The sequence below is a fragment of the Agrobacterium sp. rho-8.1 genome, from assembly GCF_033957725.1.
Lineage (GTDB): Bacteria > Pseudomonadota > Alphaproteobacteria > Rhizobiales > Rhizobiaceae > Agrobacterium.
This window is the reverse complement of record NZ_CP192788.1, coordinates 1933045-1990715: the sequence shown is the minus strand read 5'-3', so window position 1 is coordinate 1990715 and position 57671 is coordinate 1933045. Positions and strand designations below refer to the sequence as shown.

At 57.3% G+C, this 57671-nt stretch carries 49 protein-coding genes and 1 other RNA gene (2 of these 50 only partly in view); 35 read left to right on the top strand and 15 right to left on the bottom strand.

Annotated features, from left to right (window positions below; all coding sequences use genetic code 11):
* From RMR21_RS10005 to RMR21_RS09970, 8 genes are all read left to right on the top strand, one after another.
* Positions 1-429, top strand: partial view of an aldehyde dehydrogenase family protein gene (locus RMR21_RS10005; protein ID WP_498667870.1) — the 3' end only. It extends 960 nt beyond the left edge of the window; 429 of the gene's 1389 nt are visible here — the last part of the coding sequence; the start codon falls outside the window, past its left edge; it ends in the stop codon at positions 427-429.
* Positions 426-1571, top strand: a complete 1146-nt coding sequence (locus RMR21_RS10000; protein ID WP_498667869.1) for an iron-containing alcohol dehydrogenase — start codon at positions 426-428, stop codon at positions 1569-1571. The genes RMR21_RS10005 and RMR21_RS10000 overlap by 4 nt, the downstream gene beginning before the upstream one ends.
* A 254-nt stretch (positions 1572-1825) precedes the next feature.
* Positions 1826-3760 (top strand): DUF1800 domain-containing protein, encoded by a 1935-nt coding sequence (locus tag RMR21_RS09995; RefSeq protein ID WP_498667868.1) that lies wholly within the window; start codon positions 1826-1828, stop codon positions 3758-3760.
* A gap of 18 nt (positions 3761-3778) precedes the next feature.
* Positions 3779-4999 (top strand): DUF1501 domain-containing protein, encoded by a 1221-nt coding sequence (locus RMR21_RS09990; protein WP_498667866.1) that lies wholly within the window; start codon positions 3779-3781, stop codon positions 4997-4999.
* A 35-nt stretch (positions 5000-5034) separates the two neighbouring features.
* Positions 5035-6876, top strand: a complete 1842-nt coding sequence (locus tag RMR21_RS09985) for a glycosyltransferase family 2 protein (protein ID WP_498667865.1) — start codon at positions 5035-5037, stop codon at positions 6874-6876.
* A gap of 163 nt (positions 6877-7039) precedes the next feature.
* On the top strand, positions 7040-7753 hold the full coding sequence (locus RMR21_RS09980; protein WP_498667863.1) for an AAA family ATPase: 714 nt from the start codon (positions 7040-7042) through the stop codon (positions 7751-7753).
* A gap of 65 nt (positions 7754-7818) precedes the next feature.
* Positions 7819-8457, top strand: a complete 639-nt coding sequence (locus tag RMR21_RS09975; RefSeq protein ID WP_498667862.1) for a TetR/AcrR family transcriptional regulator — start codon at positions 7819-7821, stop codon at positions 8455-8457.
* 48 nt (positions 8458-8505) lie between these two features.
* Positions 8506-9735 (top strand): MFS transporter, encoded by a 1230-nt coding sequence (locus RMR21_RS09970; RefSeq protein WP_498667859.1) that lies wholly within the window; start codon positions 8506-8508, stop codon positions 9733-9735.
* 57 nt (positions 9736-9792) lie between these two features.
* On the opposite strand, the gene RMR21_RS09965 is transcribed toward RMR21_RS09970, so the two are convergent.
* A complete protein-coding gene (locus tag RMR21_RS09965; protein WP_498667858.1) occupies positions 9793-11184 on the bottom strand; it encodes a L,D-transpeptidase in 1392 nt (463 codons plus the stop codon).
* A gap of 157 nt (positions 11185-11341) precedes the next feature.
* Between RMR21_RS09965 and RMR21_RS09960 the strand changes: the two genes are divergently transcribed.
* From RMR21_RS09960 to RMR21_RS09950, 3 genes are all read left to right on the top strand, one after another.
* Entirely contained in the window at positions 11342-12172 is an 831-nt protein-coding gene (locus RMR21_RS09960) for an aldose 1-epimerase family protein (protein ID WP_498667856.1), read from the top strand.
* Positions 12173-12297: 125 nt separating this feature from the next.
* Positions 12298-12636, top strand: a complete 339-nt coding sequence (locus tag RMR21_RS09955; RefSeq protein ID WP_498667855.1) for a protein tyrosine phosphatase family protein — start codon at positions 12298-12300, stop codon at positions 12634-12636.
* Positions 12637-12678: 42 nt separating this feature from the next.
* A complete protein-coding gene (locus tag RMR21_RS09950) occupies positions 12679-13020 on the top strand; it encodes a RidA family protein (protein ID WP_498667854.1) in 342 nt (113 codons plus the stop codon).
* Between the two features lie 194 nt (positions 13021-13214).
* On the opposite strand, the gene RMR21_RS09945 is transcribed toward RMR21_RS09950, so the two are convergent.
* The 4 genes from RMR21_RS09945 to RMR21_RS09930 form a co-directional block, all read right to left on the bottom strand.
* Entirely contained in the window at positions 13215-13988 is a 774-nt protein-coding gene (locus RMR21_RS09945; RefSeq protein ID WP_498667852.1) for a HugZ family pyridoxamine 5'-phosphate oxidase, read from the bottom strand.
* A 62-nt stretch (positions 13989-14050) separates the two neighbouring features.
* Complete coding sequence (locus tag RMR21_RS09940; protein WP_498667850.1) at positions 14051-15703, bottom strand: thiamine pyrophosphate-binding protein; 1653 nt, start codon at positions 15701-15703, stop codon at positions 14051-14053.
* Positions 15700-16905, bottom strand: a complete 1206-nt coding sequence (caiB, locus tag RMR21_RS09935) for a succinate--glutarate CoA-transferase (protein ID WP_498667849.1) — start codon at positions 16903-16905, stop codon at positions 15700-15702. Before caiB ends, RMR21_RS09940 begins: the two co-directional genes overlap by 4 nt.
* A 93-nt stretch (positions 16906-16998) precedes the next feature.
* Positions 16999-17940: an alpha/beta fold hydrolase gene (locus tag RMR21_RS09930; protein ID WP_498667848.1), complete on the bottom strand. Its 942-nt coding sequence runs from the start codon at positions 17938-17940 to the stop codon at positions 16999-17001.
* Between the two features lie 119 nt (positions 17941-18059).
* Between RMR21_RS09930 and ettA the strand changes: the two genes are divergently transcribed.
* A complete protein-coding gene (gene ettA, locus RMR21_RS09925) occupies positions 18060-19709 on the top strand; it encodes an energy-dependent translational throttle protein EttA (RefSeq protein WP_498667846.1) in 1650 nt (549 codons plus the stop codon).
* A gap of 188 nt (positions 19710-19897) precedes the next feature.
* Positions 19898-22231 (top strand): methyl-accepting chemotaxis protein, encoded by a 2334-nt coding sequence (locus tag RMR21_RS09920; RefSeq protein WP_498667844.1) that lies wholly within the window; start codon positions 19898-19900, stop codon positions 22229-22231.
* Positions 22232-22317: 86 nt separating this feature from the next.
* Here the strand turns inward: RMR21_RS09920 and RMR21_RS09915 are convergent, their stop codons facing one another.
* Positions 22318-22782: a VOC family protein gene (locus tag RMR21_RS09915; protein WP_498667843.1), complete on the bottom strand. Its 465-nt coding sequence runs from the start codon at positions 22780-22782 to the stop codon at positions 22318-22320.
* Between the two features lie 99 nt (positions 22783-22881).
* On the opposite strand from RMR21_RS09915, the gene soxR reads away from it, so the two are divergent.
* From soxR to metF, 3 genes are all read left to right on the top strand, one after another.
* On the top strand, positions 22882-23331 hold the full coding sequence (gene soxR / locus RMR21_RS09910; RefSeq protein ID WP_498667841.1) for a redox-sensitive transcriptional activator SoxR: 450 nt from the start codon (positions 22882-22884) through the stop codon (positions 23329-23331).
* 147 nt (positions 23332-23478) lie between these two features.
* Complete coding sequence (locus tag RMR21_RS09905) at positions 23479-24492, top strand: ArsR/SmtB family transcription factor (protein ID WP_498667840.1); 1014 nt, start codon at positions 23479-23481, stop codon at positions 24490-24492.
* Position 24493: 1 nt separating this feature from the next.
* On the top strand, positions 24494-25390 hold the full coding sequence (gene metF, locus RMR21_RS09900) for a methylenetetrahydrofolate reductase [NAD(P)H] (protein WP_498667839.1): 897 nt from the start codon (positions 24494-24496) through the stop codon (positions 25388-25390).
* Between the two features lie 428 nt (positions 25391-25818).
* Here metF and RMR21_RS09895 read toward each other — a convergent pair whose 3' ends face one another.
* The 7 genes from RMR21_RS09895 to RMR21_RS09865 form a co-directional block, all read right to left on the bottom strand.
* Complete coding sequence (locus RMR21_RS09895; protein WP_498667837.1) at positions 25819-27045, bottom strand: lytic murein transglycosylase; 1227 nt, start codon at positions 27043-27045, stop codon at positions 25819-25821.
* A gap of 168 nt (positions 27046-27213) precedes the next feature.
* The gene (locus tag RMR21_RS09890; RefSeq protein ID WP_498667836.1) at positions 27214-28005 is read right to left on the bottom strand and encodes a glycoside hydrolase family 25 protein; all 792 of its coding nucleotides are present in this window, start codon (positions 28003-28005) and stop codon (positions 27214-27216) included.
* Positions 28006-28148: 143 nt separating this feature from the next.
* Positions 28149-28826 (bottom strand): class I SAM-dependent methyltransferase, encoded by a 678-nt coding sequence (locus tag RMR21_RS09885; RefSeq protein ID WP_498667835.1) that lies wholly within the window; start codon positions 28824-28826, stop codon positions 28149-28151.
* Positions 28823-30073: a BtaA family protein gene (locus RMR21_RS09880; RefSeq protein ID WP_498667833.1), complete on the bottom strand. Its 1251-nt coding sequence runs from the start codon at positions 30071-30073 to the stop codon at positions 28823-28825. Before RMR21_RS09880 ends, RMR21_RS09885 begins: the two co-directional genes overlap by 4 nt.
* A 307-nt stretch (positions 30074-30380) precedes the next feature.
* Positions 30381-31427, bottom strand: coding sequence for a transglycosylase SLT domain-containing protein (locus RMR21_RS09875; protein WP_498667831.1), 1047 nt, complete (start codon positions 31425-31427; stop codon positions 30381-30383).
* A gap of 123 nt (positions 31428-31550) precedes the next feature.
* Positions 31551-32186 (bottom strand): LysE family translocator, encoded by a 636-nt coding sequence (locus RMR21_RS09870; protein ID WP_498667829.1) that lies wholly within the window; start codon positions 32184-32186, stop codon positions 31551-31553.
* Positions 32187-32356: 170 nt separating this feature from the next.
* Entirely contained in the window at positions 32357-33568 is a 1212-nt protein-coding gene (locus RMR21_RS09865) for a pyrophosphate--fructose-6-phosphate 1-phosphotransferase (RefSeq protein WP_498667828.1), read from the bottom strand.
* 311 nt (positions 33569-33879) lie between these two features.
* On the opposite strand from RMR21_RS09865, the gene RMR21_RS09860 reads away from it, so the two are divergent.
* From RMR21_RS09860 to RMR21_RS09770, 19 genes are all read left to right on the top strand, one after another.
* Complete coding sequence (locus RMR21_RS09860; RefSeq protein WP_498670126.1) at positions 33880-34620, top strand: TerB family tellurite resistance protein; 741 nt, start codon at positions 33880-33882, stop codon at positions 34618-34620.
* A complete protein-coding gene (locus RMR21_RS09855) occupies positions 34617-35384 on the top strand; it encodes an N-acetylmuramoyl-L-alanine amidase (RefSeq protein ID WP_498667827.1) in 768 nt (255 codons plus the stop codon). Before RMR21_RS09860 ends, RMR21_RS09855 begins: the two co-directional genes overlap by 4 nt.
* A gap of 245 nt (positions 35385-35629) precedes the next feature.
* Positions 35630-36166: a lytic transglycosylase domain-containing protein gene (locus RMR21_RS09850; RefSeq protein WP_498667826.1), complete on the top strand. Its 537-nt coding sequence runs from the start codon at positions 35630-35632 to the stop codon at positions 36164-36166.
* Between the two features lie 83 nt (positions 36167-36249).
* The gene (locus tag RMR21_RS09845; RefSeq protein ID WP_498667824.1) at positions 36250-37437 is read left to right on the top strand and encodes an NAD(P)/FAD-dependent oxidoreductase; all 1188 of its coding nucleotides are present in this window, start codon (positions 36250-36252) and stop codon (positions 37435-37437) included.
* A 112-nt stretch (positions 37438-37549) separates the two neighbouring features.
* Positions 37550-38743, top strand: coding sequence for an NAD(P)/FAD-dependent oxidoreductase (locus RMR21_RS09840; RefSeq protein WP_498667821.1), 1194 nt, complete (start codon positions 37550-37552; stop codon positions 38741-38743).
* A gap of 59 nt (positions 38744-38802) precedes the next feature.
* Positions 38803-39204: RNase P RNA component class A (gene rnpB, locus RMR21_RS09835), an RNA gene on the top strand.
* 398 nt (positions 39205-39602) lie between these two features.
* The gene (mraZ, locus tag RMR21_RS09830; protein WP_498667820.1) at positions 39603-40043 is read left to right on the top strand and encodes a division/cell wall cluster transcriptional repressor MraZ; all 441 of its coding nucleotides are present in this window, start codon (positions 39603-39605) and stop codon (positions 40041-40043) included.
* Between the two features lie 14 nt (positions 40044-40057).
* Positions 40058-41083 carry a 16S rRNA (cytosine(1402)-N(4))-methyltransferase RsmH gene (gene rsmH / locus RMR21_RS09825; RefSeq protein ID WP_498667819.1) on the top strand — a complete coding sequence of 342 codons (1026 nt, stop codon included), beginning with the start codon at positions 40058-40060 and terminating at the stop codon, positions 41081-41083.
* A 1-nt stretch (position 41084) separates the two neighbouring features.
* Positions 41085-41639, top strand: a complete 555-nt coding sequence (gene ftsL / locus RMR21_RS09820; RefSeq protein WP_498667818.1) for a cell division protein FtsL — start codon at positions 41085-41087, stop codon at positions 41637-41639.
* Entirely contained in the window at positions 41639-43378 is a 1740-nt protein-coding gene (locus RMR21_RS09815; protein ID WP_498667817.1) for a peptidoglycan D,D-transpeptidase FtsI family protein, read from the top strand. The genes ftsL and RMR21_RS09815 overlap by 1 nt, the downstream gene beginning before the upstream one ends.
* A gap of 58 nt (positions 43379-43436) precedes the next feature.
* The gene (locus RMR21_RS09810) at positions 43437-44897 is read left to right on the top strand and encodes a UDP-N-acetylmuramoyl-L-alanyl-D-glutamate--2,6-diaminopimelate ligase (protein WP_498667816.1); all 1461 of its coding nucleotides are present in this window, start codon (positions 43437-43439) and stop codon (positions 44895-44897) included.
* Entirely contained in the window at positions 44894-46327 is a 1434-nt protein-coding gene (locus RMR21_RS09805; protein ID WP_498667815.1) for a UDP-N-acetylmuramoylalanyl-D-glutamyl-2,6-diaminopimelate--D-alanyl-D-alanine ligase, read from the top strand. Before RMR21_RS09810 ends, RMR21_RS09805 begins: the two co-directional genes overlap by 4 nt.
* A 122-nt stretch (positions 46328-46449) precedes the next feature.
* The gene (mraY, locus tag RMR21_RS09800) at positions 46450-47550 is read left to right on the top strand and encodes a phospho-N-acetylmuramoyl-pentapeptide-transferase (protein ID WP_174153523.1); all 1101 of its coding nucleotides are present in this window, start codon (positions 46450-46452) and stop codon (positions 47548-47550) included.
* A gap of 4 nt (positions 47551-47554) precedes the next feature.
* The gene (gene murD / locus RMR21_RS09795; RefSeq protein ID WP_498667814.1) at positions 47555-48964 is read left to right on the top strand and encodes a UDP-N-acetylmuramoyl-L-alanine--D-glutamate ligase; all 1410 of its coding nucleotides are present in this window, start codon (positions 47555-47557) and stop codon (positions 48962-48964) included.
* 4 nt (positions 48965-48968) lie between these two features.
* Positions 48969-50123, top strand: coding sequence for a putative lipid II flippase FtsW (ftsW, locus tag RMR21_RS09790; RefSeq protein ID WP_498667813.1), 1155 nt, complete (start codon positions 48969-48971; stop codon positions 50121-50123).
* A gap of 4 nt (positions 50124-50127) precedes the next feature.
* A complete protein-coding gene (gene murG, locus RMR21_RS09785) occupies positions 50128-51267 on the top strand; it encodes an undecaprenyldiphospho-muramoylpentapeptide beta-N-acetylglucosaminyltransferase (protein WP_498667812.1) in 1140 nt (379 codons plus the stop codon).
* Positions 51264-52679, top strand: a complete 1416-nt coding sequence (murC, locus tag RMR21_RS09780) for a UDP-N-acetylmuramate--L-alanine ligase (RefSeq protein ID WP_498667811.1) — start codon at positions 51264-51266, stop codon at positions 52677-52679. Before murG ends, murC begins: the two co-directional genes overlap by 4 nt.
* Complete coding sequence (gene murB, locus RMR21_RS09775; protein WP_498667810.1) at positions 52676-53641, top strand: UDP-N-acetylmuramate dehydrogenase; 966 nt, start codon at positions 52676-52678, stop codon at positions 53639-53641. The genes murC and murB overlap by 4 nt, the downstream gene beginning before the upstream one ends.
* A 243-nt stretch (positions 53642-53884) precedes the next feature.
* Positions 53885-55876 carry a glycosyltransferase family 2 protein gene (locus RMR21_RS09770; RefSeq protein ID WP_498667809.1) on the top strand — a complete coding sequence of 664 codons (1992 nt, stop codon included), beginning with the start codon at positions 53885-53887 and terminating at the stop codon, positions 55874-55876.
* Positions 55877-55962: 86 nt separating this feature from the next.
* On the opposite strand, the gene RMR21_RS09765 is transcribed toward RMR21_RS09770, so the two are convergent.
* Both RMR21_RS09765 and RMR21_RS09760 read right to left on the bottom strand, forming a co-directional pair.
* Entirely contained in the window at positions 55963-57267 is a 1305-nt protein-coding gene (locus RMR21_RS09765; protein ID WP_498667808.1) for an MFS transporter, read from the bottom strand.
* A 152-nt stretch (positions 57268-57419) separates the two neighbouring features.
* Positions 57420-57671, bottom strand: the 3' portion of a protein-coding gene (locus RMR21_RS09760; RefSeq protein ID WP_498667806.1) for a hypothetical protein. It continues 153 nt past the right edge of the window; only the last 252 of its 405 coding nucleotides appear in the window; its start codon lies off the right edge, out of view; it ends in the stop codon at positions 57420-57422.

Below are 57671 nucleotides of genomic sequence, written 5' to 3'. Positions count from 1 at the left end.
GCGGTTGCCAAGGGTGCGAAGGCGCTGGTGGATCCCAAACTCTTTGCCGCAGACGATGGCGAAAGCGCCTATGTCGCCCCGCAGATCCTTGTCGATGTCGATCACTCCATGGAGTTCATGACCGAGGAAACCTTCGGCCCCGCCGTCGGCATCATGAAAGTGAAGAATGACGACGAAGCATTGCGCCTGATGAATGACAGCAAATATGGCCTCACTGCGTCGCTGTGGACGCAGGATGCTGAGCGGGCAGGGCGGATCGGTCGCGAGATCGAAACCGGTACCGTGTTCATGAACCGCGCCGATTATCTCGATCCCGCTCTGTGCTGGACCGGCGTCAAAGATACCGGTCGCGGTGGCTCCCTTTCGGTCATTGGTTTCCAGAATCTGACCCGTCCAAAATCCTACCATCTGAAGAAAGTCACGAAATGAACATCGTCGCAAACTGGAGCTACCCGACCCCAATCAAGATGGGACGCGGCCGCATCAAGGAACTGGCGGATGCCTGCAAGACACTCGGCATCAAGAAGCCGCTGCTCGTTACCGACAGAGGCCTCGCCAGCATGGCGATCACGGCCCACGCACTGGATATTCTGGAAGAGGCAGGCCTTGGCCGTGCCATCTTTGCCGAGGTGGATCCGAACCCCAACGAGATCAATCTTGAAGCGGGCGTAAAGGCGTTCAAGGATGGCGGTCACGATGGCGTGGTCGCCTTCGGTGGCGGTTCCGGGCTCGATCTCGGCAAGGCCGTCGCCTTCATGGCAGGCCAGACACGCCCTATCTGGGATTTCGAGGATATCGGCGACTGGTGGACCCGCGCCAACTCTGATGGCATTGCTCCCATCGTTGCCGTGCCGACGACAGCAGGCACGGGCTCTGAAGTCGGTCGCGCCAGCGTCATCACCAACTCGAAAACCCATGTGAAGAAGATCATCTTCCACCCGAAATTCCTGCCCGGCGTCGTCATCTGCGATCCTGAACTGACGGTCGGCATGCCAAAGGCCATCACCGTCGGAACCGGGATGGATGCCTTTGCCCATTGCCTGGAAGCCTATTCATCGCCGTTCTATCATCCGATGAGTGCCGGTATCGCTGTTGAAGGCCTGCGTCTGGTCAAGGAATACCTGCCGCGCGCCTATAGGGACGGCACGGATATCGAAGCGCGTTCGAACATGATGGCGGCTGCCGCCATGGGCGCTGTCGCGTTCCAGAAGGGTCTCGGTGCCATCCACTCCCTCTCGCATCCCATCGGCGCTGTCTATAACACCCACCATGGCATGACCAACGCTGTCGTCATGCCAGCCGTCCTACGCTTCAACCGCCCGGCTATCGAAGAAAAAATAGCCCGCGCGGCGGCCTATCTCGGTATCCAAGGCGGCTTCGATGGTTTCTATGATTACGTACTGGAGCTCCGTCGCGAGCTCGGCGTGCCGGAAAATCTGACGGCCCTGGGCATCAAGCCGGATCGCATCGATGAGTTGACGGCAGAGGCCATCAAGGATCCAAGCTGCGGCGGCAATCCGGTGGAGATGACCTTGAAAAACACCAAGGCACTGTTTGAGGATTGCTTCTAAGCCTTTCACCAGACGTGAAAAACAGAAGATATGCGCTGTGCGACAACCGTGACCGGTGGCGTGCAGTGCTTTCGTGTTTAGCTTCCGATTACTGCTATTGAGTTGGTCTGTTCTTGGGAACAATCATGACCACTTGACATATTTGGTTGTATTATTTATTATGCACAACCATAAGAACTATATTTTATTCTATTTTTTCAAATTCATTTTATCAGCCGATGCTTTCGGCTCATTGTTATTATTGGAATTTCCTCATGGTTTCCTTGCAAACGACCGGCTTGGCGCTGGGCGCTGTGCTGTGTCTATTTTTATCTCCGCCGGTGCAGGCTCATGCCCTGTCTCTTTCCGAAACGAGACACCTTCTGGACCGAACGAGTTTCGGCATGTCGGTTCAGGACGCCGGCGATTTTTCCATCCTCAGTCGCGAACAGGCGGTCGACAAGCTGCTGGACGGACTTTCCAACCCTCAACGAGACGCGCCGCCGCCCTTTGTCAGAGAAGCGAGGCCGGATTATTGGGCGCCGGGATGGGAAAGTCGCAACACTGTTCTCTATCGCGTTTCGGAAATCAACCAACTTCAGTCCTGGTGGATCGAGGAGATGATTGAGACGGAGCAACCCTTTACGGAAAAGCTCGCGCTTTTCTGGCACAATCACTTCGTGTCGCGTTTCGATCCGGGCCGCATCAGCGCGCCATTCTATGATCAGGTCATGCTGTTTCGTGGTCCGGAAGCGATGAATTTTCGCCGTCTGACGAAGGCGATGCTGCGCGATCCGATGATGCTGACCAGCCTCGATAACATCCACAACACCCGATCTTCTCCCAACGAGAACCTTGCCCGGGAATTTCTGGAACTGTTCACGCTTGGAATAGGGCACTATTCCGAGAGCGACATCAAACAGGTCGCCAAGGCGCTCGCCGGTCACGGCGTGGAACGCACTCATGGCTGGCGCTACAGTCTTGATAATGGGAACACCGATCGGGATGCCAAGACTGTGCTTGGTGTCGTCATTCCGGCAGGGTCTGATGATGATATCGATCAACTGGTCGATATCGTCCTCGCGCAGCCGCAGGTCTCGCGTTTCATTGCAGCGAAATTCTACACCGAATTTGTGTCGCTTGATATCGATGAGCGGGAGGTCGACCGGTTGGCAGCCGTGCTGCGGGAGAATGATTTCGAGATGAGGCCATTTCTTCGCGCCCTTCTCATGAGCGATGGTTTTTGGTCGCAGAAAAACAGGGCAGGGCTGGTCAAGTCTCCCATCGAGCTCATCGTCGGCTTCATGCGGACCCTCGGGCTTCGGTTTCCCGATCACGGGGTCATACTCGATTATCTGAGCCAGCTCGGACAAAGCCCCTTCATGGCGCCCTCGGTTGCAGGTTGGCGCGGTGGTACGGAGTGGCTGACGATGAGGTCGGTCGAGGAGCGAGCCAGAATCGTCAGACGCCTTTGGGATGCTTATGACGATGCGCGCTGGCAACCTGCCTCTCAATCGCGCGATCTTTTCGTTCGGTTTTCGTCGGAACAGCTCGACAAGGCAGCCCCCATCGTCATCGACGTCAATGGGCGCAAAGTCGCCGAGACAACCGCGGTCAACGGCACCAATACCTATCTGGAAAAGGCCTCCAGCGAACCAAGCGGCTTGAAGCCCATGTGGGAAACGTTTTCCGTGGCCAGAGAGTTGTTACCGGAAAACATCGAGACCATTACCGTTCGTCTGAACGCGAAAAATCCCGATACCCGCCTTTTCGTCAATTGGGTTGCCGTGGACGGACGCCGGTTTTCGCCTGTGCAGGCATCCTGGGATCTGAGCGGGCAGACCGACTGCTCGGCGGACGTTCCCAAGGGCATGTTCTATTGCGATGTCGGACTATCCTTTCCGGTCGATCAGAAGGACCGCCAACAGGCTGTCATGGACGATCTTTCGGCACCGCATAATTCGATTATCGAATATGGCACGGGCAGGCTGCAACTCGAAGACGCGCCACGCAACGTTCCGACCGCGCGCGATTTCGAAGCCGATGCAAGCGCGCTCCTGACTTCACTTCCGGAGCCCCGAAGCGGCGGCGATCTGCGCCTGTTCTTAATGTCCGCACCTGCCATCTACGGGGAGGGGGATAATCCGTCTTCCTCTTTCGAGGATCGGGCGCGGATGTTCACGACCGACCCCGCCTATAATCTCAAATAACCAATCGGAATATTGACGATGATAAGATTTGACCGTGTTTCGCGGCGGGAAACGCTCGCGCTTATTTCCGGGACGATGGCCCTGTTCTCAGCTCCAGGCTGGGCGAAAGCTGCCCTGAACGGACCGGATAAAACCGCCTCGAAAAGCAAGCGGCTGATTCTTCTGGAACTGTTCGGCGGCAACGATGCCCTTAACACGCTGGTACCCTATGCCGATCCGCTCTATCAGCATTATCGCCCCACCATCGGAATTGCGCGCGATGATGTTCTGCGGCTGAACGACGATGTCGGCTTCAATCCGGCCTTTCGTGGTCTCGCCAACGTGTTCGAAAGGGGCGAACTTGCCGTCATTCAGGATGTCGGTTACCCGCATCCTAACCTCTCTCATTTCGGGTCCGCCGCGATATGGGCGTCGGCGGACGGACAGGTGCAGCGCGCCAGCGAAAATGGCTGGATCGGGCGTGTTTTGACAGCAAATCGTTCTCTTCTGCCAGCCATGGATGCCGATGGGATCATCCTTTCCGGCGATCAGGATTTGCTCAAGGGTGAAAATCTCCAAGTCCTTTCGATGACGGATAGCAAGGCCTTCCTCCAAGACAGCGCACGCATGATCAATCCCAAGCTTGATGTGGATGGGCACCGCGCGCTTGCGCATCTGCAACATCTACTTCGGGACAAGGAGGCCATCGCCGAACGCGTTCAGGCGCGGCTTAAGGGGCAGAACCGGTTTGATGCGTGGTTCATAAAAGATAATTATCTTGAGCCGCTAGATGCGCAGGTTTCGCTTCTGCTGTGGCTGATCGAAAGCGGCGTCGAAACGCCGATGTACAAACTCAGTATTTCCGGTTTCGACATGCATGCAAATCTGCGCGGCCAGCATGAGCAACTGCTTGGCAAGGTCCAGTCCACGGTCCTCAATCTGCGTCGAGGCCTCATTGATATCGGTGTCTGGGATGACACCCTCATTGTCATCCAGTCGGAATTCGGCAGGCGCCCGGAAGAGAATGCTTCGGGTGGCACCGATCATGGCACTAGCGGGCCCGTCTTGCTTGCGGGCGGAGGACTGGCAGGCGGGATTTACGGCGCAAGGAGTGATCTCTCGAGGCTTGATGAGGAAGGTAATCTCGGTTTCGGTGTCGATTTCCGGCAGATCTATTCGGCCATCATCCAGAATTTCTGGGGGATGACCGAGGACCCCATGATGAAGGCCGGATTCTCGCCGCTCCAGATCAAATTGTGACCGCGCCTTTTCGATCATCACTCGGGATTTTGATAATGAATTTGCATCTTCAAGCACATGAAGCGCGACCTCGCTCGCCCAAGGACTCGCAAGAGCTTGCCGTTTTCCTCAAGCCAACCCCCACGATCCTTGCCTGCCTAACGCTCTATAACGAACCTGCGGAAGCTCTGACGAAGACCTTGTCCGGCCTCATCAGAAACCAGCTTGATCTGAAGCGCCGAAGGCAATCGCAAACCCCAAGCCTTGTCATCTGCATTATGCTTGATGGCGTCCAGACCCTTGATCCGAGCACTGCCGCTTTGCTTGAGCATCTGGGCTTCGCCTCTGCACAGCAATGGATGCTCGAAGGCAATGAACAGCCGTTGCTCATTTCGGCTATGTCTCTATCGGTCAATGATCTACTCGTCAGGCTGGGTCAGCAGGCCATGCCTTGGAATGGCATGCGCATTCGTCTTTTGCTGTGCAAAAAGCCGCTCAATCGTGGCAAGCTGGATAGCCATGCCTGGTTTTTCAAGACGATTGCGCCATTGGCTGATCCAGATTTTATTGTCCAGATCGATGCAGGCTCCATTCCGGACGACCCATGCATGGGCGCTTTGCTGGAGCACATGTCGAGGCATCCACACTGTGTAGCGGCGGCCACGCATATTCTGACGCCATCAAAAACCGATAGCAGCCTTCTTCTCAACTGGCAGCACAATGATTTCCTCTGGAGCAAGGCAACGGATTGGCCGATCGGTCATGCGCTTGATTATATTGAGGTGGTGCCAGGGCAGTGCTGCATGTTGCGCTGGTCCGCTCTGCGGCAATCCCCTGGATCGGCAGCCGATCCGCTCGACGTCTATCTTGGTGCAACAGAGGATGACGGCTTGCTGAGGCGCAATCTCTATCTCGCCGAAGATCGCGTTCTCGGTCTCGCCCTCGTGGAAGCGACGGGCGCCGCGATCCATTATGTGCCCGCGGCCGTTGTGAAAACCGACCCGTGCACCAGCCTTGATGAATTGCTGCGGCAGCGACGCCGCTGGATCAACAGCACGGTCGCTGCGCGCCTCACCGCGCTCTCTCGCCTGCCGGATATTCTATCGTCACCGGTTTTAAGCTGGGGGCGCAAGTCTTCGATTTTTCTCTCGATTCTCTTCGGTCTCTACCAGACCCTTTTGATGCTGGTGTGGCCGGGTATGAGCATCTTCTTCGTCGCCTATGGCGCTCGTACTGTCGTCAGTCCGTTTGTGGGCAACGCAGATATCCCAGCGCTTGAATTTGCTGCGGGAGCAGCTTTCTTCCTCTGCTGGGCGTTGATGCTCGCATCCATGCGTCACGGCCTTGCCGAGGGTGGAATTTTTGGTAAATGGAAGGGGGCGTGGCTTTATTTGCTGCTTGCCGTCTCGGTGTTCGGCAATTTCGTGGCCGTCGCGACCGCGCCGGTAGCCGTCATACTCCTAGGCATCCTGGTGCTTGTGGTCAGTGCGGCACTCATTCGGCTCGATCGATCAATAGTATCCTACTGGCACAGATGGATGCCCTTCCAGCTTTTGCTTGCGCCTGCCTTCAGCCTCTACCTGACGAGCTACGCTTTTGCCAATATCAGCGATGTCAGCTGGGGTACGAAGGGGCTGAGCGAGAGTAGAACCCGCCCTGGCCAACGCCTGCGCTGGCGCCGTGTTCGAGATGCAATTTTGACGAGCTGGGTTCTGGCGAGTGCTTGCCTTGCCTTGTTCCTCGGATTGCAGACGGATGGGATACAATTATTGGTCCTTCTAATTTTCCTGGCAACATTTTTCCTACCCGCTTTCATCGCCTCGGTTTTGCTGTTGGCAAGATCAGGGTCCGCCTTCACCACGCTCCCAGTTGCCGGCATGCGAAACAGCCCTGCTTGATAGGCAAAAGGGGTTGGAAGAATGCCTCGAAGGCACCTCATGCGCAGGTTTGGACTGCCCGTTTCCGATTTGTTAACCATGTTGGTTAAGAGTGCCTAAAGCACCATGATTGTCGCGGTGCTTCGAAGAGCGATGAAATCAGGCTCTAAATTCCGGGGGCCTCATGCCAGTCATCACATTTGCAAATACCAAGGGCGGCGCTGGCAAGACCACGGCCGTTCTGCTGCTCGCTACCGAACTCGCCCGCATGGGTCACCGGGTTACTGTGCTGGATGCCGATCCGCAATTGTGGATTTCGCGCTGGTCGGAGATGTCAGGCGCAATGCGCAATCTGTCGATTATTTCCCACGTAACGATGGCGTCGATTGAAACACATATCCGCGAGAACAAGTCCAGCACCGACTGTTTCATCATCGATCTACCGGGGACCAAAAGTCCGCTGCTGACAATGGCGCTCGGTATTTCCGATCACGTCCTGATACCCGTTCAGGGCTCTGCCATGGATGCACGTGGTGCATCGGAGGTTCTGGAGCATATCGAATTTCTCAATCGAAAAATGGGCATGAAGATCGATCATTCTGTCGTGCTGACGCGTGTCAACGCCATGGTCAGCACGCGCTCCATGCTGCTGGTCAAGGCACTCTTGGCAGAAAAGAACGTTCGCGTTCTCAACACGCCAATTGCCGAGCGCGCAGCCTTTCGTGATATTTTCGACTACGGTGGCACGCTCGAAGCGCTGGACTGTCAAAAGGTCAGCAATGTCGAAAAGGCGATGGAGAACGTCCGCAATTTCGCTTACGAGGTTTTGCGCCTGATGCCGGTGCGCGTCGTTCGATCGGACCGCGATACGAAATTCTTCAACCGCAGAGCCGCCTGAACCAGGCAAGTTTTATGCGCCCGGCAGGCAACAAAGCCGGGTGCAATTTTTTGCTTGATTTGGAAATGATCGTTTTCTATATTGAGCGTATGACAAGCACTGTTTCATACCCTCTGCGCCAACGCGGTCGCCCGCGTGAATTCGATGTCGATCTGGCCATCGACAAAGCCATCCGCGTGTTTTCTGAACGGGGCTTTCACGCGACCTCGGTGGGTGATCTGAGCGAAGCGATGGAATTGACGCAGGGCAGTCTTTACAAGGCTTTCAAGGATAAGAGGGACATCTACATTGCTGCGTTAGAGCGCTATAGATCGGTTCAGGCCGAGCGTTTTGAGGCTGCGGTTCAGACGGGCAAGACCGGTCGGGAAAAGCTTGAAGCGGGCATGAATTTCTATGCGGATGCCTGCATCGGGACGTCGGGCGGGCAGGGTTGTCTCGTCGTCGGTGCCGCTGCTGATCTGGCCTCGCTGGATATGGATACGGCGCGCGTCGTGCGTGGTGCCATAGATGCGCGCGAAAAGACACTCGGTCGCCTCGTGCGCGAGGGGCAGGCGGATGGTTCGGTATCAACGGCCAAAGACGCGGTTGCGCTGGCAAAGACGGCCCTCTGCATCGTCTACGGTATGCGGGTGGTCGGCAAGACCGGCTTGGCGAAAGCCGAACTGAGTTCGGTGGTCGATATAGCCATGACGGTTTTCGACTGAGTTTTTGCTTATTTTGGAAATGGTTATTTCCTAATTTGGAGACGTGTAATGACATCTAGAGTGCTTGGCGCGACGCCCGCACAGGAAGAAACGATTTCTTCCGCCATGATTTTTCTGTTGGCCAGTGCCTGTGGGCTGATTGCAGCGAACATCTATTATGCCCAGCCGCTGGCCGGCCCGATCGGGGCAGAGCTTGGCCTCTCTGCCGCTGCAACGGGGTTGATCGTGACGCTGACGCAGATCGGTTACGGACTGGGGTTGCTGTTTGTTGTGCCGCTGGGCGACCTCCTCGAGAACCGGAAGCTGATCGTCACCACCATTGTTATGGCGACGGCTGCGTTGATTGCAGCGGCGCTCGCGCCACATGCCGTACAGTTTCTTACAGCCGTATTTCTGGTCGGCGTAAGCTCTGTTGCGGTGCAAATGATCGTGCCTCTAGCCGCTCATATGACCCCTGATGCGATACGCGGCCGCGTTATTGGCAGCATCATGAGCGGGCTGATGGTCGGCATCATGCTGGCGCGGCCTGTTTCCAGCGTACTATCTGAGTTCGTGTCATGGCGCGGTGTTTTCCTGTTGTCCGCCTGCATCATGGCTGTTCTGTCGCTGGTACTTTATCGCTTGTTACCGCGCCGGATGCCGGATGCGAAGCTTCCTTACCGCGTGCTCCTTGCCTCAATGGGAAAGCTTGCTGTGAATACGCCGATTCTACAACGCCGGGCGATTTATCAAGCGGGTATGTTTTCAGCGTTCAGCCTGTTCTGGACAGTCACGCCGCTCTATCTGAGTGGCCCGGCCTTCCGCCTGTCGCAAAGTGAAATCGCACTTTTTGCGCTGGCCGGCGCCGCCGGTGCCGTTGCAGCCCCCATTGCCGGGCGCTTGGCGGACCGTGGCTGGACTTGGGCGGCAACCCTGTGTGCTCTGGTGGCGGGAATGGCGTCTTTCCTCATCACGCACCTGGCGCCCGAGGGGTCTCATCTGTCGCTGGCGCTCTTGGTTGTTGCCGCCATCGTGCTTGATTTTGCCGTGACAACCAATCTTGTCCTCAGCCAACGCGCCATCTTCACGCTGGGGGCAGAATTTCGCAGCCGCCTCAACGGCATCTTCATGGCGACGTTCTTCATGGGTGGCGCTGCCGGTTCTGCTCTGGGCGGATGGGCCTATGCACACGGACAATGGACGGCGGCATCTTGGCTTGGCTTTGTACTGCCCGCCATGGCGTTCGCGTTCTTCCTGACAGAGGGTCGGAATAAAAAAGTAACGCCGCGTCTGGGGTAACGAAGTCATAAAAAAGCCCGGCATTTGAGCCGGGCTTTCAGTCTTTGGAAATGTGCCTTACTCGGCAAACTCCACCACCACGCCGGGGCGGACCATTTTTGCCAGTTCCGTTGCATCCCAGTTTGTCAGGCGGATACAGCCGTGACTATTGGTCTTGCCGATCTTGGAAGGTTCCGGTGTGCCGTGAATGCCATAGGTCGGCTTTGACAGGGCAATCCATACAGTGCCGACGGGGCCGTTAGGGCCGGGCGGAATCTGTAGAATCTGGCTGTTCTGACCCTGCTGGAAGTTGATCTTCGGATTATAGGTGTATCCCGGATTAAGCGCGATGCGTTCGACCGTATGCGTGCCGGACGGCGAAGGCGTATCCGAAGAACCGATGGTCGCAGGGTAGGCAGCAATCAGAACACCGCCCTCGTCATAGGCGAACACCTGCTTGATGCCCTTATGCGCCACGATGCGGGCAACCTGGCCCTTTTTGGTGTCGCCGGGGCTGACGACCTTTATGATGGTGCCGGGTACGGTAAAGTCGACGCCGGGGTTGAGCTCCTTCAAATAGGTCTCATCCATGTGGAAACGTTCGGCCAGCGCTTCGGACGTGGAGGTGTAGGCCATGGCTGGAAGCTGCGCCTTTTCGGCGTAGTCATCGGGAATAGACGCCACGTAGGGGCCTGCGGCATCGGCAGCGGTAATGGTATAATCCACAATAGCGAGACCGCCGGTGTTGCGGAGACGCTCCATGATATCATCTGTGTTGTTCGGGTCCAGACGGTCGCCTGTCATATCCTGCCAAGCAGCGATGGCCTTGTTGACGTTGTCACCCATCTTTCCGTCGATCACGCCAGGCGAAATGCCTTCGCGGTCGAGAAATACCTGAAGCGCTACGATTTCCTGACGCGAGCGATTAACCGGTGCCGTCACCGGCTGGTTACGCTCGACGAGGTGGTCAGGCTGCGGCACCATGGCTGTATTGGTTTCGCCGGGAACTGGTTCACCCAGAGGACCGCTTTCGACCTGTCCGGGCCGCGAGACTGAGCCGGTGTAAACATCGGGATCGGTGCCGTCACCACGATATTCCCTGAAGTCCCTGCCGTTCTGATTGCCCTGCGAGCCGTACTGAGGTTGCGGTTCACGCATTTGGCCCGGCGCTGGGGGATAATAGTTGTCGTCCTGCTGCGGGTAATACGGGTCCTGGCGCACTGCTTCACGACGCGGAGACGCGCCGCCATTCGGCATTTCCGTGGCAACTAGGTTTCCATAGCGGTCGTAATAGACCGTGCGACCGATGCTGTCGCGACTGATCACAATATCGCCACGGTCAGGCATGAACTCAAGGACGCGGCCATCGGGCGAGACCAGCATGGGTTGCTGGGCAAGAGCCTGATGGGGCACAAGCAAAGGGGTCGCCGCGACAGCGAGAGAGAACATTGCGTTAATTAAAAGTTTCACGATTCTGCGATCCCTTGGGTTCATGCCCAATACACACACGTTAATCTTGACCCTATTGTGAAAAAGGTGAATTCGAAGTTAACGCAATCTTAATTTTACGACGCGGCGATCGCTTTTATGTGATCGCCATGTCATCGAGTGAGTGAAGGAACAGTCCATGCGCGCGCTGCAAGCCGGAAAATCCCCTACGATACTTCTGGACGAGACCTCCGTTTTCGATATCGGCTCCTGCATCGTTGAGGGTATCGATATTGCTCCGGGCAGGGCCATTCCCAACGATGACGACCCTAGGATCGACCATTCTCTCGAAGGATTTATGTTCACCTGCGGCCCCGATCATATTCGTCATCCTGAGCCGATGGCGGCGGGCGGCAAATATCCTCTGCACGGCTCGTTTTCGTCCCACCCCGCCGAGGTTACCGGTTGGGTGGTCTCTGACGGTAATGCGCAGGCAACGGCAAGGGTTCCCGTGAGACTCGCAGATGGTGGTACTGCGCTTCTGGAACGCGAGTGGCGCATCGATGGTGCAAGTGGCGAGGTCAGCCTCGATGATGTCGTGACCAATACCGGTGACAGCGAGCGGCCTGTTTTTCAGATGTATCACATGAATGTTGGCGCAAGACTGTTCGATGACGGCGTGAAACTATCAGGTGCAATGTTTGACGGCGGTGGTTTTGGATGGCGCTTCGGGGACGAGCCGGGTGGCGTTTTCTGCGTGCCGGCGGGTGAGGGCAAGGAAGGCTGGGCCGAAATGACACTGGGGCCGATCGCAGCCATCGGCGGGCGGGCGCTCAAAGTGTCGTTCCGCACCGATACGCTGCCCTATCTTCAGATGTGGCGCAACCAGAGTGACCCGGCCCATGTCATGGGAATCGAGCCCGTCTCGCATCGTTGGGTGGATCGCGACGAGCTGGAGGCTGCCGGGGAGTTTAACATGCTGAAACCGGGTGAAAGCCGCTCTTACGGTTTGCGGTTTTCCATTCTCTAAATCGCCTTTCAATTGGAAAACCGTATCATTGACGCACAGGATTTAACCCCTTACACCGGGTGCGAAATTTGGAACGGCACGGCTTGAGAAACACCGGATCGCCGTCGTCATCGGAGGACATGAGAATGGATATCAGGCGTATCGACGACGAATATTCCGTAACCGGCCAGATTAGCGTTGCCGATCTTGATGACGTCAAGGCGCTGGGTTTCAAGTCCATCGTCTGCCATCGCCCGGATGGTGAAGAAGACGGTCAGCCCCTGTTTGCCGATATTGCCGAACGGGCACAAGAATTGGGTATTGCCGTCGCGCATGTGCCGGTCGGACGCTTCGGTGTGGATGCCGATGCTGTCACCGGTATGGTGGATGCGCTGGATGAGTTTCAGCGCCCTATGCTCGGATTTTGCCGTTCCGGTGCGCGTTCGACTGCAATCTACGAGAAGACACATCATATCCGCGGCTGAGTTCCAGCCATCTATACAAGACGATCAACAGGAGTTTTCAGCATGAGCATCAAGCGTATCGAACCCGGCAAGCGTATGAGCGGCGCAGTCGTTCACGGCAACACTGTCTACCTCGCCGGTCAGGTCGGTGAAGGCGTATCCGTTACCGAACAGAGCAAGTCCGCTCTCGCCGAAGTCGACCGCCTGCTGGCTCTTGCCGGTTCCGACAAGTCCAAGATTCTCCAGACGATCATCTACCTCTCCGACATGTCCACCTTCGGCGAAATGAACGCCGTCTGGGAAGGCTGGATCGACCCCGCCAACCCACCCGCCCGCGCCACGAGCGGTGCCCCGTTGGCAACGCCGGATTACAAGGTCGAGTTTATTGTGACCGCTGCGATTTAAGTGGTCTCAGATTTTGATGGAAAGCCGGTCTTTGGGGCCGGCTTTTTTGTTTGTGTGCAGATAGCGGGCACCTTCGTCATGCTCGGGCTTGTCCCGAGCATCTGCAAATTCTCAATTCTAACACTGTGGTTAGATCCTCGGGACAAGCCCGAGGATGACGGAGATGAAACTTTAAATCCTTCGTTTTTAACGGGTTAAGAGTTTTGCCTCGCGACGTGATTCAAAGTCTTCTCAAGTTGAGTCACATTCTCCACGCGCCCCTCAAACCACAGGCGGGCAAGGTCGATCGCTGAGGCCAGATTGATGCCGTCAGGGTCTATGGACGTGATTTTCCATGCGCCGGTTTTCTTGCCCGCGCGGGCGGCGAACTTTGACGCTTCGCCCCTGATGGCGTTAAGGCGGATGATTTCGGTGTCTGCTGCTGCCACCAGTTCCTCTGCACCGGATAGATCGGTGCGCAAATCCAATGGCGTGATGTTGCTGGCGTTGCGGGCCGGGCCACCGTTGATCTGCACGCCCTCTATCTTCAGGCGGTAGAGTTGGGTGTCAGGCAGCGAGAGATAGAGTTTGGCTTTGGGGTAGCGGGTGATATAGCGCGCCTTGGCCAGCGGCACGTCGTCTTCGCCGATGAGTTCAGCTTTGCCAACCAAGGTCAGCCTCGGCAGCGTCAGCGCATCGCCCTTGTTGAACGGTGCAAGCACAAGCGAAATGCGCGGATCGATCTCGATATTGCGTGCATGCAGTGCAAGGCGTGCAGCGAAGAAGAAGGGTGTGCCGTCCGGCTCTACGGCAATATTTGTCGCCGTATTATAAGGATAGCCGCTTTGCGGATCGAGCGTTGCAAGACCGGCGGTGCGGCAGGTGTGGAGCACGTCGCGTGCCACACGCACGGCCTCGAAAGGTGCACCGGCGGAAGGTTCGATTTTCGCGCCGCGTGGGGTTATCACCGCCATTTTCGTATCTGCCATGATGCTCTCCATTTTACCTGAAACGGTTTACATCATGGCAGTTTCATTTCCAGCGGTTGATATCAGCTACGCTCACGAATCTGTGTCAGCGTCCGCGCAGGCGTAATCGCTTCCGCATCCAGCTTCACCTCGATGATCGCAGGCTTGCCGCTGGCACGGGCGCGCTCATAGGCGGGGCCGAAGTCTTCGGTTTTTTCTACCAGTTCGCCATGCCCGCCATAGGCCTTGGCGAAGGCGACGAAGTCAGGGTTGACGAGATCGGTGCCGCTGACACGACCGGGATATTCCCGTTCCTGATGCATGCGGATGGTGCCATAGGTGCCGTTGTTGACCAGCACTGTGATGATCGGCAGGCCGTAGCGCACGGCGGTAATGAATTCCTGTCCGTGCATCATGAAGCAGCCGTCGCCGGCGAAACAGACGACTTCCCGTTCCGGGAACAGGTGTTTTGCGGCGACGGCAGCGGGCAGGCCGTAGCCCATGGAGCCGGAGGTCGGCGCGGACTGTGTGTTGAAGCGCTGGAAACGGTGGAAGCGGTGCAGCCATGTGGCGTAGTTGCCCGCGCCGTTGGTGAAGACGGTATCAACAGGCACATTGGCTTCGATCCACTCCATGATCGGGCCCATCCGAACAGCGCCGGGGCCTGTTTTTGGTGGGGTGGACCACGTCAGATAGGCATCGTGCATGGCAGCGGTGCGGTTTGCCCAGACGGGGCTCTGCGGTGCTTTGATGTCTTCCAGCGCGTCCACGAAGTCGCTGGTGGAGGCGCAGATGGCGAGATCAGGGCGATACATACGGCCTAGCTCTTCTGGGTCCGGGAAGATATGCACCAGCGTTTGCGAAGGGTATGGGATGTCGAGCAGGGTATAGCCCGAAGACGGCATTTCCGACATGCGGCTGCCCAGCAGCACGATGAGATCGGCCTCCTTGATCTCTTTCGATAGCGCCAGGTTGATGCCGATGCCGACATCGCCCGCATAGGATGGGCTCAGGTGATCGAACAGCGCCTGACGCCGGAAGGAGCAGCAGACGGGCAGCTTGAAGCTCTCGGCGAAGGTCTTGAATTTCGCCACGCTGTCTTCCGTCCAGCGTGTGCCGCCAATGATGAACATCGGGCGCTTGGCATCGGCCAGCAGTTCGGCAACTCTGGCCATCTGTTTCGGGCCGGGATGGCTTTCCACCGGCATGTAAGGTTTGGCTTCCGGCGCATCGACCAGATCGACCAGCATGTCTTCCGGCAGGCTCAGCACCACCGGGCCGGGGCGACCGGAGGTGGCAATGGCGAAGGCACGGGTGACGAATTCCGGGATGCGGCGGGCGTCATCGATCTCGCCCACCCATTTGGCGAATTCGGTGAAGGCACGGCGGTATTCGACTTCCTGAAAGGCCTCGCGTTCACGCGCATCGCGCTGAACCTGGCCGATGAACAGGATCATCGGAATGGAATCCTGCATGGCGATGTGCAGACCGGCAGATGCGTTGGTGGCACCGGGGCCGCGCGTGACCATGCAGATGCCGGGTTCGCCCGTCAGGCGTCCCCAGGTATCTGCCATCATCGCCGCGCCGCCTTCCTGGCGGCAGATGACGGTTTCGATGCCGCTCTCATAAAGCGCGTCCAGCACCGCCAGATAACTTTCGCCCGGCACGCAGGAAACGCGGGAAACGCCGTTGGCCTTCAGGGCTTCGACAATCAATTGTCCGCCGGTTCTCTTCATGGTGCCAAGTTCCTTTCGATGTCGTCCAGTTCGGCCATGACTTCGGCCTGGTGTTCTCCCAGGCGCGGGCTTGGACGTTCGTAACGCAGAGGTGTTTCCGAGAGAATGATGGGCGTGCGCACGCCTGGGATGATGGTGCCATCGGCGGCTTCCAGATCGACACGTAGACCGCGTGCCTGAACCTGCGGATCGGCAAACATTTCCTCGATGGAATTGATCGGCCCCGCGGGCACGGCGTTGGCTTCGCAGGCCGTCAGCAAATCGCGCTTCGTCCATTTCAGCGTTTCGGTGGAAACGATCTGGCGGACCTCGACCTTGTGGGCCACACGCGCCTTGTTGGTCGCGTAGCGCTCATCGTCCGCGATAGCATCGATGCCGAGGATTTTGCACAGGCGACGGAATTGCCCGTCATTGCCGATGGCCAGAATGAGGAAGCCATCAGCCGTGGGCACGACCTCGTAAGGCGAGATGTTGGGGTGCGCATTGCCCAGCCGCACGGGGGACTTGCCGGAAATGAGGTAGTTCATGTTTTGGTTGGCCAGCACGGCGGATTGGACGTCCAGCAACGCCACGTCGATATGCTGCCCTTGGCCGGTGCGCATCGCGTGAATGAGCGCGGCCTGAATGGCTGTAACTGAATAGATGCCGGTAAAGATATCGGCAACCGCTACGCCCGCCTTCATCGGCTGGCCATCCGGCTCACCGGTAATCGACATAAAGCCGGACATGCCCTGCACGATGTAATCGTAACCGGCGAAATCCGCATAAGGTCCGGTCTGGCCGAAGCCGGTGATGGAGCAATAGATGAGCTTGGGATTCAGCGCCCGGAGCGACTGATAATCCAGCCCGTATTTCTCCAGCCCGCCACGCTTGAAGTTTTCGATCACGACATCGGCAGTCTTCACCAGACGACGCACGGTCTCGCGTCCCTCGTCGGTTTTCAAATCTACCGTGATGGAGCGTTTGCCGCGATTGGTGGAGTGGTAATAGGCCGCAGAAAGATTGTCGCCATCCTCGCTCTCCACGAAGGGAGGGCCCCATGCACGGGTATCGTCCCCACCATCAGGGCTTTCCACCTTGATGACGTCAGCACCCATATCCGCCAGCATCTGTCCGGCCCATGGCCCCGCAAGCACACGTGCCAGTTCGATGACGCGAATGCCCTTCAAGGGTGGTTGTTTCTTATCGCAAGGTTCTGCCATGTCTGTCTCACATATTTCAGAAGTTTATAGACGGGCGAACTTCTGCATGCATGTGAAATAATCTCATGGCGTCATTCCGTTTCAGCAGTGAAATCAGGTATTGGCAGCGGCTACATTCCTCGCCCAGGCAGCAAAATCCGCAGCGGGTACTTCCCAGCCTATTTCATTGAGCGTCTCGTGGCGCATGCCGGCGTAAATTTTGTCTTCGACGTCGGTGAAGCCTGCTGCCCGGAACTGCTGTGCCAGCCAGACGATTTCCTTGCCGTCATTGGTGGCAGCATCCTGATCGCCGCTGACCAGCAAAATCGGCAGGTTCTGGGGGAGGCGGGAGATGAGCTTCGGGCCACGATAGGACATTTCGAATACATCCTGCCACAGAGAGACGCTGGCTTCGAACTGGCAGAGCGTGTCGTTGACATAGGCATCGACCGCTGCCTTGTCGTGGCTGAGCCAATCTGCCGACGTGCGCTCTTCCGGCATCTTGCTGTTCCAGATGCGGAAGGTGGCTTTGGGCAGGATGGCGCTGGGGACGTCCGAGCCTTTCAGCATTTTCTCCAGACGCAGAACGACCTGTGCCAGGCGCCCCATGATGCCGGGGTTGAGGTTGGAGTTCCAGATGGACAGACCATCGAACGCATCCGGATGGCTGACGGCGGTGTTCAGCGCGATGAGACCGCCCATGGAATGGCCGAGCAGGATGATGGGCAGGCCGGGATGGCGTTCCGAGACGAGCAAGCGCGTGGCCAGCACGTCGGCGATTACTTTGCTTACGCCGTCCTTCCAGGCGAACCGCCCCAACGGCGCATCATCTGCCTTGGTGCGTCCATGGCCGCGATGGTCGTTCGCATAAACTTCAAAGCCCTGCTGGGCCATGACGCTCGCGAAATGGCGATAACGCCCGGCGTGATCGACGAGGCCGTGACAGATCATGAGTACGCCGACGGGCTGGCCCTGCGCGGGTTCGTGCCGGTAGGCGAGCGATGCGCCCGTTGGACTTGCCAGCCGATTGATTTCACTGAATGCAGTCTCGTCCATTCATCTCTCCGCAGCCATGCTTATTGTTGGGCTAGAGGTTGCCCCGTGGCCCTATTTAACTTACATAGCGGCAAATTTCCCATTCGAATTTTCAAATCTGACGCGGAGCATTCGCTACAATGGCACGTCAATTCATCTACCATATGTCGGGGCTGAACAAGGCTTACGGCGCCAAGAAAATCCTTGAGAACGTCAACCTGTCGTTCTACCCGGATGCCAAGATCGGTATTCTCGGCCCGAACGGTGCCGGTAAGTCCACCGTGCTGCGCATCATCGCCGGTCAGGACAAGGAATTCACCGGTGAGGCGTGGCTGGCCGAAGGCGCGACCGTCGGCTATCTCGAGCAGGAGCCGCATCTGGATGAGACCAAGACCGCGTTCGAAAACGTCATGGTCGGCGTGGCCGACAAGACGGCTGTGCTGGAGCGCTACAACGAACTGATGATGAACTACTCCGACGAAACTGCGGATGAAGGCGCGAAGCTTCAAGACATCATCGACAGCCAGAACCTGTGGGATCTGGAACAGCAGGTCGAAATGGCCATGGAAGCCCTGCGCTGCCCGCCCAAGGAGAGCGACGTGTCGACGCTATCCGGTGGTGAGCGCCGTCGTATCGCTCTCTGCCGTCTGCTTTTGTCCAAGCCGGACCTGCTGCTGCTCGACGAACCGACCAACCACCTTGACGCCGAAACCATCGCCTGGCTCGAAAAACACCTGCGCGATTATCCCGGTGCCGTAATGATGATTACCCACGATAGATACTTCCTGGATAACGTCACCGGCTGGATTCTGGAACTCGACCGTGGCCGTGGCATTCCTTACGAAGGCAACTATTCTGCCTACCTGACGGCGAAAGCCAAGCGCATGCAGCAGGAAGCCCGCGAAGACGCAGGCCGCCAGAAGGCGATTTCGCGCGAACAGGAATGGATTGCATCCAGCCCGAAGGCCCGTCAGGCCAAGTCGAAGGCGCGTATCAAGTCCTACGAACAACTAGTGGATGCTGCCGACAAGCAGCGTCCCGGCGACGCGCAGATCATCATTCCGGTCAGCGAGCGTCTCGGCAATGTCGTCATCGACATGGAAGGCATCACCAAGGGCTTCGAAGGCCGCACACTGATCAAAGACCTGTCGATCAAGCTGCCACCGGGCGGTATCGTCGGTATCATCGGCCCCAACGGTGCCGGTAAGACGACACTGTTCAAGATGATCACCGGTCAGGAAAAGCCGGATGCAGGTTCGGTCCGCATCGGCGACACCGTGCAGCTGGGTTATGTCGACCAGAGCCGCGATGCTCTCGATGGTTCCAAGACGGTCTGGGAAGAAATTTCCGGCGGTGCCGAAATCATCAAGCTCGGCAAGTTCGACATGAACTCCAGAGCCTATTGCGGCGCGTTCAACTTCAAGGGTGGCGACCAGCAGCAGAAGGTCGGCAACCTTTCCGGTGGTCAGCGTAACCGCGTGCACCTGGCGAAGATGCTGAAGGCGGGCGGCAACGTGCTCCTCCTCGACGAACCCACCAACGACCTTGACACCGAAACGCTTGGCGCGCTGGAAACGGCGCTGGAAAACTTCGCTGGCTGCGCCATCATCATCAGCCATGATAGAATGTTCCTCGACCGCCTTGCCACCCATATCCTCGCCTTCGAAGGCGACGGTCATGTTGAATGGTTCGAAGGCAACTTCGAAGACTACGAACAGGACAAGATCCGCCGGTTGGGCGCAGATGCGCTGAACCCGGGCAGCCAGGCTTACAAGCGCCTGACACGCTGATCGACCCATGCTGTAGATTGAAGGAGAGGGACGCATCGTTCCTCTCCTTTTTCTATGGTCGAGCTTCAAAGTAAATCGCAAGAAGCGTCGTGAAATGACATCAGGACGCGATGTTTCAAACACGATTTACTGTTTTTTTAAGGGACACGTGTCAGATATTCGACCATTCTTTGGTTAGTGGGGCTGGCATGTTATCTATTCGAAATGCTTTGACGGGTGCTTTCGTCGTTGTCAGCGTTGCGCTGGCCGGTATTGTTGGTAAATCGACTTTCAATGCCTATTCTCTTTATCAATCACAGACGATGGCCGCTGACCTGACAAGTGTCGACAAAGCGCTGTTCAATACACTCCTCGCTTTCCGTAGCGAACGCGGCGACACGGGCACTGCGTTGCAGCTACCACGCTCTGCTGCGACGGCAACACTCGAAAGCGTCAAGACGGCACGCGGCAAGGTCGATGCTGCCATGGCCGTGGCTGCGGCTGGGATGGGCAGCGTCGGTTCCGCAGAGGCCGCCTCGGCTTTCGCCAACACAAAGGCTATCTACGACCGCGTTTTGGCCCAACGCCAGAAAATCGATGCGGCTCTGACTGTTGAGCCTGACGCTCGTCCAAAGGATGTTGCCGGTCAGTCCTTTGATCTCGGCACCGAGTTTTTGGCAGGGCTTGAAAAGGCGTCTATCGTCATTGAAAGCGGCATTCGGACCGCAGATCCGACGATGGTCGGACTGGTGCAGACGCGCGCATTTGCCTGGGCCGCACGCTCCAATGGCGGCACCTCCGCTGTTGTCATGAATGTTCCAATCGCTGGCAAGCGACCGTTCAACAACGAGGAGACCTTGAAGCTTGCTGGCAGCGATGCCGCGATGGCAATGGCATGGAGCTCGGTAAAGGTGCTTGTCGATCATCCAAGCACGCTGCCAGCACTGAAAAATGCCGTTGCTACGGCTGAAACCGGCTACTTCTCCGGTGACCTTTCCAAGTGGAGGGCCGATATCGTCAGCAAGATGCGCGACGGGCAGGTCAGTCCTGTTGGCATCGACGAATGGCGCGAAAAGATTACGGCTGCTCTCGGCACCGTTGCTGCGGTCGCATCGCTTGCGATGGATGCATTAACCGCTCAGGCGATGGCCCAGAGAGATGCAGCATTTGTTTCCCTAATCATCTATGGCAGCATGCTTGCCATGACGTTGGCAATCGCTACGGCCGGTATGTACATCGTGATGGGTCGCGTCGTCCGGCCGATTTCCCGTTTGACCGCATGCATGGGTTCGCTGGCCGCTGGCAATCTGGACGTCACGATCCCCGGTTCGAACCGTCGGGACGAAATCGGAGGCATGGCCAGCTCTGTTGAAGTGTTTCGCGAGGCTGCCATTCGCAACAAGCAGCTCGAGGCGGAGGCAGAGATCAACCGCAAGCGTTCAGAAGAAGAGCGTGAGACGATGCAGCGTGCGGCAGAAGCCGAAACCGAGGCCCGTTTGGTGCAGGCGACCAGCACCTTTGCCGCCAGCATGAAGCGTCTTGCGTCCGGCGATCTTCTCTGTGAATTGAACGAACCGCTGACATCGCAATTCGAAACATTGCGCGTGGACTTCAACAGCTCGGTGCGCCAGTTGCGTGAAACGCTTGCCAGCGTCGGCCAGTCCGTATCGACGGTCACCAGCGGTTCGCATGAAATATCGTCCGCCTCTGATGATCTGGCCAAGCGCACAGAGCAGCAGGCAGCGTCGCTCGAAGAGACGGCTGCTGCTCTCGAACAGATCACCGCCAATGTCACCTCGACATCGAAGCGCTCTGCAGAAGCCCGTGGCGTGGTTCGCACCGCGCGGGAAAAGGCAAGCAATTCCGGCGATGTGGTTCGCAATGCGGTTGCAGCTATGGAGAAGATCGAAAATTCTTCCAAGCAGATCGGCCAGATCATCAGTGTCATCGACGAGATCGCTTTCCAGACCAATCTTCTGGCGCTCAACGCCGGTGTAGAAGCGGCGCGGGCCGGTGAAGCGGGCAAGGGGTTTGCCGTCGTCGCGCAAGAGGTGCGTGAGTTGGCGCAGCGGTCTGCAAAGGCTGCCAAGGAGATCAAGGAACTGATCGGCAATTCTGCGGTGGCGGTGGGCGAGGGCGTGCGTCTGGTCAGCGACACGGGCGCCGGGCTTGGCGAGATTGCCGAGCTGGTGCAGACCGTCAATGTCCACATGGAGGCAATCGCTACGGCGGCTCAAGAGCAGTCCGTCGGGCTTGCCGAAGTCAACACGGCGGTCAACCATATGGATCAGGCGACGCAGCAGAACGCCGCGATGGTGGAAGAGATGAATGCCGCTGGTGCATCGCTTGCTCAGGAAAGCGCAAATCTGAACGACCTTCTTTCGAATTTCCAGCTGGGTCAGCAGGATGGTCGCAGACAGGCCTCCGTGGCACGGAAAGTCCCTCAGCCCGCGCGCCCGGCAGCCGGCCATGCACGTCGCAGCGTTCCGATGAGCCATGGCAATGCCGCACTGGCGGTAAAGTCGGATTGGGAAGAGTTCTGAGTCTCAGATACGAGAACTTGAAAGAGGCGGCGATGTCCGCCTCTTTTGCTATGTAAGACTCATATATTCGATCGAATGCTGTATCTCTAGCCTTTCGCGAGTTTGGCCCATTCCGAAAGCATCATCATCCCAGCAATGTCTGGCCGAGGCTTGCCCGGCAGAATCGTGATATATTCCAACTGGTGGCCGTCAGGATCGTCGAAATAGACGTTGGCCGATGGCATCCAGGGGAAGACGCTAGGCTCATGGATTTCGACGCCTGCGCCACTTCGCGGAACAATTCCTTTCGAGCGCAAGTCGGTGGGGGCTTTTATCACCTCATCGAGTGTCGTCTGGAACGCGATGTGAAGCTTCATTTGCAGGGGTGAACTGTGGATCGACCAGAGACCCAGCATGGATGTGTCGCGCCCGCCGATCCAGAAGAAGGCGACGTCTCGGTCCGGTATGGTGTGTGCGAGTTCCAGACCGACGACATCGCGGTAGAAATCGATCGAGCGATCGAGATCCGACACGGTCAGATGCGTCTCGTAGAGACCGTTGACTGCGATCATGGTTCATCTCCTTTTGGTCGCGCTGGCTTGATCGTCAGACGCTTGATTGATGCCATGATAGGGTTCATACGACCTCAACAATGGTTGAGGTCAAGAGGCATGGTTGTGAAACTGGATATTCATCGGGAGCTCTCGGTCGGCGAGGTTGCCAAGCGCTGTGGTATCGCCGTTTCCACCCTTCATTTCTACGAGGCGAAAGGGCTGCTGTCGGCATCTCGCAATGCCGGCAACCAGCGGCGTTACCCGCGCGAGGTTTTACGGCGTGTGGCCGTGATTAAAATTGCCCAGCAGGCTGGCATACCGCTTGCGGACATCCGTCAGGCCTTGTCCGCACTGCCGAATGGGCGAACGCCGAATGCTGAAGATTGGAAAGGTCTGGCCGTCGCGTGGCGCTCAGAACTGCAAGAGCGTATCGATATGCTGACGCAATTGAGGGACGATCTGGAGGGATGCATCGGGTGCGGCTGTTTGTCCGTGAAAGACTGTCCCTTGCGCAATCCCGGTGACATCCTGGCCGGTAAAGGGCGCGGCGCAGTCTTGCTCGAGTGACGGTTCGAAGCGCGATGCGTGAGTATCCAAAAAACGGCCATAGGCATCGATTGAGATTTTCTACGGTGCAGCTCGCGACCCATCTTGCATATCTTGGCTAAACGTATAAACATATCTTTATATGTTGATTGAGTTGAGGTTTGTGTATTGGCTCTGGGGCTTGATAATCTGGTAGGGCTATTGAAAGCGGCAGGCGAGCCGACACGCTTTCGGTTGCTTGCGCTTTTGTCTGCGGGCGACCTGACGGTCACCGACCTGACTGAAATCCTCGGGCAATCGCAACCGCGTATTTCGCGCCATCTGAAGCTGCTGGCCGAAGAAGATCTGATCGACCGCTATCAGGAAGGTGCCTGGGCTTACTTCCGTTTGAAGCAGGATGGCAAGGCTGCTGGCATGGTCAAACAGCTTCTTTCTGTCGCATCTCCCAATGATGCGGTCCTCCAGCGCGACTTTGAGCGCCTGTCGTCCGTCAAGCGGGTGAGGGCGGAGCGGGCGCAGGATTATTTCAGCCGCAATGCGTCTGCCTGGGATGAGCTTCGCCGTTTGCATGTGAGTGATGATGCGGTAGAAAGTGCGCTTCTGAAACTTATCGGGACCACTCCGGTCGATTCCATGCTGGACCTTGGCACCGGGACGGGTCGCATTCTTCAGCTGTGTAGCGGTATCTACCGCCGCGCCATTGGCATTGATGCCAGCCGCGATATGCTGGCTGTTGCCCGCTCCAATCTCGACAAGGCCGGTGTTGCGAACGCTTCCGTGCGGCACGGTGATATTCTGAACCTGCCGCTGGAAAGTCAGGATTTCGATCTCGTGGTGGTTCACCAAGTGCTTCACTTCCTCGACCATCCTGAAATGGCGCTGAATGAGGCTGCGCGGATGTTGCGCCCTAACGGTCGGCTCGTGATCATTGATCTGGCACCCCACAAGCTCGAATATCTGCGAGAAGAGCACGCACATGTTCGCCTCGGGTTTTCGCATCAAACCATGGAAGAGTGGCTGAGAAAGGCAGGGCTTTCGCCCGAGAAGGCGGTCGATCTGCATTCCGGCAATGCCTCTGCCCAGTCACTTGACGTAACAATCTGGGTCGCACGCGATCCACGCCTGCTGATCGCTGGCGAGGAGCCGATGAATGCACCGCTTCTTTCCGCCGGGAGGGCATGACATGACGAAGACTGAGGCAGATCGCCACGTGACTGAAAATTTCAAAATTTCCTTCGAGTTCTTTCCGCCGAAGAATGCAGACATGGACGTGCAGCTTTGGGAGACGGTCGAGGAGCTTTCCCGCTGGAACCCGGACTTTGTCTCCGTCACCTACGGTGCAGGTGGCACGACGAAGGCACCGACACTGGTTGCTGTCGATCGCATGATATCCGTGGCGGGTTTGCCGACAGCCTCGCATCTGACCTGCGTGGATGCCAGCAAGCAGGAGGTCCACGATGTCGTGGAAGAACTGCGAGCCATTGGCGTCAAGCGTTTCGTGGCACTGCGCGGCGACCCCTCCACCGGCCCTGGCACAGCTTACAAGCCACACCCGGACGGGTATGAGAATGCCGCCGCACTTGTACGAGGTTTGCGCGATCTCGGTGATTTCGAGATTTCCGTGTCGGCCTATCCCGAAAAGCACCCTGAAAGCGAAAGCGATTCTGTTGATATCGATATGCTCAAGCGTAAGGCCGACAATGGAGCGACCCGCGCACTGACGCAGTTCTTTTTCGACAATGACATTTTCGAGCGCTACATGGAGCGTGTCACCAAGGCTGGCGTCACCATTCCGGTCGTTCCCGGTATCATGCCGATCCAGAACCTAACGCAGCTGAAGCGTTTTGCCGGTCGTTGCGGCACGAGTGTTCCCTCGTTTTTGGACGACCGGTTTGCTGGTTATGATGATGATGCGATCGGCCGCGCTAGGGTGGCTGCAGATGTCGCTGCCGAACAGATTCTCGACCTGCAACGGCGCGGAATACAGGAATTCCACCTTTACACCATGAACCGCGCGCCGCTGGTTAATGCTGTGCTGGACAACATCGGTTATCGCCCCTTGCGAAAATCTGCTGCGTAACTATGTCTGACATCTCCAGAACGAACAAAACGCAGGTTTCGAAAAACCTGCGTTTTTTAATGGCAAATGATAATCAACTGCTTGATGTGGTCGATGACCCCAAGGTGCGTGTCAGATGAACAACATCACTCCAACAAACGCGAACGCCACACCCACTGCTAAGGCATTAAGAGAATTTGTAAGTCCCATGCTCTGCCTCCTTTACGTTGACAGTAACCATTATGACCCTTTTGTGTCTCTTGAAAAGCGAAATCTATATTGCGTCGCACACGAAAACGGCAATGATTTCTGAGGCTTTGCAGCCAATACCTTGAAAAACAACTTATATTACGGTCTGAAAAACTCAGTGCAAAATGAAAAAAAAGTAAACGGCCGTGGTTAATGCCACGGCCGTCGATCTCAATCCGTCAGAATCGGATACCAAGTTCTTAAAGGGCATCCAGCAAGGCGCGGGTTGGCCATCCATCGGCGGGTAGGCCGAGGCGCTGCTGCTCACGCTGTACAGCGATGCGCGTGCCGGAGCCGAGGATGCCATCGATCTTGCCGACATCATGGGTCTTGGCGTCGAGCTTTGTCTGAAGTTCCTTCATCGCGGTATCGTCAAGGCCGGGCTCAGGATTGCCCTTGGCATAAACCGGTGCACCCATGAAGCGGGTCGCGAAATAGGCGGCTGACGTGGTGTAGATGAAGGACTGATTCCATTCCAGATAGATGTTGAAGTTGGGGTAGGTGATGAAGGCCGGGCCTTTGCGGCCCTGTGGCAGGATGAGGGCTGCGGGCAGGGCGCCAAAGCTCTTGTTGCCATCCTTTGGCGCAACACCGAGGTTGAACCATTCGCTTGCTGTCAGCGTACCGCCAAGGCCGGATTTTTCCCAAGGCAGGTTCTCCGGTACGGAAACTTCCTGGATCCAGGGCTCGCCCTTCTTGAAACCGAGATGCTGGATGAATTTGGCTGCCGTCAAGATCGCGTCCGGGCTGCTCGCCTTGACGTTGACGTGACCATCGCCATCACCATCCACGCCGAAAGCGATGATATCCTTGGGCAGCATCTGCACCTGGCCGATTTCACCAGCCCAGGCACCAGTGTTGGTGGCCGGATCGAGATCGCCGTGCTGAACCATTTCGGTGAGCGCTATCAGTTGGGGGCGGAATAGCTCCGGGCGGCGGCAATCATGCGACAGTGTGACGAGAGCGTTGCGGGTGTTGAAATCGCCCTGAACCGCGCCGAAGTCGGTTTCCATGGCCCAGAAGGCTGCAATCACGCCTGCAGGCACGCCATACTCGTCTTCGGCACGCTTGAAGGCAGCGGAGTATTCCTGAATCTTCTTGCGGCCCATGTCGAGGCGGCCTTGGCTGACGGTGCGCTGGGAAAATTCGAGGAAGGTCTGGCGGAACACGCCCTGGGCGCGGTCACGCGATAGAACCTTCTGGTCGATTTGCACGCCGGCCAGCGCCTTGTCCACGGCTTCTGCTGGCACGCCCTTGCCGACAGCTTCCGTCTTTACGCCTTGCAAGAAGGTGTTGAGATCACCACCGCAGGCGACCTGCTTCGGGTCATCCGGCGAGGTAACGAGGGGAACGGCCAGTGCGGAGCCGCAGGACAATGTGAACACGGTTGCAGCAAGTGCGAGGCTGCGTGGCGAAAAGCTGGACATCAGAATTCCTCAAATGGGCGATTTAAACCATGCGTTCGCCAAGTTTTGTGGCGGAAGCGTGGGCAAGACGATGGAAAAGCACCAACGGACGGATGTTTCCAACGTCATGTCTTCGATGCACAGCACATCTGCTGGAATTGCCGCAAAAATCAAGTTGAAAACTATGAACTAGCCGCGCGGCTGGTTTGCGGATGCCACCCATGTGCGCCAGTTCTTTTCCGAGCCGGCAAAGACATTGATATCTGTCGGCGTGCTGATGCCAGGAATGACGCCGGTGCCGGTGTATTGCCAGAACGCCCATTGGCGGTCGCTGTAGATCTGCGCTGGGTGAGCGGCGACGGAGCGGACCCAGAACGGGTAGTTCTTGAACTGGCCGACCAGATTGTCACGGTGGAAATCAACACTGGTGTAGATGATCGGGCGCTTGCCGTAGTGGCGTTCGATGCGTGTGAGGAATTGCTGTATCTCGGCACGGACCACCTCTGGTGAAGGCCGTGTCTTGCAGGTTGGGGAGGCGGGGTTCCATTCCACGTCCAGCACCGGCGGAAGCTTCATCGCCTCTTTGGGCACGGTGCGAATGAACCAGTCTGCCTGGGCATCTGCCGTCGCGCAGAAATAATAGAAGTGGTAGGGCGCGTGCGCCACGCCTGCGGCTGACGCTCCGCGCCAATATTCGTCGAAGCGCGCATCGACACGGTCCGTACCTTCGGTTGCCTTTATGAAGGCAAAGGAGACACCGGATTTGCGTACCGTGGCCCAGTCGATATCGCCATTCCACTTGGACACGTCGATGCCGTGTACCTCATGCGTGTGGGGTGAGCGTGCGCCAAAATCCTGTGGATCATTATCCTTGAAGCGCGGCTTACCAACGGATGCCGTTTCGAGGAAATCGTAACTGGTGGAGGTGCAGCCGCTCAACAGGAGGATGGACGCGAAAAGAGCCGGAAGTAGCCGCTGCATGATGATCCCAGTGAAACGAATGAAAGTCCGCGCGGTCGCCCCGGAGAAGCGCCGTAATCTTCTGTTTACCATAACAGGGTAAACAAGGTGTTATGGCAAGTCGCGAGGCCTTAAATTCTCATATTCAATAGTCTCGCGCGGTTTCAAGCGCCTGGCAGGGTCAGCACGGCGCGCCAAGCATAGCCACGAGCGATCGGCTCGAATTCCATCGTTGCATTATGGGTACCCGCCAAGGTTTCCAATGCGTAGCGCATATCAGCGCGCGGAGTGACGTGAAATTTGGCAAGCCAAGCCTGAAGAAGGGTACGGAACCATTGCGGCAATTGCTCCTGCTGGCCAAAATCGACGATATGCAGGGAGCCACCAGGCGCCAGCGCCTGCATGGCGCGCTCGACTGCTTTTTCCCAATCGGGGATCATGGAGATGGCGTAGGAAATCATGATTCGGTCAAAACCTGAGCTGCGTCCGAACTCACTCAGTTTGAAGGTTGTTGCGTCGGAAACGCGAAAGATCGGGCGTTCGCGATGTGCACTAAAGTTCTCGCTGGCGGTCGTCAGCATCTCGGCAGAAATATCCAACCCATAGAACTTGGCCGCGGGAAACAGGTTAGATGCACGCAGTAAATTGCGACCGGTCCCGCAACCGACCTCCAGCAAACTGCCGCCTTGCGGGATATCGAGTTTCTCGATGGTGGTATCGCGACCCAGCAGATAATATTTGCGCGTCAGATCATAGATGTGCCGCTGGTTGCGATACATCTTGTCCATCAAGTTTGCGTGGTTGACATCACGAAGGCTAACATTGTCACCGATGCTTTTCATGCCTGCGCCCTCTGATAGATATGGAAGCCACCATAGATGGCGGAGCGGTCACGCGCGTTGAGTTCCTGCGAGCGCTCGGCCAAATAGGACCATTGGGCGCGAATATCCGGCGAGAGGCGGCCTTCGATGACGCTCTTTTCGGCTGCAGTGCGGAAAATGACGCGGGCGTCTGTCGCTGCCGTGCGGCTGATCTGCGACCACAGTTCGTTGATTTGCGTGTCCGTCATCCAGTCCTGCGCGTCCAAAAGTACGTAGCGATCTACCGAGGATGCCGGTTTGGATGCAAGGAGTTCTGTGAATGTGGCGTGGTTTACGGAGACGCGCGCGGCATTCCTACGGATTGCGGGATAGTAATCGGTGCGCAGATAATCTGGCAGGTTACCCTCCTGCGCTTGCGGATAACGGCGCACAAAGGCCTGCCAGGCGAAGTAGTTGTCTTTCAGCGGAAAATCGCAGGCGAGTTTTTCAAGACGTTGGCGCAGAACCGGTGCGATCGTGTTGCCGTCCGAAAGGCTCGCGAGTTCGTCGTACTGGCGTGGTGGAATACCGAGGCCGAAGAGCGAGCTCTTGCGCTTCGTCAGCCAGCGGATCATCGGCTTGTCGAAGAGGGGCGCGACTTTCTCGTCAAAGAACTGGCGTTGCTCATCCATCGAACGGGCATTGGCCATGTCCTGAAGCTTCACACCGTGCAGGCGGGCCAGAACGTGGCCCACGCCAATGAAGCGGCCGAGCAAGCCGGTGCGATAGATGTTGCCGTTGAACACAGAAATCCGACGGCGGCCGGTCATCTTGCGTTTCGACCAATAGGCGCGTGTCTGCGGGTCGAGGTTGGGGGCGATGAAGCGGTCGTAACCTTCGCTGTTGGAGCGCACATTGGCGTGACCGAACTGGCGCACGACATCGCCATGGTTCGGCAGGTGACGGAACGCTGCGAGTTTCAGCTTGTTGAGGGCGATGTGGTGCGGATTGAGATCCACCACATCGATGCGAGATGGATTGCGCGACAGGTATGCAAGGACGTTGCAGCCGCCCGATCCGATGGTGACGATGCTGTGGCCATCGCGCAGCTCCATCGCCTGCATATCGACCTCAGGGTCTTCCCAGATTTGTGGGTATACCAGACCGGAAAACAAAACACCGAACAGTCGCTCCGACAGACCGCTGATGGACAGAGCCTTGTGTTGAAGCAGCGCAGTCTTGAGTTTCACGTTTTTGCTGAAACCGGTTTTCGGCGCGACACTGGTCATCTGATTCCACCTCTCATTCGGTTGAGAGGCGTTTAGCGGCGAGACGCAACAGTTTGATGACGAGGGGTGGGGGGATGGGATTGGTCGCCACATTTCGCAGCCGGTGAGCTGGGCTACCCCCTCTGTCTTGCCGGACATCTCCCCCACAGGTGGGGAGATCGACTCGCGGCGACCTTTTGGCCATCTCTCGCGTCGACAGTGAAGTGGTGTCAGAGCACCCAGCCGATCTCCCTCCTTGTGGGGGAGATGTCCGGCAGGACAGAGGGGGGTAGCCCCACCTGCTGCCGTATGATGGCTGGAACTCGTCCTACTTGCGCAGAACGTGCAGCATACCCTTGCGCTTGGCGTCGTAATAGTAGCCGCGGGCATAAAGACGCACGGCGTTATCGCGATCGTTGTCGGCCACCAGCCATGCACCACTGAGATATTTCACGGCATATTTCAGGTTGGTTTCGGCGTCGAAGAGGCCGGAAGCGGGGCCGTCGAAGCCCATGGAGCGTGCCGTGGCGTGCTTGATCTGCATGAGGCCGAAATGGCCGCCGTTGACAGCATTGGGGTTATAACGGCTTTCGCGCATGACCACGCGGTGAACGAGATCTTCCGGCACATTATACATGGTGGCGTATTTGGTAATGAGGCCGCTGAGCTTCTGACGTCCAACCATGGATGGCGCATCCAGTGAAGGCGTGATGACTTCCCGTGTGCTGATGGCGGCAAGAGCTGCGTTTTGCGGCGCAGACGCATAGGCAAGCATGGCACCCTGCGGCTTTGGAACCGGGATGACGCTTTGCTGCTTCATCATTTCTTCGGTCAGCGGAATGGCTGCGGCTGACGGTGTTCCGGGCGCGCCGGGTGCTGGCGGAAAGCTTCCCTTGAGTGCGACGACCTGCGGAAGGGCAGAAATTGCCGTTTGGTGAGCCAAGGCTGCCGCTGCAGGTGTTGTGGCAGCCGGTGCTGCAAGAGCGACCTGGGTGGCCGTCTGTGGCTGCATCTGCGTGTCGATAGCAGCGGCGGCTGCAATTTCCGATGCTGGGGGAAGTGCAACGCGGCCACCCTTGAGGGCGGTTGAGGTCGGCAAGGTCGTTGTCGTGGTGTTGGAGGCGAGTTGGGTGGCCGCTGCTGCGGTTTCCGTCGTCGCCGCGGCTGCTGCCGTTGCAGGAGCAGGTGTCGCACTTGCAGTCGGGGTGGTGGTCGTTTCTGCGGATGTTGCTGTAACCGAGGCTATCTTCGGGTGCGATGGATCGCCCTTGGCCGAATATTCGACGCTTGTGCATCCTGCCAGTGCCAGCGCAAGGCCCACCGTGGACGAGGTAAGAAGCGCCGATCTTCGACCAAAACTGCCTGAAAATTTCATGCTGCCGCCCTTGAGTGCGCCTGTCGCTCGATACCCCCGTTTCAAGCGAAGCAGGCAGTCCCTATCCGGCGATCATTAACCTATCGTAAGGTTTCGGGCAAGCGGCGACTTAACAGCAATGTCTTATGCAGCGATACGGCGGTATCCGGCGGTGACGGCGCGACCGGCTATAAAGCTCTTTCGCTTTGAATTCTTTGCTTTTTTGCTAACCGACATCCGCCGCACAGAGGTAATCGTAAAACGTGCGAAGGTTGCCTGCAGGCCAAGGCATACGAGCGCGATCAAAAGAAGGACCGCCTGCATTTGCGTGACCATTTCAACCACGTCGCGGGTGCCGTTCAAAAACTGCATGAGGAAAGCGACAAAAAAGCCGAAATAACGCAAACGCAACGCCGCCATTACGAAGCAGTCCGAAAACACGGTGCCGAAGGATTTTCCACGCAGATTGTCGTTGTCGGCATTGGCTTCGCGCGCGGCGGGCGTCGCAATTGTCCACAGGCTGAACAGCATCAGCCACGCCATGCCAGCCCAACGCGCTATATCGACAAGCGTGGAGGGCAGGAGTTCGGCGCCGACGACGATGATGGAGGCTGCGGTAACCGTTGTGACGATGCCAAGCGTCGCGCCGGTGACGGCTGCGACCATGGCGCGCTTTCCGCGTATGGCGGTATAGCTCGCGACTTTGAAGGACACGGGTGAGGGCAGTGCGAAAAGGATGGCACAGGCTAAGCAGAACACCAGCCAGACTTGTGCGGACATGTGCTTTCCTCCTAGCCCTCCCTGCACGTCATTTTTCTGTAACCTACAGTATCACCCCAGAAACCGAAACGCATTTCTGGGGTGATCGGTTCATAACGTCGAGAGCGGTGTGTTTACGCCACAGTTTGCGGTTCCCAGCATCATGCGGCGTAAAGAGGCGTTTTTATGCTCTATGCCGCTTTGTAGGACTGGCCAATCTGGTCCATGACCTCGCCAAACCACGGTGTCGACAGGTCGAAGTGCTTGCCGCCCTTGATGCGCGGAAATTCGATAGTGCGCAGCTTGCCGCCCTGGTCCTCGTCATGGCCGATAACGCCCGAAACCTTGTTGAGTGCGCTTTCCACCGCCAGATCGACCATGCCCTGAATGAGGCGCAGGTCCTGGCCATTGGCAGGGGCGGAGCGCGCGTAGTAGCCTGACTTCTGTACCATCGTGCGTTCCGCGCCGATCAGGCTGGCGAACTGCTTCTGGAACCAGCCGCCGACATTGATCGTGTCGATCTTGACGTGACCGAAAGCATCGCGCTTGACGGTTTCGCCTGATGCTTCGCGCTCGGCAACGATCGAATCAAGGCCCGCACCTTCCGAGACGAAGAGTGTGACGAAGCCCGTCTTTTCCATCGTCTTCTTCAGGCGCTCGGCTTCGGCCTGGATATCGAAGGCCATTTCCGGCAGATAAAGACCATCGATGCTCTTTAGCTGTGGTCCCATCAACAGGCCATCGACATATTCATTGCCACGGGTCTTTTGAATATAGGCGCGCGCCGTTGCCGCCGTCAGCCAGCCGCAGTGGCGACCCATGACTTCGTGAATGACGAAGGTCTTGGGCGCAGCGCTTTGTTCGTTGCTGACATTGTCGAAGAAATCAGCTCCAACTTCCGCTGCCGTCCACGCACCTAGCGACTGCTTGATCGGGACGACGTCGTTATCGACGGTTTTGGGCAGGCCGACGACGGTGAGGTTATAGCCATTGGCGCCGAGATAGGCCGCAAGATCCGCGGCCGTCGTGTTGGTGTCATCGCCGCCGATGGTATGCAAAATGGTGACGCCATCCTTTGTCAGACGATCTGCCGCCACGGCCAGAGGGTTTTCACCTTCCTTGACGAGCCCGCGCTTGGCGCAGTCTGCGGCATTGGTCAGCTTCACGCGGCTGTTGCCAATCGGCGAGCCGCCGTAGCGGTGCAGAAGGTGAGCTTTCTCACGCATATCCTTGGTAATGTGGACGCTGTCACCCAACAGAACGCCTTGATAACCGGAGCGGTAGGCTATGATGTCAATATCAGGCGCGATGTCGCTGTAACGTTCGATCAGGCCACCCACGGCAGACGAGAGGCATGGTGCAAGACCGCCTGCGGTCAACATTGCGACTTTCTGTTTGGCCATCGTGGCGCTCCTTCGTGTTCATTTCAAAGATGTCGTGTGGCAAATGGATGCGACAGCGAAACCGGCATGTAAAGTGAATTTCTCAAGAAAATCGGGCATTTCGCGGCAATCTTCAAAGCGATTGAACGCGTTGGCCGATCTAATCGTTTCAATTGCTCGCGCCCTCCTTGCGCTGCTGCCAGCCTGCGGAAAACCAGTGGCGTGGCGACGGAAACGACCCCAGCAAACCTCATCGCAAGATGAAGAAAAGTTAATGCCATGCGACCTTTATGTATATTGCATTCAGCAAACAGGACTTTATGCTTGAAACCATGATGTACGATTTCGCCTGTTTGCAACTTTCATCGCTGTGGGAACGACTGCTTGGCGCAATAGGCGATGCGGCGGGCAACGTGCTCGGCCGCGTTATCGAGGCGGTCAGAACCGTGTTCGAAGGCGATCCCGAAACGCGCCGTCAGGTGTCGTTCTCGGTGGCGATCATTGCGCTGTCGGCCAAGATGGCCAAGGCCGATGGTATGGTCAATGATGCGGAAGTTCAGGCCTTCAGGCAGATATTCGATTTTCCCGAGGAAGAAGCAAAGAACGTTGCGCGGCTTTACAATCTCGCGCGTCAGGATGTTGCCGGCTACGAGGCTTATGCCGAGCGTCTGTCCGGGCTCTGCGGTTCCGGGGAGCAGAATTGCGAAATGCTGGAAAGCGTCATCGATGGTCTTTTCCACATCGCCAAGGCTGATGGCCTTATCCACGAGCGGGAGATGGCGTTCCTCGGTCGTATCGCGGAAATCTTCCGAATCACTGAGGATCATTTCGAAACGATCATGGCGCGCCATGTCCACATGGAGGGACGCGATCCTTACCGCGTGCTTGGTGTTTCGCCTGCCGACGACTTTCTGGATATTCGCAAGCGTTATCGCTCGCTGGTGGCTGAACACCACCCCGATAAACTCATTGCGCGTGGCGTTCCCATGGAACTGCACGCTGCCGCGAATGAGCGCATGGCGGCGCTCAATGCCGCCTATGCGGCCATCGAGAAAGAACGCCGCGTCGCATGATTGATTTCCCTGCTGATTATGCGGGTGCCACCGTCGCGCCTTCGCCCAACCATGGCGAACGGGTCGATGTTGGCAGCCCCGACATGATTATTCTTCACTATACGGGAATGGGAACCGCAGACAGCGCATTGTCATGGCTGTGTAATGCCGAAAGCCAGGTTTCCAGCCACTATTTCGTCTTTGAAGATGGTCGCATCATGCAGCTTGTGCCGGAGAAACTGCGTGCTTGGCATGCGGGCAAGAGCTCCTGGGGTGGGGTGGCGGATATCAACTCACGCTCCATCGGTATCGAGGTCGCCAATGCAGGGCACCCGGCGGGTCTGCCTGAATTTCCAAAAGCGCAGATTGATGCGGTCATCGAATTGTGTCGAGATTGCGGTGCCAGATGGTCGATCGCGCCGGAACGGGTGCTTGGTCATTCCGATATCGCGCCTGTGAGGAAGATCGATCCGGGCGAAAAGTTTCCATGGGACATGCTGTCGCAACATGGGGTCGGGCACTGGGTCCCATCCGCACCCATCGGTGGCGGCAGATTTTTCCAGCGCGGCGATAGCGGGCAACCGGTGGAAGCCCTTCAATCGATGTTGTCGATCTATGGATATGCTGTTGAAATCACGGGTGATTACTGTGAGAAGACCGAGGGCGTCATTGCCGCTTTCCAGCGCCACTTCAGGCCGTCGCTGGTCGATGGCATTGCCGATTTCTCGACCATCGACACGCTGCACCGGCTGATTGCCGCGTTGCCAAAATTTCGCGGCGCCTGAGCGCTTTTATCGAAAATTGGTTCCAGAAAAAGGTATTTCGGTGGGCGTTTGTTGCGCTTTGCCACAGTATACCCTTATTGGGCCACTTAATACGTCTCACCAACCGGCGACCTGTTTCAATTTGAAACGGTGATCGTCAGTATCAATGATGAAGACGTGCGAGGGATTGTTCTGATGAGCTTCCCGAGCGGCTGATCTTTGTCGCCGCACATCGCAGTCTTCGTGTCTGGAGACGTTTTATACTAATGAGAAGAGCATATATTGCTGTCTCGGCTTGCCTTTTGCTGCTTGCCGCGCAGAGTGGCCTTGTCTTCGCCGATGATCAGGTGAAAATCACAACCGTGCCGTTGGAAACCTATATCCGCAAGCCCGGCTATCCCATTCCAGAAAGAACTCTGCCGTCGAAACTGCAAAACGAGTATTCCGACCTGATCGTGAAATACGCCAAGCGTTATGGCGTACCAACCAATCTGGCGCATGCGATTGTTTCCGTCGAGAGCAAGTTCAACCCGAAAGCGCGCGGCAGTGCCGGTGAGGTGGGGCTGATGCAGATCAAACCAGCTACGGCACGGATGATGGGTTATCGCGGCACAACGAAAGCGCTCTATGATCCAGAAACCAACATTCGCTGGGGCATGCAATATCTCGCGACAGCCCACCAGCTCGGTGGCGGGCAGGTTTGCAGTACGATTTTGCGTTACAATGCCGGGCATGCGGCCACGCGTATGAACCCGGTCTCGAAGCGCTATTGCGGCAAAGTGCAGGCGCTGCTGCAAAGTTGATGCCTTTTGAGCCGCTGCAGATTGCGGCTTTTGAAAATCGCTGGACTTTGCTAGTCAGCGCTTGAAGCGAGCGGGAGACGGTGATGGCGGATTTCAGGTTTATCGTTATCGGTGCCGGCATGATGGGTACCGCTGCGGCGCGACACCTTTCGGCCTTGAGCGATGGTGTTGCCCTGATCGGGCCTGCCGAACCTGCAGATCGCAAAAATCACCGTGGCGTATTTTCCAGCCATTACGATGAAGCGCGAATCACGCGTGGTTTCGATGGCGACCCGGTCTGGGCCGAATTGGCGAAACGCTCCATTGCGCGCTATGCACACATCGAAGCGGAAAGCGGAATTTCATTTTATCACGAAGCAGGGTGTCTTTTTGCCGGAAACGGCAAAGGGCTGGGCGGCAACTATGTTGCCAGTGCCTTGGCCGCGCGAGACAGGCTGGGGCTTGAGGTAGAGACCTTCGCAGCCTCGCAGCTGGGCGCTCGTTTCCCGATGTTCGATTTACCTGGGGATCATCAAGGCTGGTTCGAGCCACGCAATGCAGGCTACGTCAATCCGCGCGCATTTGTGAAGGCGCAGATCAAGATTGCTGAGCGCCAGGGTGCGAATCTAATCCGTGAAACGGCGGTGCGTGTCAGTGATACCGCATTCGGTATCGAGGTGATGACGGCTGAGGGGCAACGCTACACAGCAGAGAAGGTGATCGTCGCTGCGGGCGGGTTTACCAATATGGCTGATCTTCTGCCCGTCAATGTGGATATGGCGGCGACCGGGCGAACGATTGCGTTTTTCGAACTGAATGCGGACAAGCAACGCGATTTTGCGGGCATGCCTTCAACCATCGTCCTGGCGGAAAATGCCGACGATATCGTCTACATTCTGCCGCCGGTCCGCTACCCCGATGGCAAGGTCTATCTTAAAATCGGTGGCGAGAGCGAGAAGGGCAGGCTGGAAACGCTGAGTGAAGCCGTGCGGTGGTTTCATTCCGATGGGACGGCAAACGAGGTGGCGTTTCTGGTGCGGCGCGCTATCGAACTCATGCCAGCGCTTAACGGTTGCCCGGTCACCTCCGGCTCCTGCGTCGCCTCCATCACCCGCACGGGCTACCCCTATATCGGCTACACGCAATCCTCCAACATAGCCGTATTGACTGGCGGCAATTTCGTTGCGGCCAAGTCATCCGATGAGATCGGGCGGCTGGGTGCGGTGTTGTTGCTGAATGGGCAGTTGCGAGAGGCGGATTTCGCAAGGAATATGGCGCCGGTTTTTGCCTAAGCCGAACCCAGTGCCATTCACCACCACCATTATCCAACCCAAGCCTCTAGAATCGATTCCGTAAACCGCTACAACTCATTGTTACAGAATCTGAAAATCGGTGAGCTCGAACATGGCAACTCAGTTCAAATATATCGTCGTCGGTGCTGGCATGATGGGGGCTGCTGCGGCGCGTCATCTGGCTGGAAGCTGTGATGATATTGCGCTGATCGGGCCGGGTGAGCCCGCCGATATCAAGAGCCATACTGGCGTTTTCGCCAGCCATTACGATGCGGCGCGAATCACACGGACGATCGACAGCAATGCGGATTGGGCGCGACTGGCCAACCGTTCCATTGCCCGATATGGCGAGATCGAGCGTGAGAGTGGTGTCGCGTTTTACGGCGAGGTCGGTTGCCTGATCGTCGGCAAGGCACGTGGCACGGGGTTCTCCTATATCGAGAATGTCTGCACGGCAGCAGACACACTCGGCGTTGCAACTGAAGTGTTGGACGACGAAGCATTAGCAAAACGCTTTCCCTATTTCTCCTTCGAGCGCAGTTGTGAGGGTGTGTTGGAGGCGAGCAACGCTGGTTACGTCAATCCACGCGAACTCGTGCGGGCGCAGATTGTTTCGGCTGAAAAGCGTGGCGTGACGCGGATCGATGACATCGCTGTCAGCGTACGGGACGAAAATGGCGTAGCGATCGTGACGACTGCATCAGGTCAGGTCTACGAGGCGGAGAAGGTTCTGGTTGCTGCGGGCGGATTTTCCATTGCGGAGGGACTATTGCCGCAAGCACTTCAGATGAAGGTTTATGCCAGAACCGTTGCCTTTTTCGAGGTGCCCGATGAGGAACGCAAACTTTACTCGGGTATGCCTTCACTCATCTACGAACCCGCTGACCCACGCAAACATATCTATCTGTTGCCGCCCGTGCGTTATCCCGATGGCAGGTTCTACCTGAAAATCGGAGGGGAACCGGTCGATGTTCCGCTGCATACGGATCAGGATATTCGCGACTGGTTCCGATCCGGCGGGAACGCGAAGGTCCGCGACGATTTCGTCGAGATCATTGATAGTCTGATCCCGTCGATTGATACGTCGCGTGTGTCCATGGCTGCCTGTGTGACATCCTACACACCGACTGGATTTCCGGCCATTGGTTTTACGGCCTCGCCAAGCATTGCCGTTTTGACGGGTGGATGCGGTGCTGCTGCCAAAAGCTCCGATGAAATCGGGCGGTTGGGGGCGCGGCTCCTGTCCGAAGGCGCTCTTGCCGATGATGGTTACGCAGCTGATTTTACGCCGATTTTCTCTGACTAATCACCCTTCCACCGATTTTCTGTTGGCTTTCATGACTGAACCCGTCTAAGGAGCCCCTGCCAGTTGGCCGGGCAGCCGCGCTTTATCAATGTCGAAAGACGGTAGGGTGAGGAAAGTCCGGGCTCCACGAAAACACGGTGCCGGATAACGTCCGGCGGGGGCGACCCTAGGGAAAGTGCCGCAGAGAGTAGACCGCCACCTTTCGGGTGGTAAGGGTGAAAGGGTGGGGTAAGAGCCCACCGCGCCGCTGGTAACAGGGGTGGCATGGTAAACCCCACCGGGAGCAAGACCGAATAGGGATGACGTGGGGTCCGCGCAAGCGGACCTACAGCCGGTTTTTGGGCGAGTCATCCGGGTGGGTTGCGAGAGGCGGCGTGCAAATGTCGTCCCAGATGAATGGCTGCCACGTTCCGGGTCAAACCGGGGCCATACAGAACCCGGCTTACAGGCCAACTGGCAAATTCCTTTTTATTACAGGTTCTTACGCCGCGCGAAAGCGCAGGGCGCGTAAGTATATGTTATTGCTAATTAAATAAGATTTCAGGGGCGAATTTTTATTGTCGCGGCACAAGTGCTTGAATGAACACGGTAAACCATTCGTTAAACTTAACGGGATATGAATATGCGATCCGAAGCCGGTATCCCGCTGGCTTCTCCCATTGACGCCCAAAGTGTCCCATGGTATCCCAAATGCACACCACAAGGGGTCGTGTTTTTGACCCGCAATCTCTGAAACGGAGAGGCCTGCAAGGGTCCGATGGGCTTCATGTCCTGCCGGTCAGCGATTTGTCGTGCGTAAAGGTGTTGCCTGTTGATGCGGCTATCTGCTCCGCATCGGGTGGTTTTGGCGAGTTTTGCGATGGGTCGCTTTTTATCGAACGTGACGAACAGGATCGACGCCAAGGGGCGCGTCTCGGTTCCGTCAATGTTTCGTTCGGTGCTGATGGAGCGCGGCATTCAGGAGCTTTATTGTCTCCAGGATTTCGCATTTCCGGCCATCAGCGTGGGCGGTCCGGACTTGCTGGAGCGATACGAACGGCAGATCGCGTCCATGGATGCTTTCTCGCCGGAAGCGAACGCAATGTCGCTGCTGGTTCACGGCGGCGGCGTTTTCATGAAGCTCGATGCGGAAGGGCGGTTGATGGTAACGGATTTCATTCGGGAATTCGCCAGCATCACGACCGAGGTTACCTTTGTGGGTCGGGCGGATCATTTTCAGTTGTGGCAACCCGACGCGTTTTACGAGGCGCAGAAGGCTGCAAGAACGGGGCGCGGTTTTACGGCTGCTCGCCCCGTATAGGACGGGGAAACGGAATGGCGGCGAATTCTGGCGAACACTATTCTGAAGCCAGCGGCGGACCGGTTCGCCACATTCCGGTTCTTCTCCACGAAGTTCTCAAGGCGCTGGAGCCAGCGCCCGGAAAAGTCATTATGGACGGCACCTTCGGTGCTGGCGGCTATACCCAGGCCATTCTCGATCAGGGCGCGCATGTCGTCGCACTCGACCGTGATCCCAACGCCATTGCCGACGGGCAAGCCATGGTTGGCGCCAGCGGCGGTCGCCTTTCGCTGATCCAGTCTCAGTTTTCCAATCTCGCAGCACATGCGCCAGCCGAAGGGCTTGATGGCATCGTGCTGGATATCGGTGTTTCCTCCATGCAGATCGATGAGGCCGAACGGGGTTTCTCATTCCAGAGAAACGGCCCGCTCGACATGCGTATGTCGTCCTCGGGCGTTTCGGCGGCAGATGTCGTCAACCGCTGCAAGGTCGGCGATCTCATCCGCATCTTCGGTTTTCTGGGCGAGGAAAAGCAATCGGGCCGCATTGCTCGCGCCATCGAAAAGAAGCGTGCAGACGAGCCATTTCGTACCACGCGTGATCTGGCTGGGCTGATCGAAATCGTCACCCCACGCAAGGCCAAGGACAAGATCCACCCCGCAACGCGGGTTTTTCAGGCACTGCGTGTGTTCGTCAATGATGAGCTCGGTGAATTGGCGCAGGCTCTGTTTGCTGCCGAACGGGCTTTGAAGCCCGGCGGTCGGTTGGTCGTGGTCACGTTCCATTCGCTGGAAGACCGTATCGTCAAGAAGTATTTCGCTGATCGTTCTGACCGTGCAGCAGGCTCGCGCCACATGCCTATGCTGGCGGCCAAATCAGCAATTTTCGATGCCCTGGGCAAGCCGATGATAGCGGCCAGTGACGAAGAGGCGGATATCAATCCGCGGGCCCGATCTGCGAAGCTGCGCGCTGGCGTCCGCACGACAGCGCCCGTGCGACCAGCCGATATATCGATTTTCGAGCTTCCCAATCTCACAAGCCTCGAAAAGATGGGAGGCTGATATGCTGCGTACTCTCGATTTCATTCTTATGGGTGTGATGGTGTCTGCTGCTGTCGTGACCTACACGATCAAGCATCAGGCCGATGTGAAGTTGGAATCCGTGCGAAAGCTGGAGACGGAAATCAAGCTGGAGAAGGACACCATCGATCTTCTGCGTGCCGACTGGGCGCTGCTGACGCAGCCGAATCGTCTGCACCGTCTGGTCAATGCCTATCAGGACGATCTCGCTCTCGCACCGACACAGCCGACACAGCTTTCGCAGCCGAAAGAATTGCCGATGCTGCGTTCGCAACTGCCGCAGCCACCGGAGCCGCAGGGCATGAGCGTAGAGGATGTGATTGCCGCTGCTATGAATGGTTCCAAGCCGGGCGCGATGCTGGGTGGTGCAAAGCCCAAATCCAAACCTGCGGGACAGATTGTGGCGACTGGTGGCGTCCCCGCACCGCAACCGCGCGCGCGCGCCCCGCGCGCCGCGCAGCCTATGCCAGCGGTGCGTGCTGAGTCGGGTGACGAGGCTGGCGACATGGATGAAACGATAACTGGATCGGTGGACTGATGTCTTTTCTGTCTCGCGTCATGGTTCTGAAAAGCAGGGCTCATTTTTCCGCAAGCACCACTGGTTTTGCCGACCATGCTGCCTTCGAGGGTGCGCGCAAGCGACGCGCCACGCAGGCCAAGACCCGCGTTGGTTTGCTGGTTGTCGGTTTCGTCGTTTTCTATGGCGTCGTCGGTGGACGCCTCATTCAATACGGCATGACCCAGCCGGAAACCGTTTCCAGCATTGCCCCCGCAGATCGGCTGATGGCCTCGCGTCCAGACCTTCTGGACCGCAACGGTGAAGTGCTGGCGACCGACATTCGGACCGTCTCGTTGTTTGCAGAGCCGCACCGCATTGTCGATGTCGATGAAGCTGTCGAAAAACTGCAGACCGTTCTGCCTGATCTTGATACGCGCGGCACGTATCAGAAACTGAAATCCGAATCACGCTTCCAATGGCTGCGACGCCAATTGACGCCAAAACAGCAGAGTCAGATTCTGGCGCTTGGCATTCCCGGTATTGGTTTCCGTCCTGAGAAGCGTCGTTTTTATCCCGGCGGGCACACCGCCGCGCACGTTGTCGGTCACGTCAATATCGACAACCGCGGCGTTGCCGGTATGGAGCGTTATCTCGACAGCCAGGGTCTCGCTGACCTGACGGCGTTGGGCATGACATCCGACCAGCCTTTGGAACCGGTCAAGCTTTCGATCGATCTGCGTGTGCAGGCCATCGTGCGTGAAGTGGTTGCCGACGCCATCAAGAAGTTTCAGGCTATTGGGGCTGGTGCTGTCGTCATCAATGTTCACACTGGCGAAATTCTCGCCATGGCATCGCTACCGGACTATGATCCAAACAACCCGGCCGAAGGTGCCAAAGAGGGCTGGCTGAACCGTATGTCGAACGGCACGTTCGAGATGGGGTCGACCTTCAAGTCCTTCACCATCGCCATGGGTCTGGATTCTGGCAAGGTGCACATCAATGATACGTTCGATGCACGTGCGCCGATCCGCATCGGTGGCTTCACCATCAAGGACTTCCACGGCAAGGGCCGCATCCTGTCCGTGCCCGAAATCTTCCAGTATTCGTCCAATATCGGTACTGCAAAGATTGCCGATACGGTTGGCATCGAGGGTCACAAGGAGTTTCTGACGCGGCTTGGTCTTTTGACCAAGATGCAGACGGAACTGCCGGAAATCGCCATGCCATCGCAGCCGCGCGTTTGGAAGAAGATCAACTCGGTGACCATTTCCTTCGGTCACGGTGTATCAACGACACCTTTGCAGACGGCGATTGCCGGTGCAGCACTGGTGAATGGCGGCAAGCTGATCGAGCCAACTTTTCTGCCGCGCACAGTGGCGCAGGCCGATCAGGTTGCCAAGCAGGTCTTGCAGCCGGGCGCGAGCAAGGACATGCGCTTCCTGTTCGAATGGAACGGCGTCAACGGGTCTGGCCGTAATGCGCGTGTCGAAGGCTTCAATGTGGGCGGCAAGACCGGCACGGCGGACAAGGTCGTCAATGGTCGCTACGTTCACGACAAGAACTTCAACGCCTTCCTCTCTGCTTTCCCGATGGACAAGCCGGAATATGTGGTTCTGTCCTTCATCGACGAACCGAAGACAGACAAGGGCAACGGTGCTGCACTGGCCGGTACGTCTGCCGCACCGATGGTGCACGACATCATCTCGCGCTCGGCTGCTATTCTCGGCGTCAAACCGAAGTTCGGCAAGGACGGTTCGGCCTTGCTGGTGTCTTATTGATTGGTACAGCTTATGACGAACCGGCGAATCGCGCCGGGGGGACAAGACGGGCACATCGATGAATTTGCGAGATCTCTCTGGGACCGAGTTCCCGGAACTGACTGAATTGCTGCGGACAGATGCCGGATCGCTGGATATCACCGGGATTACGGCTGATAGCCGCAAGGCACAGCCGGGTTCGCTGTTCGTGGCGGTTGCCGGGACCAAGGCGGATGGTGGTACTTATGTGCAGGACGCGGTGGCAAAGGGCGCTATCGCCGTCGTTTCCAGCAATGCCATCCATGCCGATGTGCCAGTTCTCGTTGTCTCCGACCCGCGCCTTTATCTCTCCCTTTCCGCTGCCCGCTTCTTTGGCAAGCAGCCTGAGACGATGATCGCGGTAACCGGCACGGCTGGCAAAACCTCGGTCGCTTCTTTCATCCGCCAGATCTGGACTTTTGCGGGTCATGCTGCGGCACAGATCGGCACGACGGGTGTGATTGCGCCGGGCCGCGAAGAATATGGTTCGCTGACGACTCCGGATCCGGTTTCCCTGCATGCACTCCTGGCAGACCTCGCTTCCGAAGGTGTGACTCATGCGGCGATGGAAGCGTCTAGCCACGGCCTCGACCAGCGCCGTCTCGATGGCGTGAAGCTGAAGGCTGCCGGATTTACCAATCTCGGTCGTGACCATATGGATTATCATCCGACGATTGAAGACTATATGGCCGCCAAGATGCGGCTGTTCGATACGTTGTTACCGAAGGGTTCGGCTGCCGTCATCTTCTCTGACGACGCATGGTCGGAAAGCGCTGTAAAAGCTGCAACGGATGCGGGTCATGATGTGCGCACCGTCGGTCGCAAGGGTGATTATCTGACCCTGAAGCGCGTCGAGCATTTCCGCCACAAGCAGATGATCGAGGTGCATCACCAGGGCAAGATTTACGAAGTCGATATTCCGCTGGCCGGCGATTTTCAGGTGGCCAATGCGCTGGTGGCCGCAGGACTTGCAATCTCCACCGGCGTTGAGCCGTCTGTCGCACTGAAGGCGCTTGAAAAGCTGGTGGGTGCCGCCGGTCGCCTCGAACTGATCGGCCAGACGAAGAACGGTGCGTTGGCTTATGTGGATTATGCTCATAAGCCAGACGCCCTGGAAAATGTGCTGACATCGGTGCGGCCGTTCACATCCGGTCGCATTATTACCGTGTTCGGTTGCGGTGGAGACCGAGACAAGGGCAAGCGGCCGATCATGGGCGAGGTCGCGACCCGGCTTTCCGACATCGTCATCGTCACGGACGATAATCCGCGCTCTGAAGAGCCGCAGACCATCCGCGCCGAAATCATGGCGGCGGCATCCGGTGCGCTTGAAATTGCAGATAGGGCTGAGGCTATCAGCCATGCCGTTTCGTTGCTGGGCAGTGGAGATACGTTGATCGTCGCGGGCAAGGGGCATGAGGAAGGTCAGATTGTCGGCGGCGTGACGCTGCCGTTTTCGGACCATGAACAGGTGCGAACTGCGCTGGAAGGACTAAAGATTTGAACTGGTTATGGACAGTCCCGGATATGGTCGCCGTCATGGCAGGCCGTCCGGTCGGCAACCTGCCGCAAGGCATTACGGGCATTTCCATCGATAGCCGTTCGGTGCAGGAGGGCGAAGCCTTCTTCGCCATCAAGGGCGACCGGGTGGATGGCCACGATTATGCAAGCTTTGCCGTTGCCAACGGCGCCGGCCTTCTCGTGGTCTCGGAATCCAAACTTCCCGCGCTGGGCCGACTGACCGTTCCGATGATCGTCGTGGAAGACGTTCTGGCTGCGCTGGTCAAGCTGGGTGTTGCAGCACGCGAGCGGACATCGGCGCGTATCGTTGCCGTCACCGGTTCCGTCGGCAAGACGACGACCAAGGAAATGCTGCGGCAGGTTCTGGCCCCATCGGGCCGGGTCCATGCGGCGGTTTCTTCCTTCAATAATCATTGGGGGGTGCCGCTGACGCTGACCCGAATGCCTGCCGATACCGAATTCGGTATTTTCGAAGTGGGTATGAACCATGCTGGCGAGATCAGTCCGCTGGTGAAGCAGGTCAAGCCGCACTTGGCTATCATCACCACCATTGCTGCGGCGCATCTGGGTAATTTCAACAGTCTGGAAGAAATTGCTGCCGCCAAGGCCGAGATTTTTGATGGCGTTCTGCCCGGCGGTGCCGTCATCCTCAACCGTGACAATGCGCAGTTCGAGCAACTGGAACGGGCGGCATTCGACGCTGGCATCGAGCACGTACTGACGTTTGGCCAGCACGCCAAGGCTGATTTCCGTCTGGCCGATTTCGAAAGCACGCCAAACGGTTCCACCATCTGGGCCATCATCAACGGCGAGACCAGCGAACTGCACATCGGCGCGGCGGGTCGCCATATTGCCGAAAACGCAATGGCTGCCATTGGTACGGTTGCCGTCCTGGGCGCGGATATCGACAAGGCGTTTTCAGCACTTGGCACATTGGAGGCGGTGAAGGGCAGGGGCCAACGCCACCGCCTTTCTGTCGGCGACGGCTCGTTCCTGTTGATCGATGAGAGCTATAACGCCAACCCGGCCTCCATGCGTGCCGCCATCGCCCTTCTGGCTGCGGCCGAGGTGAAAGGGGATGGACGACGCGTCGCCGTTTTGGGCGATATGCTGGAAATGGGTGAGTTTGCAACCGAGGTGCACGAGGAACTATCAGGCCCACTTTTGTCGGCCGGTATCGAGCACGTCTGGCTTGCGGGTGAGTCGATGGCTGCGTTGCGTGACGCGTTGCCTGAAAGCGTCAATGTCGCATGGTTCCCCACCACTACCGAATTGAATGAATTCGTTCTGAAATGGGTCCAGCCGGGCGATGTGGTGATGATAAAATCGTCACTAGGCATCGGTTTCGGCAAGATCGTAACGGCTCTTCTTGACAAGTATCCAGCGTTCCCCGAGACGGAACGCCAAATCTAGAGCACCGACGACCCAAGTATCGAAAGCTGTCTTGGGTTATCCTGTTCTGAAACAAAAACGTGGAGCAGCGCGGGCACATTTCATCTGTCCGCCGCTCCAAGCGGCCTTTTGAAAGGGCAAACATGCTGATCTGGCTCGTTGAACTGTCGGACCACGTTCAAATCTTCAACCTGTTCCGGTACATCACGTTCCGGGCCGGTGCGGCTTTGTTTACCTCTGCCCTCATCGTCTTTCTGTTTGGCCCTGCTATCATCAATTCCCTGCGCATCCGGCAGGGCAAGGGACAGCCGATTCGCGCCGATGGGCCGCAGACTCATTTCAAGAAGGCTGGAACGCCCACCATGGGCGGTTTGATGATCCTTGCAGGCATTCTCGGCGGTTCGCTTCTGTGGGGCGATCTGTCCAACGTCTACGTCGTCTCGGTTTTGATGGTAACGCTCGGTTTCGGAGCCATCGGTTTTTACGATGACTATCTCAAAGTTACCAAGCAGAGCGACAAGGGCTTTTCCGGTAAGGCTCGTCTCGGCATCGAATTTCTGATTGCTGCTATCGCTGTATTCTTCATGATGGAAGTGGCACTTGCCACCGCTCCGCATGGCGGGACGCTTGGAAGCTCGATTGCTTTTCCTTTCTTCAAGGAATTTGTTGTCGATATCGGCTATTTCTTCGTGCTGTTCGGTGCTTTCGTCATCGTTGGTGCAGGCAATGCGGTCAACCTGACGGATGGTCTCGACGGTCTTGCCATCGTGCCTGTGATGATTGCCGCTGCGACCTTCGGCGTTATTTCGTATCTCGTTGGCAACGCGATTTTCGCCAACTATCTCCAGATAAATTTTGTACCTGGGACGGGCGAGCTTGCCGTCATCGTTGGTGCGGTCATAGGCGGTGGGCTTGGTTTCCTCTGGTTCAATGCGCCGCCCGCCGCTATCTTCATGGGTGATACGGGATCGCTGGCGTTGGGCGGACTGATCGGCTCCATCGCCGTTGCCGTCAAGCATGAGATCGTCATGATCATCGTCGGTGGCCTGTTCGTCATGGAAACGCTTTCGGTCATCATTCAGGTGTTCTGGTTCAAGCGTACCGGCAGGCGTGTGTTCCTGATGGCACCGATCCACCACCATTTCGAAAAGAAGGGCTGGACGGAAAGCCAGGTCGTTATCCGCTTCTGGATTATCTCCGTCGGTCTTGCGATGCTCGGCCTTGCTACGTTGAAGCTGAGATAATCGAATGATCCCTGTCACCTCATTTGCCGGACAACGTGTTGCCCTTTTCGGTCTGGGTGGCTCTGGGCTCGTCACCGCGCGCGCGCTGGTGGCGGGAGGTGCCGAGGTCACGGCATTCGATGACAATCCCGACAGTGTTGCCAGGGCGCAGAGCGAAGGTATCCATACCGCTGATCTTCGTAGCCTCGACTGGTCGAAGCTTGCTGCGTTCGTTCTGGCGCCCGGCGTGCCGCTCACGCATCCCAAGCCGCATTGGTCGGTCGATCTGGCTCGTGCCGCTGGGGTGGAGGTGATCGGCGACATCGAACTCTTCGTGCGCGAACGCCGTGCGCATGCGCCGGACTGCCCGTTCATCGCCATCACCGGCACCAATGGCAAGTCCACGACGACGGCTTTGATCGCTCACATTCTGACAGAATCTGGCCGTGACACGCAATTGGGTGGCAATATCGGCACGGCGATCCTCAGCCTCGATCCGCCGAGGGCGCAGCGTTTCTACGTGGTCGAGTGCTCATCTTACCAGATCGATCTGGCGCCGACGCTGAACCCGACCGCTGGCATATTGCTGAACCTGACGCCAGACCATCTCGACCGCCATGGCACGATGCAGCATTATGCCGACATCAAGGAGCGATTGGTCGCCGGCAGCGATACGGCGGTTGTTGGGGTCGATGACAGTCACTGCACGCTGATTGCCGATCGCATCGAACGGGCTGGTGTCACGGTAGCGCGCATTTCAAAACGCAGTGTTGTCGCCAACGGTCTGTATGCCGAGGGCAGTCGCATCATCAAGGCGGAAGGCGGCACGTCTTCGCTGCTGGTTGATCTTGATGGTATCTCGACGCTGCGCGGTAGCCACAATGCCCAGAACGCGGCAGCAGCGATCGCCGCTTGCCTTGCGGTTGGCGTTTCCGTGGATGAGGTGAAGGCGGGGCTCAAATCCTTCCCCGGTCTCAAGCACCGCATGCAGCCTGTTGGCGTTCGCGACAACGTGACCTTCGTCAATGACAGCAAGGCGACCAATGCGGATGCGGCGGCACCTGCCTTGTCCAGCTATGACCGTATCTACTGGATTGCAGGCGGTCTGCCGAAAGCGGGCGGTATCAGCAGCCTTTCACCCCTGTTCTCTCGCGTTGCGAAGGCATATCTTATCGGCGAAGCAGCTGCGGAATTTGCTGCGACCTTGGGTGAAAGCGTCCTGTATGAAATCGCTGGTACTCTCGACAAGGCGGTCGAGCATGCAGCAGCAGATGCGCAGGCGGATGGTCGCGATGGCAATGTCGTGATGTTATCACCGGCTTGCGCAAGCTTCGATCAGTACAAGAATTTTGAAACTCGTGGTGATTCGTTCGTCTCGCATGTCGCAGCACTGGATGGTGTGACAATGCTGGTTGGTTTGAAAAAGGGAGCCTGAAGAAATGGTAAGCCGTATAGACCGGGGACCGGTCGCGGAATGGTTCTGGACCATCGACCGTTTCTTTCTGACGGCGTTCATCGCGCTGATGGGCATCGGACTGATGCTGTCTTTCGCGGCATCGCCTGCCGTGGCCGAGCGTATCGGCCTCAACAGCTTCTTCTTCGTGGAGCGTCAGGCCATGTTCATGGTGCCATCGGTGGCGATCATGCTTGGCCTGTCTTTCCTCTCGCCCCGCCAGGTGCGACGTGTCGCCGTCATCATGCTCATTGTAGCGCTATTGATGATGATCTTTGCACTGTTCTTCGGTATTGAAGTGAAGGGCGCGCGGCGCTGGATTTCCGTCGGCTCTTTTTCCATTCAGCCATCTGAGTTTATGAAGCCAGCCTTCGTTATCGTCTGCGCCTGGCTGTTTGCCGAACGTGCGCGGCATCCTGAAATTCCGGGCAATCTGTTCGCCATCATCACCTTCGGAATCGTGGCCGCATTGCTGATTGCGCAGCCCGACTTTGGCCAGACCATTTTGACGTCTGTCGTATGGGGCGGCATGTTCTTCATGGCCGGTATTCCTTGGTTCTGGATCATCATGCTGGGCGGTCTGGGCGTTGGCGGCATCGTCACCGCTTATCTGATGCTGCCGCACGTGGCAGGTCGTATCGACCGGTTCTGGACGGGCGAGGGCGACACATTTCAGGTGGATACGGCACGCGAAGCCATCATTCGTGGCAACTGGTTCGGCCAGGGTCCGGGCGAAGGCATCGTCAAGCGCATCATTCCCGACAGCCACACCGACTTCATCTTCTCCGTTGCGGCGGAAGAGTTCGGCATTCTGTTCTGCATGCTGCTGGTCGCGATCTTCGCCTTCATCGTGTTGCGGGGCCTGAGCCACGCTTTCAAGGAAAAGGACGATTTCGTCCGCTTCGCTGTCGCTGGTCTCGTGCTGCAGATCGGTATGCAGTCGATGATCAATATCGGCGTTAATCTGGAACTGATGCCTGCCAAGGGCATGACGCTGCCACTGATTTCCTATGGCGGTTCTTCCATGATGGCGATTTGCGTCACGGCCGGTTTCCTGCTGGCGCTAACCCGCCATCGCCCTGAGAAACGTGCGCAGGAGCGCAGTTTCTTCCGGGTCAATGCAGGCCTTCCTGCGGAGTAAAAATATGAGCAAAGGCATCGTTCTGCTTGCCGCCGGGGGAACCGGCGGCCATGTGTTTCCGGCAGAGGCGCTGGCATACGAGTTGAAGGCACGCGGTTATGCCGTGCATCTGGTGACCGACAGCCGCGCGGAACGTTATGCGGGCACATTTCCGGCGGACGAAATCCACGTCGTGCCCTCTGCTACCATCGGCTCGAAAAATCCGGTCGCCGTTGCCAAAGCCTTGCTGAAACTGTGGACTGGCCTTCGCGCCGCCCGCCGTCTCGTCACAAAGCTGAAGCCGGTAGCCGTGGTGGGTTTCGGCGGTTATCCGACCGTGCCGCCGCTTTTGGCCTCCACAGGCCTTGGCGTGCCGTCGTTGATCCATGAGCAGAATGCTGTCATGGGCCGCGCCAACAAGGCGCTTGCGAAACGTGTGAAAGCGATCGCTGGCGGTTTTCTGCCTGAGACCCAAGGGGACTATGCCGAAAAGACGGTGGCGACAGGAAATCCGGTTCGCCCCGCAGTTCTGGCTGCTGCCGAGATCGCCTACACGCCTTCCAATGCGGGCGAGCCTTTCCAGCTTGTCGTCTTTGGCGGAAGCCAGGGCGCACAGTTCTTTTCCGGCGCGGTTCCGGCTGCGATCTGCCTCATGCCCAACGAGATGCGTGCCCGTATTTCCGTGACACAGCAGGCGCGGCCTGAAGACAAGGAAAGCGTGATCGCATCCTACAAGAAGCTTGGTGTCAACGCGGATGTCTCGCCCTTCTTCGGCGACATGGCAGAGCGGATTGCTGGTTCCGATCTCGTTATCAGCCGGTCCGGAGCCTCGACCGTTTCCGAACTCTCGGTCATCGGGCGTCCGTCGGTACTCGTTCCCTATCCGCATGCACTCGATCACGATCAGGCCGCCAACGCCGCGGCGCTTTCTGCGGCCGGTGGTGCCAGCGTCATCAAGCAATCCGATCTGTCCCCGCAAAAGCTTTCATCGCTGCTCAGCGATGCCATGAACGACCCTGTTCGTCTTGCGCAAACGGCGGCGGCTGCGAAAGCGACCGGCAAGCCGGATGCCGCCCAGCGTCTTGCCGACCTCGTGGAGGCGATTGCTAACGGGCAATCCGTTCAACAGTTTAAATTAAAGAATAAAGAAGGAGTGCATCCATGAAGATGCCGAAAGCCATAGGTCTTGTCCATTTCATCGGAATTGGCGGGATTGGCATGAGCGGCATTGCCGAGGTGCTTCACAATCTCGGCCATCGCGTTCAGGGCTCCGATCAGGCAGACAGCGCCAATGTGCAGCGTCTGCGCGAGAAGGGCATCGACGTTTTCATCGGCCACACGGCGGAAAGCCTTGGCGATGCGGAGGTCGTGGTCGTTTCGACTGCCATCAAGAAGAACAACCCCGAACTGATCGCAGCGCGTGAAAAGCACTTGCCCATCGTTCGCCGTGCCGAAATGCTGGCCGAACTGATGCGCTTCCGCAATGCCATCGCCATCGGCGGCACACATGGCAAGACGACGACGACATCCATGGTGGCCACACTGCTGGAAGCCGGTAATCTCGACCCGACCGTCATCAATGGCGGCATCATCAACGCTTACGGAACCAATGCGCGCATGGGTGAGGGCGAATGGATGGTGGTGGAGGCCGACGAATCCGACGGCACTTTCCTGAAGCTGCCCGCCGATGTGGCCGTCATCACGAATATCGACCCTGAGCATCTGGACCATTACGGCAATTTCGATGCGGTGCGCGCGGCCTTCCGCCAGTTCGTGGAAAATGTGCCATTCTACGGTTTCGGCGTGCTTTGCATCGACCATCCCGAAGTGCAGACGCTCGTCGGCAAGATCGAAGACCGCAAGGTCATCACTTACGGCGAAAACCCACAGGCCGACGTGCGCTTTTCCAATGTCCGCATCGATGGGACCAAGTCGATTTTTGACGTGGAAATCCGTCGTCGTCGGACGGGTAAGATCTTCACATTTACTGATCTGGTGCTGCCTATGCCCGGTCGCCACAACGTGTCAAATGCGACGGCGGCGATTGCCGTTGCCAATCGCCTTGGCATTTCGGTCGAAGACATCAAGAAGGGGCTTGCGTCTTTCGGTGGCGTCAAGCGCCGCTTCACGCTGACGGGCGAATCCAACGGCGTGCAGGTGTTCGATGATTACGGCCACCACCCGGTCGAGATCAAGGCGGTGCTGAAGGCTGCCCGTGAGGCTTGCAGCGGCCGGATCATTGCCGTGCACCAGCCTCACCGTTACTCGCGTCTTTCCAGCCTGTTTGAAGATTTTGCACATTGTTTCAACGACGCGGACACAATTCTTCTTGCTCCGGTCTATGCGGCAGGCGAAGATGCAATCGAGGGTGTGAACTCCGAGACGCTTGTTTCAGCCACCAGGGCTGCTGGCCATCGCGATGCTCGCCATCTCTCCTCCCGCGACGATCTGGCCAAGACTGTCGCAGCGATCGCGAAACCGGGTGATTTCGTGGTTCTTCTGGGGGCTGGCAACATCACGCAATGGGCGGCGGCGCTGCCCTCGGAATTGGATAGCATTTCAGGAAAGTCTGCATGAGACAGGTGGATGGGGTAAAGTTGCTGGGAAGACTCGGCGACGGAGTGAATGAACTCAGAGGACGTTTGACGCCGGATAGTCCGATGGACCGCGTGACGTGGTTCAGGGCAGGTGGTCTGGCGGAACTGATGTTTCAGCCCCATGATACGGACGATCTCATCACGTTCCTGAAGCTTCTGCCGGAAGACGTTCCGCTGACGGTTGTCGGTGTCGGGTCGAACCTTCTGGTGCGCGATGGCGGCATTCCAGGCGTCGTTGTGCGCCTCTCCGCAAAGGGCTTCGGCCAGGTGGAACTTGCGGGCGAAAACCGCATCAAGGCCGGTGCGATCTGCCCGGACAAGCATATCGCCGCCATGGCGATGGATAACGGCATCGGCGGTTTCCATTTCTATTACGGCATTCCCGGTTCCATCGGCGGTGCCCTGCGTATGAACGCCGGTGCCAATGGTGGCGAAACACGCGACCGCGTGGTGGAAGTCTATGCTGTTGACCGCAAGGGCAACAGCCATGTGCTTTCCAATACCGACATGGGCTACAGCTATCGTCATTCGGAAGCGTCGAAGGATCTGATCTTCACTGGCGCGCTGTTTGAGGGGCATCCCGAAGACCGCGCGAAAATCCGTGCGGACATGGATGCGGTTCGTCTTCACCGTGAAACGGTTCAGCCGATCCGTGAGCAGACAGGTGGTTCGACGTTCAAGAATCCCGAGGGACATTCAGCCTGGAGCCTCATCGATGAGGCAGGCGGCCGCGGGATGGTCATCGGCGGTGCACAGATGTCGTCGCTGCACTGCAATTTCATGATCAACACTGGGCACGCAACAGGTTACGATCTGGAGTATCTGGGCGAAGCGGTGCGCAAGCGTGTGTTCGAACATGCGGGCATCCGTCTGGAATGGGAAATCAAACGGCTCGGGCTTTTCATGCCGGGCCGTGAGGTGGAGCCGTTTTTCGGCGCGTGATCATGTCAGCGCGCGTGTTTGACGCTTAGCGCCAATATCTCTTAAGACAATAAAAAGCCCGCGAAGCCAATGACTTCGCGGGCTTTTCTGTGTGTTTGATTCCGGATCAGGTGTTTTTCTTGCACAAAAAATTGATTTTCATGGAACTGCACTCTTGCAAAAATACAATCATAAGATGCATTAAAAATAAATACGACTTTAAGTAATTTCATTATTTAAATCAATTTATATTTGGATTTTCTTATGAGCTCATATTTCATCGAATATTGGCAAGCGCACAGTGCTGGCCTCGCACAAGCGTTCTTTGTCTTCTCATGCTGGTTCACGTTTTTCAGTGGCGTCTTGGCCCTCGTCACGACAACGGATGTCTATCGGGTGCGATGGGCATCGCGCTACGACGTTCTTCAGGTTCACGGCATTGCTATCGCGGCTGCGGCGATGTCGTCTCTCTCGGTATCGGTTGGCGGTCTTGTGCCGGCAGTGTCGGTTGTGGTGATCATTTCGCTGTTCCTGGCGGTGTTCCTACGCCGTCTGAGCGCGGCAGGGCTATCCTTCGTGATCGCTGGACCGCTATCGAGCATATCGGGTTCGGTCTGGGCGTACGAATGGCTGAACACCAACGGCTATCCCTCGCTGGTGGTTCTGGCAATCGTCTCGCTTGGTGTGATATCCATCTTCCGAATTGCTTTCGTAATCTACATCCAGCTCGGCACATTCGGTCTTCTTGTACGCAAACAGTGGGCACAGCCTATCGCGCCGCACCGGTCCTGCCAGACCCAGCGGCGCGTTTCCATCCATGTGCCCGTTCATGCCGAGCCATCTCAGATCGTCATCGAGACCCTGAAGAGCATAGCGAGATTGGATTACGACAATTTCGAGGTTTTGGTCTGCGACAACAACACGGTCGATCCGTCGCTGTGGAAACCGGTCGAGGCCTATTGTGAAACGCTTAACAACGCGATCGGCCAAAAGCGGTTTCGTTTCTTTCATGTCGAAGGTTTGACGGGCGCAAAGGCAGGGGCTCTCAACCTATGCCTCGATCTGACGGATCCGAGCGCAGAACTGATTGCGCTGGTGGACTCGGATTATCTCTGCGAGCCTGGATTTCTTTCAAATCTCGTGCCGTTTTTCGACGACCCGCGCTTCGGCTTCGTGCAAACCTCGCATGATTATCGTGGCAACGCGGTAAACGTCTTCAACCGCGCCTGTTACTGGGAATATATGGTTCCGAACCGTCTCGAATATGCCGGTGCGAGCGAAATGCAGGCATCCTTCACGATCGGAACAATGTGTATATTCCGCAAGACCGCCATTGAAGAGGCGGGGCGATGGGCAGAATGGTGCCAGACGGAGGATTCCGAGATTGCCATCAGAATCCGGGCGGCAGGCTATGAGGGTATATTTCTGCCCTATACCTATGGCCGCGGCCTAATGCCGGACAATTTTGCAGACTGGAAAAAGCAGCGTTTCCGCTGGACATATGGGCCTGTGCAACAGTTCCGTCGCCATTGGAGACTTCTTTTGCCAGTGTGGCTTGGCGGCTCGCCAAACCTCAAGGCATGGGGGAAATGCTATGAGGTCATTCGCTCTTTGGTGGCTTTGATAATACCTTTTGGACTTGTTGGAAATGTCGTCTTTGCCGCCGCTTATCCCTTCCTTGTCTGGCAAGGCATATTGCCAAGTGTTCAGCTACCGTCTCAGGCCATTTTTTTCATGGGCCTTATCCTCGCAAATGGTGTCCTCCGGTCCGTTGCCGAATACCGGATATGCGGCTGCCACAAACTCAGCAACATGCTGGCTGCGGAACTTGCGGCACTTGCATTGAGATTTGTGTGGAGCTCTGCGTCCGTCTATGCGGCTGTCGGGCAGAAAATCGAATGGCGCAGAACGCCCAAATTTTCGTCACGTCAAACGGCGTGGTCAGCGCTGAGTGGTGCTTCCACGGAACTTGCGTTGGCGATGTCGCTATTGCCTGTTGTCGGGCTGATCTTATACGTTGGACAGTTCATCCAATGGAGCGATATCGCAATCTCGATTGGCGCATTGATTTACCCTCTGCTCACCTTTGCAGCCGCTCCGATCATGGCGTTGCTTGCTCTTGGACGCGGCTCGGAAAAGGCTGATCATTTTCGTGATAAGCGATACCTTCCTATCCCTCCGGCGACGGCCAGGCCAATCTTGCGTCTGACCCCGACCGAAAGAGTACCAGTCATCGATGTGCTTGGTGAGGCATAGGGGTGAGGTGCGTTCACACACTTCGCTGGGTTGCCTGCAATTTTGTTGGTGTTGGCGGCGTCGATAATGCCGCCAACACCGCTGGATCAGACTTCGTCTTTGCGCGACAGCAAGATGCAGCCGAGCGTTACAACGGCTGCGAAGCAAAGGTAGTAGCCGACATAGGCCATGCCGTATGTCACCTGCAGTGACGTGGCGATGTAAGGCGCAAGCGATGCGCCGAAGATGCCGGCCATGTTGAAGGTGATGGACGAACCCGTGTAGCGTACCGTCGTCGGGAAGGGGGCTGCGAGCGCCGTGCCGATCAGGCCGTAGGTCATACCCATCAGCGCCATTGCGAGAGCCGCAAAGACGAAGATCGAACCTTCACCACCGGTCATCAGGCCAGGAAGAAGGAAGGAAAAGGCCCCGATCAGGACCGTGGTGACAATCAGCACTTCGCGACGACCGAAGCGTTCGGCGAGCTTTCCCGCGATTGGGATGAAGATACCGAAAACGACCGAGCTCACGAGCTGCACTTCCAGTGCATCAAGAAACGGGATCTTCAGAACCTTGACGTTGTAGGATAGCAGGTATGCGGTGCCGATGTAGAACAGCACGAAGGTTGCCAGCGCCACGAACGTGCCGAGCAACAGGCTGCGCTTGTGATGGCGGAAGAGTTCGGCCACGGGAACGGCAACACGCTCTTCCTTGTCGATAGCCTTCTGGAAGGCAGGGGTTTCCGTGATCGACAGGCGAACCCAGAGGCCGACTGCGATCAGGATGATGGAGGCGACGAAAGGAATGCGCCAGCCCCAGCTGAGCAGCTGTTCTTGCGACATGACGTGTAGCAAAATCCAGAAGACGCCGGACGATAGGAACAGGCCGAGTGGAGCGCCGAGCTGCGGGAACATGCCGTACCAGCTACGCTTGCCGGGAGGCGCGTTTTCCGTTGCCAGAAGAACCGCACCACCCCATTCTCCACCGAGACCGAAGCCCTGACCGAAGCGGCATAGCGCAAGCAGCAAAGGCGCCAGAACACCAGCGGTTTCGTAAGACGGCAGGAGGCCGATGATGACGGTGGACACACCCATGGTCAAAAGGGCTGCCACCAGCGTAGTCTTGCGGCCAACGCGATCGCCATAGTGACCAAAGACGACGGCACCGAGCGGGCGGGCGAAGAAGGCGATGGAGAAGGTTGCGAAGGACGCGAGCAAAGCTGTCATCGGGTCGTTGTTGGGAAAGAACAACGCCGGAAACACGAGCACAGCTGCGGTCGCATAAACGTAAAAGTCGAAGAATTCGATGGTCGTGCCGACCACGCTGGCAGTGAGAACTCGTGCAGGCGAATTTGTCTTTACATCGTTCGGCGTGTCAGCTGTCGGCGATACCTTGAATATCGCGTCAGACATGAGATTTTTTTCCATTGTTAAGTAACACTTATGACCCTTTACCGGGGTGAGGCTGCGTTAACGTAATTTTCGATCTTTTGAAACGGTTAAAACGCAATATTCCCGAAAAATTGGACGAATAATCGGTGTTAGAGCAACGTTCTGAGTTGTGTTTAAAGTGGTTCGGCCGCTTTTGGGGCTAATGAAAAATCTAGATGCTTGGCTAGAATGTGACCGTTTACGCCATAGCTCGCGGACCATTCGATTTTAAAGAGTGAGTCCGTCCTCCTGATATTCATCACCAAAATGATCGCGGGCATCATATCTAGGTCGGTCACGTTGACGGTCTGGATGCCACCCAGATTGAGGGTTACCTCCGCATGCTTTGCGGAAATTAGGAAGCCGTTGTCATCGACCTCGTCAGT

Bases quoted from the DNA above. Each gene is read 5' to 3' on its own strand.
- RMR21_RS10000 (WP_498667869.1), top strand. From the start codon at position 426: ATGAACATCGTCGCAAACTGGAGCTACCCGACCCCAATCAAGATGGGA.
- RMR21_RS09995 (WP_498667868.1), top strand. From the start codon at position 1,826: ATGGTTTCCTTGCAAACGACCGGCTTGGCGCTGGGCGCTGTGCTGTGT.
- RMR21_RS09990 (WP_498667866.1), top strand. From the start codon at position 3,779: ATGATAAGATTTGACCGTGTTTCGCGGCGGGAAACGCTCGCGCTTATT.
- RMR21_RS09985 (WP_498667865.1), top strand. From the start codon at position 5,035: ATGAATTTGCATCTTCAAGCACATGAAGCGCGACCTCGCTCGCCCAAG.
- RMR21_RS09980 (WP_498667863.1), top strand. From the start codon at position 7,040: ATGCCAGTCATCACATTTGCAAATACCAAGGGCGGCGCTGGCAAGACC.
- RMR21_RS09975 (WP_498667862.1), top strand. From the start codon at position 7,819: ATGATCGTTTTCTATATTGAGCGTATGACAAGCACTGTTTCATACCCT.
- RMR21_RS09970 (WP_498667859.1), top strand. From the start codon at position 8,506: ATGACATCTAGAGTGCTTGGCGCGACGCCCGCACAGGAAGAAACGATT.
- RMR21_RS09960 (WP_498667856.1), top strand. From the start codon at position 11,342: ATGCGCGCGCTGCAAGCCGGAAAATCCCCTACGATACTTCTGGACGAG.
- RMR21_RS09955 (WP_498667855.1), top strand. From the start codon at position 12,298: ATGGATATCAGGCGTATCGACGACGAATATTCCGTAACCGGCCAGATT.
- RMR21_RS09950 (WP_498667854.1), top strand. From the start codon at position 12,679: ATGAGCATCAAGCGTATCGAACCCGGCAAGCGTATGAGCGGCGCAGTC.
- RMR21_RS09945 (WP_498667852.1), bottom strand. From the start codon at position 13,988: ATGGCAGATACGAAAATGGCGGTGATAACCCCACGCGGCGCGAAAATC.
- RMR21_RS09940 (WP_498667850.1), bottom strand. From the start codon at position 15,703: ATGAAGAGAACCGGCGGACAATTGATTGTCGAAGCCCTGAAGGCCAAC.
- caiB (WP_498667849.1), bottom strand. From the start codon at position 16,905: ATGGCAGAACCTTGCGATAAGAAACAACCACCCTTGAAGGGCATTCGC.
- RMR21_RS09930 (WP_498667848.1), bottom strand. From the start codon at position 17,940: ATGGACGAGACTGCATTCAGTGAAATCAATCGGCTGGCAAGTCCAACG.
- ettA (WP_498667846.1), top strand. From the start codon at position 18,060: ATGGCACGTCAATTCATCTACCATATGTCGGGGCTGAACAAGGCTTAC.
- RMR21_RS09920 (WP_498667844.1), top strand. From the start codon at position 19,898: ATGTTATCTATTCGAAATGCTTTGACGGGTGCTTTCGTCGTTGTCAGC.
- RMR21_RS09915 (WP_498667843.1), bottom strand. From the start codon at position 22,782: ATGATCGCAGTCAACGGTCTCTACGAGACGCATCTGACCGTGTCGGAT.
- soxR (WP_498667841.1), top strand. From the start codon at position 22,882: ATGGTTGTGAAACTGGATATTCATCGGGAGCTCTCGGTCGGCGAGGTT.
- metF (WP_498667839.1), top strand. From the start codon at position 24,494: ATGACGAAGACTGAGGCAGATCGCCACGTGACTGAAAATTTCAAAATT.
- RMR21_RS09895 (WP_498667837.1), bottom strand. From the start codon at position 27,045: ATGTCCAGCTTTTCGCCACGCAGCCTCGCACTTGCTGCAACCGTGTTC.
- RMR21_RS09890 (WP_498667836.1), bottom strand. From the start codon at position 28,005: ATGCAGCGGCTACTTCCGGCTCTTTTCGCGTCCATCCTCCTGTTGAGC.
- RMR21_RS09885 (WP_498667835.1), bottom strand. From the start codon at position 28,826: ATGAAAAGCATCGGTGACAATGTTAGCCTTCGTGATGTCAACCACGCA.
- RMR21_RS09880 (WP_498667833.1), bottom strand. From the start codon at position 30,073: ATGACCAGTGTCGCGCCGAAAACCGGTTTCAGCAAAAACGTGAAACTC.
- RMR21_RS09875 (WP_498667831.1), bottom strand. From the start codon at position 31,427: ATGAAATTTTCAGGCAGTTTTGGTCGAAGATCGGCGCTTCTTACCTCG.
- RMR21_RS09870 (WP_498667829.1), bottom strand. From the start codon at position 32,186: ATGTCCGCACAAGTCTGGCTGGTGTTCTGCTTAGCCTGTGCCATCCTT.
- RMR21_RS09865 (WP_498667828.1), bottom strand. From the start codon at position 33,568: ATGGCCAAACAGAAAGTCGCAATGTTGACCGCAGGCGGTCTTGCACCA.
- RMR21_RS09860 (WP_498670126.1), top strand. From the start codon at position 33,880: ATGATGTACGATTTCGCCTGTTTGCAACTTTCATCGCTGTGGGAACGA.
- RMR21_RS09855 (WP_498667827.1), top strand. From the start codon at position 34,617: ATGATTGATTTCCCTGCTGATTATGCGGGTGCCACCGTCGCGCCTTCG.
- RMR21_RS09850 (WP_498667826.1), top strand. From the start codon at position 35,630: ATGAGAAGAGCATATATTGCTGTCTCGGCTTGCCTTTTGCTGCTTGCC.
- RMR21_RS09845 (WP_498667824.1), top strand. From the start codon at position 36,250: ATGGCGGATTTCAGGTTTATCGTTATCGGTGCCGGCATGATGGGTACC.
- RMR21_RS09840 (WP_498667821.1), top strand. From the start codon at position 37,550: ATGGCAACTCAGTTCAAATATATCGTCGTCGGTGCTGGCATGATGGGG.
- mraZ (WP_498667820.1), top strand. From the start codon at position 39,603: ATGGGTCGCTTTTTATCGAACGTGACGAACAGGATCGACGCCAAGGGG.
- rsmH (WP_498667819.1), top strand. From the start codon at position 40,058: ATGGCGGCGAATTCTGGCGAACACTATTCTGAAGCCAGCGGCGGACCG.
- ftsL (WP_498667818.1), top strand. From the start codon at position 41,085: ATGCTGCGTACTCTCGATTTCATTCTTATGGGTGTGATGGTGTCTGCT.
- RMR21_RS09815 (WP_498667817.1), top strand. From the start codon at position 41,639: ATGTCTTTTCTGTCTCGCGTCATGGTTCTGAAAAGCAGGGCTCATTTT.
- RMR21_RS09810 (WP_498667816.1), top strand. From the start codon at position 43,437: ATGAATTTGCGAGATCTCTCTGGGACCGAGTTCCCGGAACTGACTGAA.
- mraY (WP_174153523.1), top strand. From the start codon at position 46,450: ATGCTGATCTGGCTCGTTGAACTGTCGGACCACGTTCAAATCTTCAAC.
- murD (WP_498667814.1), top strand. From the start codon at position 47,555: ATGATCCCTGTCACCTCATTTGCCGGACAACGTGTTGCCCTTTTCGGT.
- ftsW (WP_498667813.1), top strand. From the start codon at position 48,969: ATGGTAAGCCGTATAGACCGGGGACCGGTCGCGGAATGGTTCTGGACC.
- murG (WP_498667812.1), top strand. From the start codon at position 50,128: ATGAGCAAAGGCATCGTTCTGCTTGCCGCCGGGGGAACCGGCGGCCAT.
- murC (WP_498667811.1), top strand. From the start codon at position 51,264: ATGAAGATGCCGAAAGCCATAGGTCTTGTCCATTTCATCGGAATTGGC.
- murB (WP_498667810.1), top strand. From the start codon at position 52,676: ATGAGACAGGTGGATGGGGTAAAGTTGCTGGGAAGACTCGGCGACGGA.
- RMR21_RS09770 (WP_498667809.1), top strand. From the start codon at position 53,885: ATGAGCTCATATTTCATCGAATATTGGCAAGCGCACAGTGCTGGCCTC.
- RMR21_RS09765 (WP_498667808.1), bottom strand. From the start codon at position 57,267: ATGTCTGACGCGATATTCAAGGTATCGCCGACAGCTGACACGCCGAAC.